Annotated in this window: 39 protein-coding genes (2 of these 39 cut by a window edge); 23 read left to right on the forward strand and 16 right to left on the reverse strand. The window is 48.0% G+C overall.

The features are described 5' to 3' along the window. Together ACR6Z4_RS07720 and ACR6Z4_RS07725 are read left to right on the forward strand one after the other, a co-directional pair. On the forward strand, window positions 1-1,018 hold the 3' portion of the coding sequence (locus ACR6Z4_RS07720; protein ID WP_479716662.1) for an LptF/LptG family permease. Its footprint begins 167 nt before the window's first position; the window shows 1,018 of its 1,185 coding nt (coding positions 168-1,185); its start codon lies off the left edge, out of view; its stop codon occupies window positions 1,016-1,018. Window positions 1,019-1,188: 170 nt separating this feature from the next. Next, entirely contained in the window at window positions 1,189-2,466 is a 1,278-nt protein-coding gene (locus ACR6Z4_RS07725; RefSeq protein ID WP_479716663.1) for a hypothetical protein, read from the forward strand. 319 nt (window positions 2,467-2,785) lie between these two features. Here ACR6Z4_RS07725 and ACR6Z4_RS07730 read toward each other — a convergent pair whose 3' ends face one another. Further along, window positions 2,786-4,207 carry an NADP-dependent isocitrate dehydrogenase gene (locus ACR6Z4_RS07730; protein WP_479716770.1) on the reverse strand — a complete coding sequence of 474 codons (1,422 nt, stop codon included), beginning with the start codon at window positions 4,205-4,207 and terminating at the stop codon, window positions 2,786-2,788. Window positions 4,208-4,380: 173 nt separating this feature from the next. Here ACR6Z4_RS07730 and ACR6Z4_RS07735 point away from each other — a divergent pair, with 173 nt between their 5' ends. From ACR6Z4_RS07735 to ACR6Z4_RS07760, 6 genes are all read left to right on the forward strand, one after another. Further along, a complete protein-coding gene (locus tag ACR6Z4_RS07735) occupies window positions 4,381-4,593 on the forward strand; it encodes a hypothetical protein (protein ID WP_479716664.1) in 213 nt (70 codons plus the stop codon). A gap of 194 nt (window positions 4,594-4,787) precedes the next feature. Continuing rightward, window positions 4,788-5,477 carry a response regulator transcription factor gene (locus tag ACR6Z4_RS07740; RefSeq protein ID WP_479716665.1) on the forward strand — a complete coding sequence of 230 codons (690 nt, stop codon included), beginning with the start codon at window positions 4,788-4,790 and terminating at the stop codon, window positions 5,475-5,477. Between the two features lie 309 nt (window positions 5,478-5,786). Further along, window positions 5,787-6,293, forward strand: a complete 507-nt coding sequence (gene rfaE2 / locus ACR6Z4_RS07745; RefSeq protein WP_479716666.1) for a D-glycero-beta-D-manno-heptose 1-phosphate adenylyltransferase — start codon at window positions 5,787-5,789, stop codon at window positions 6,291-6,293. 32 nt (window positions 6,294-6,325) lie between these two features. Continuing rightward, window positions 6,326-7,000, forward strand: a complete 675-nt coding sequence (locus ACR6Z4_RS07750) for a GUN4 N-terminal ARM-like repeat domain-containing protein (protein ID WP_479716667.1) — start codon at window positions 6,326-6,328, stop codon at window positions 6,998-7,000. A 355-nt stretch (window positions 7,001-7,355) separates the two neighbouring features. Further along, window positions 7,356-10,970 carry a PAS domain S-box protein gene (locus ACR6Z4_RS07755; protein WP_479716668.1) on the forward strand — a complete coding sequence of 1,205 codons (3,615 nt, stop codon included), beginning with the start codon at window positions 7,356-7,358 and terminating at the stop codon, window positions 10,968-10,970. 525 nt (window positions 10,971-11,495) lie between these two features. Next, window positions 11,496-12,251 carry a metallophosphoesterase family protein gene (locus ACR6Z4_RS07760; protein ID WP_479716669.1) on the forward strand — a complete coding sequence of 252 codons (756 nt, stop codon included), beginning with the start codon at window positions 11,496-11,498 and terminating at the stop codon, window positions 12,249-12,251. 228 nt (window positions 12,252-12,479) lie between these two features. Here ACR6Z4_RS07760 and purN read toward each other — a convergent pair whose 3' ends face one another. Beyond that, the gene (gene purN, locus ACR6Z4_RS07765; protein WP_479716771.1) at window positions 12,480-13,082 is read right to left on the reverse strand and encodes a phosphoribosylglycinamide formyltransferase; all 603 of its coding nucleotides are present in this window, start codon (window positions 13,080-13,082) and stop codon (window positions 12,480-12,482) included. Window positions 13,083-14,764: 1,682 nt separating this feature from the next. Here purN and ACR6Z4_RS07770 point away from each other — a divergent pair. Then, complete coding sequence (locus tag ACR6Z4_RS07770) at window positions 14,765-17,509, forward strand: GAF domain-containing sensor histidine kinase (RefSeq protein WP_479716670.1); 2,745 nt, start codon at window positions 14,765-14,767, stop codon at window positions 17,507-17,509. Window positions 17,510-17,642: 133 nt separating this feature from the next. Here ACR6Z4_RS07770 and glmM read toward each other — a convergent pair whose 3' ends face one another. The 4 genes from glmM to ACR6Z4_RS07790 form a co-directional block, all read right to left on the reverse strand. Next, window positions 17,643-19,130, reverse strand: coding sequence for a phosphoglucosamine mutase (gene glmM / locus ACR6Z4_RS07775; protein WP_479716671.1), 1,488 nt, complete (start codon window positions 19,128-19,130; stop codon window positions 17,643-17,645). Window positions 19,131-19,821: 691 nt separating this feature from the next. Then, window positions 19,822-20,115, reverse strand: coding sequence for a DUF7734 family protein (locus tag ACR6Z4_RS07780; protein WP_479716772.1), 294 nt, complete (start codon window positions 20,113-20,115; stop codon window positions 19,822-19,824). Window positions 20,116-20,130: 15 nt separating this feature from the next. Continuing rightward, window positions 20,131-20,649, reverse strand: a complete 519-nt coding sequence (locus tag ACR6Z4_RS07785) for a hypothetical protein (RefSeq protein ID WP_479716672.1) — start codon at window positions 20,647-20,649, stop codon at window positions 20,131-20,133. Between the two features lie 100 nt (window positions 20,650-20,749). Beyond that, on the reverse strand, window positions 20,750-21,337 hold the full coding sequence (locus ACR6Z4_RS07790; RefSeq protein WP_479716673.1) for an SRPBCC family protein: 588 nt from the start codon (window positions 21,335-21,337) through the stop codon (window positions 20,750-20,752). Between the two features lie 844 nt (window positions 21,338-22,181). On the opposite strand from ACR6Z4_RS07790, the gene hemF reads away from it, so the two are divergent. The 3 genes from hemF to psb29 all read left to right on the forward strand — a co-directional run bounded on the left by hemF (window position 22,182) and on the right by psb29 (window position 25,128). Further along, on the forward strand, window positions 22,182-23,234 hold the full coding sequence (gene hemF, locus ACR6Z4_RS07795) for an oxygen-dependent coproporphyrinogen oxidase (RefSeq protein ID WP_479716674.1): 1,053 nt from the start codon (window positions 22,182-22,184) through the stop codon (window positions 23,232-23,234). A gap of 479 nt (window positions 23,235-23,713) precedes the next feature. Then, window positions 23,714-24,073, forward strand: coding sequence for an STAS domain-containing protein (locus ACR6Z4_RS07800; RefSeq protein ID WP_479716675.1), 360 nt, complete (start codon window positions 23,714-23,716; stop codon window positions 24,071-24,073). 341 nt (window positions 24,074-24,414) lie between these two features. After that, the gene (gene psb29, locus ACR6Z4_RS07805) at window positions 24,415-25,128 is read left to right on the forward strand and encodes a photosystem II biogenesis protein Psp29 (protein ID WP_479716676.1); all 714 of its coding nucleotides are present in this window, start codon (window positions 24,415-24,417) and stop codon (window positions 25,126-25,128) included. 526 nt (window positions 25,129-25,654) lie between these two features. On the opposite strand, the gene rppA is transcribed toward psb29, so the two are convergent. The 4 genes from rppA to ntcA form a co-directional block, all read right to left on the reverse strand. Then, on the reverse strand, window positions 25,655-26,353 hold the full coding sequence (rppA, locus tag ACR6Z4_RS07810) for a two-component system response regulator RppA (RefSeq protein ID WP_479716677.1): 699 nt from the start codon (window positions 26,351-26,353) through the stop codon (window positions 25,655-25,657). 358 nt (window positions 26,354-26,711) lie between these two features. Then, window positions 26,712-28,277 (reverse strand): DUF3370 domain-containing protein, encoded by a 1,566-nt coding sequence (locus ACR6Z4_RS07815; protein WP_479716678.1) that lies wholly within the window; start codon window positions 28,275-28,277, stop codon window positions 26,712-26,714. A gap of 867 nt (window positions 28,278-29,144) precedes the next feature. Next, window positions 29,145-30,524, reverse strand: coding sequence for a DUF3084 domain-containing protein (locus ACR6Z4_RS07820; protein WP_479716679.1), 1,380 nt, complete (start codon window positions 30,522-30,524; stop codon window positions 29,145-29,147). Between the two features lie 138 nt (window positions 30,525-30,662). After that, window positions 30,663-31,334: a global nitrogen regulator NtcA gene (gene ntcA, locus ACR6Z4_RS07825; protein ID WP_479716680.1), complete on the reverse strand. Its 672-nt coding sequence runs from the start codon at window positions 31,332-31,334 to the stop codon at window positions 30,663-30,665. Window positions 31,335-31,800: 466 nt separating this feature from the next. On the opposite strand from ntcA, the gene fabI reads away from it, so the two are divergent. Together fabI and hisB are read left to right on the forward strand one after the other, a co-directional pair. Further along, entirely contained in the window at window positions 31,801-32,577 is a 777-nt protein-coding gene (gene fabI, locus ACR6Z4_RS07830; protein WP_479716681.1) for an enoyl-ACP reductase FabI, read from the forward strand. A gap of 36 nt (window positions 32,578-32,613) precedes the next feature. Then, the gene (gene hisB, locus ACR6Z4_RS07835; RefSeq protein WP_479716682.1) at window positions 32,614-33,273 is read left to right on the forward strand and encodes an imidazoleglycerol-phosphate dehydratase HisB; all 660 of its coding nucleotides are present in this window, start codon (window positions 32,614-32,616) and stop codon (window positions 33,271-33,273) included. Window positions 33,274-33,538: 265 nt separating this feature from the next. Here the strand turns inward: hisB and ACR6Z4_RS07840 are convergent, their stop codons facing one another. From ACR6Z4_RS07840 to ACR6Z4_RS07855, 4 genes are all read right to left on the reverse strand, one after another. Beyond that, window positions 33,539-33,904: a hypothetical protein gene (locus tag ACR6Z4_RS07840; RefSeq protein ID WP_479716683.1), complete on the reverse strand. Its 366-nt coding sequence runs from the start codon at window positions 33,902-33,904 to the stop codon at window positions 33,539-33,541. Window positions 33,905-34,311: 407 nt separating this feature from the next. After that, on the reverse strand, window positions 34,312-36,372 hold the full coding sequence (locus tag ACR6Z4_RS07845) for an amylo-alpha-1,6-glucosidase (RefSeq protein WP_479716684.1): 2,061 nt from the start codon (window positions 36,370-36,372) through the stop codon (window positions 34,312-34,314). Between the two features lie 962 nt (window positions 36,373-37,334). Beyond that, window positions 37,335-37,715, reverse strand: coding sequence for a response regulator (locus tag ACR6Z4_RS07850; protein WP_479716685.1), 381 nt, complete (start codon window positions 37,713-37,715; stop codon window positions 37,335-37,337). Between the two features lie 298 nt (window positions 37,716-38,013). Next, on the reverse strand, window positions 38,014-43,179 hold the full coding sequence (locus tag ACR6Z4_RS07855) for a response regulator (protein ID WP_479716686.1): 5,166 nt from the start codon (window positions 43,177-43,179) through the stop codon (window positions 38,014-38,016). 846 nt (window positions 43,180-44,025) lie between these two features. On the opposite strand from ACR6Z4_RS07855, the gene ACR6Z4_RS07860 reads away from it, so the two are divergent. The 4 genes from ACR6Z4_RS07860 (at window position 44,026) to ACR6Z4_RS07875 (ending at window position 47,621) form a co-directional block, all read left to right on the forward strand. Then, the gene (locus ACR6Z4_RS07860) at window positions 44,026-44,298 is read left to right on the forward strand and encodes a hypothetical protein (RefSeq protein ID WP_479716687.1); all 273 of its coding nucleotides are present in this window, start codon (window positions 44,026-44,028) and stop codon (window positions 44,296-44,298) included. Between the two features lie 457 nt (window positions 44,299-44,755). Continuing rightward, on the forward strand, window positions 44,756-45,223 hold the full coding sequence (locus tag ACR6Z4_RS07865; RefSeq protein WP_479716688.1) for a hypothetical protein: 468 nt from the start codon (window positions 44,756-44,758) through the stop codon (window positions 45,221-45,223). Continuing rightward, window positions 45,220-45,828 (forward strand): hypothetical protein, encoded by a 609-nt coding sequence (locus ACR6Z4_RS07870; protein WP_479716689.1) that lies wholly within the window; start codon window positions 45,220-45,222, stop codon window positions 45,826-45,828. The genes ACR6Z4_RS07865 and ACR6Z4_RS07870 overlap by 4 nt, the downstream gene beginning before the upstream one ends. Window positions 45,829-46,247: 419 nt before the next feature. Continuing rightward, on the forward strand, window positions 46,248-47,621 hold the full coding sequence (locus ACR6Z4_RS07875) for a hypothetical protein (protein ID WP_479716690.1): 1,374 nt from the start codon (window positions 46,248-46,250) through the stop codon (window positions 47,619-47,621). Between the two features lie 258 nt (window positions 47,622-47,879). Here ACR6Z4_RS07875 and ACR6Z4_RS07880 read toward each other — a convergent pair whose 3' ends face one another. Then, a complete protein-coding gene (locus ACR6Z4_RS07880; protein WP_479716691.1) occupies window positions 47,880-48,257 on the reverse strand; it encodes a glycine-rich domain-containing protein in 378 nt (125 codons plus the stop codon). 336 nt (window positions 48,258-48,593) lie between these two features. On the opposite strand from ACR6Z4_RS07880, the gene ACR6Z4_RS07885 reads away from it, so the two are divergent. The 5 genes from ACR6Z4_RS07885 to ACR6Z4_RS07905 all read left to right on the forward strand — a co-directional run bounded on the left by ACR6Z4_RS07885 (window position 48,594) and on the right by ACR6Z4_RS07905 (window position 57,044). Beyond that, on the forward strand, window positions 48,594-50,369 hold the full coding sequence (locus tag ACR6Z4_RS07885) for a hypothetical protein (protein WP_479716692.1): 1,776 nt from the start codon (window positions 48,594-48,596) through the stop codon (window positions 50,367-50,369). Window positions 50,370-50,412: 43 nt separating this feature from the next. Further along, window positions 50,413-51,696, forward strand: a complete 1,284-nt coding sequence (locus ACR6Z4_RS07890) for a DUF1822 family protein (RefSeq protein ID WP_479716693.1) — start codon at window positions 50,413-50,415, stop codon at window positions 51,694-51,696. A gap of 228 nt (window positions 51,697-51,924) precedes the next feature. Further along, window positions 51,925-53,562 (forward strand): caspase family protein, encoded by a 1,638-nt coding sequence (locus ACR6Z4_RS07895; RefSeq protein WP_479716694.1) that lies wholly within the window; start codon window positions 51,925-51,927, stop codon window positions 53,560-53,562. Continuing rightward, window positions 53,537-55,663, forward strand: coding sequence for a hypothetical protein (locus tag ACR6Z4_RS07900; protein ID WP_479716695.1), 2,127 nt, complete (start codon window positions 53,537-53,539; stop codon window positions 55,661-55,663). Before ACR6Z4_RS07895 ends, ACR6Z4_RS07900 begins: the two co-directional genes overlap by 26 nt. A gap of 271 nt (window positions 55,664-55,934) precedes the next feature. Next, window positions 55,935-57,044 carry a hypothetical protein gene (locus ACR6Z4_RS07905; protein WP_479716696.1) on the forward strand — a complete coding sequence of 370 codons (1,110 nt, stop codon included), beginning with the start codon at window positions 55,935-55,937 and terminating at the stop codon, window positions 57,042-57,044. A gap of 172 nt (window positions 57,045-57,216) precedes the next feature. Here the strand turns inward: ACR6Z4_RS07905 and ACR6Z4_RS07910 are convergent, their stop codons facing one another. Further along, window positions 57,217-57,671 carry the end of a sensor histidine kinase gene (locus ACR6Z4_RS07910; protein WP_479716697.1) on the reverse strand. 859 nt of this gene lie beyond the right edge of the window, so only the last 455 of its 1,314 coding nucleotides appear in the window; its start codon lies beyond the right edge, outside the window; its stop codon occupies window positions 57,217-57,219.

Here is a 57,671-nt window from a genome sequence, read left to right on the forward strand (position 1 = left end):
TATGATCCGCCGCATTGCTGAATATGGCTTGCCCATCTGGCTAGCTCTACAAATCGTCGTTTTGAAGCTACCGGAGTTTATTGCTTACTCCTTCCCCATGTCGGTTTTGCTGGCAACTCTGATCACCTACAGCCGTCTGTCCAGCGATAGCGAACTGGTGGCGCTGAGAGGCTGCGGTGTGAGTGTGTATCGCCTGGTATTACCCGCCATTGTGTTGTGCTGCATTGTCACCGGGATGACCTTTGCGCTTAATGAAGTCGTGGTTCCGGCTGCCAACTATCAGGCTGCAACGACATTGGCAAGAGCATTTGATGAAGTTAAACCAACCTTTCGAGACGAAAATATCGTCTATCAAGACTACGAAAAGGTCAAAGAAAGGGATGGGGATGACGACTATGAGCTGAAGCGTATTTTCTACGCTCGGAAATTTGATGGCTCCACGATGAGAGGCTTAACAGTCCTGGATTTTTCTCGGCAAGGGCTGGCACAGATTGTCAGCGCCCAATCAGGAAATTGGGATTTTGACAAGGGGCTATGGAAATTTTACAACGGCACAATTTATGCGGTTTCAGCGGATGGCTCCTTTCGTAGCATTGCTACTTTTAAGGAGCAAGAACTCCAGTTACCTCGGCAGCCGCTCGATATTGCATCGAGAAATCGCGAACCTAGCGAAATGAACATTGCCGAGATGATGGAGTATTTGCAGCTAATTGAACCCACGGGCAATCAAAAGAAAATTTTAGAGTTTCGGGTGCGTCTCCAGCAAAAATTTGCCATTCCTTTTATTTGTGTTGCATTTGGGCTGGTCGGTGCAGCGTTGGGTACACAATTGCGCAAAACGGGTCGAGCAACCGGGTTTGCACTCAGTATTGTTATTATTTTTGGTTACTATCTGGCGATTGTAACCACCGGAGCGATCGCCCAGGTCGGTTTAATTCCGCCCTTCTTGGGTGCATGGATCCCGAACTTGTTTGGTTTGTTGTCAGGTGTGTTTTTGCTAGTTAGAGCTGCCCGATAGAACGGACACGCACCTATAGCAATATTTGCCGTGAAATATAAACAGTTTGCTAAATTCTTAAGGCAAAAGCAGACGAAATCTCGCTGAAACCGTTAGGATTGAGCAACCGTCGATATTAACTAACGTCGGACAGACGATTCAACCTTACGTTCGTCTATCTTGTGGTAATCATGGCTGATCAACATCCGAATCAAGAATCCTTCTCAAAGCGATCGCCTACCTCATTTCGCTATCTCAAAGCGCGCTTTAGAATTCTCAAACGCCCTGCCGTTTGGGGTTCAGCAGCATTGTTAATCTTGGGCATCATCGTCTTCTTTGAGTATTGGAAGAATTCCGATAAATTAGGGTCGGCTGTCGCTAATCGTCCTCCAGCAACAGGTGTCGCCAGTTTAGATGGTCTACCCACTACCCCCTCAGACCCGACCTTGCCATCCCAGGAAGACAGTGCTATTGGGGCAGACATAGACACGTTGCCCTTGCTGTTGAATGATTTGAATTCACCACTTCCAGCCGCAGAAGACGACAATAACAATCGGCGTAACCAAGAGCAATCCAGACAAAATCGTGGCTCTACCGGCGATGCGCAAGCCAACACTAATGATGGGTCTGGGCAGAACTCTACAATGCCTTTGTCTTCGCCAAGCTTTAGCCTGTTTTCATCTTCTAATACCCAGCAAAATTCATCATCGATTTCCGGCAATCCCTTCTTACCCAACGCTCAAAATTCTGTACCATCGGCAGCGTCCAATTTGAATTTCAACGTATTGCCAGGGCAGTTGTCATCATTACTCAGTCCGTCTAATGCAGGCTCAACCGCCACATCGCAATCCGGGTTATATTCACCGAGTGCCTTATCAAATGCTCTCAATAACCAGAGTAGTACGACAACTGCGACTGACCCACTAGGACGAGCGCTTCAACGGTATTCGCCTAGCAATGTGAGCAACACTACATCCCCGTCGCAAACAACCTTTAGTGCTCAGCAACCTTTTACAGGGCAAACCACGACGCCTGTACCGCTGATGCAACCGGGTCAAGGGTTAGCGATTCAGCCAGCCCCTGTGCCATCTTCACCGCCGATGGGTTCGACGGGTTATACGATGCCGAGCGTCTTACAACCCGTTCCGTACAGTGTGCCTGGTACCTCTACCACAGGTCGATCGTCCTATGTCGATTCGTTCCGTCCCAGGACGACCGCTTTACCGGCTGCACCCCAGATCGCACCCAATACGCTACCGTTGCAACCAGGCAATTATTCAGGGCAGCCCTCGCTTACCAACCCCAGTTACAACGCCAATCCCGCTAATAATGGGAATGGGGTTGCTCCTCCGCTGTCACCCTATACTGCGCCTGCTCCTACCCAGCCTGAGGCGGCGTTTTCGGTACCCAATCAAGTACCAGGTCGCTATATCGGCAACGGAGAAATTAACACATTTGGAAATCCGTAAGAATCGCCCACTAAACCAGTTTAGAAGCGGATTGACCGACAAAATTCTCAAAAAGCGCATTCTATCGTAGGGACAGGTTTCGCCAAAATGCCAACTGCAAAGCAATCAGAGACTTGCTAAATCTGCCTTTACAGAGATTCGTCAGTTCATCAGGTTCAGAAGTGTAACGACGCCGCGCATTCAACCATAAATCTTGGGTCTATTAAACCTCGGATTCCCAGAGAACTGCTGTCTAAACTAGGGCTACAGGCTCAGAAACAGAACAGATAAAGGCGCTTAAACAGCGTCGCAGAGCGACGCTGTTTAAGCCTTGCTTTCTCTAAAAATGCTGGATGATAGCGTCAGCAAATTCAGAGCATTTCAGGGGTGGTTCCACAGGAGGTTCCATCAATCGTGCCAGATCATAGGTGACCTCTCGGTTAGAGATAGCATCACCAATGCCTTTTTTAATCAGGTCAGCCGCTTCTTGCCAGCCCATGTATTCCAACATCATCACGCCTGACAAGATGACAGAACCGGGGTTGATCCGGTCTAACCCAGCATGTTTGGGAGCGGTTCCGTGGGTTGCTTCAAAAATAGCGCATTGATCGCCGATATTTGCACCCGGTCCCATGCCTAAGCCACCGACGATCGCCGCTGCCGCATCAGAGAGGTAGTCACCATTCAGGTTCATGGTTGCCAGGATGGAATATTCGTCAGGGCGGGTCTGGATTTGTTGGAAGATACTATCGGCAATGCGATCGTTCACCATAATTTTTTCGTGCCATTGACCCTTGCCGTGGGTTGCACCAATGGCATCTAGCACTGCTTTCACTTCGGCGCAAATCTGCTGTTTTTTCTCGGGCGTAAGGGCATCGTAACCCGGTTCGATTTTGCGGGCGTTGTCTTCGATGCTGAGGTCGGGGGTGCGATCTTGGTTATCGAGAATCCAGGATTCGCGTTCGGTCACACACTCTGCCCGAAATTCGCTGGTAGCAAGTTCGTAGCCCCAGTCGCGGAATGCGCCTTCGGTATATTTCATAATGTTGCCCTTGTGAACCAGGGTCACCATTTGCTTGGACTTGGGCAATCTCAGGGCATGTTTGATGGCGCGACGCACCAACCGCTGGGAACCACGTTTGCTGATCGGTTTGATGCCGATACCGGAGTCGAGGGGAATTTGTTTTTTGCCGTGTTCGGGAGTGGCAGGGATCAGCTCAGTATTGAGCAGTTTAATCAGGCGATCGCCAATTTCACTGCCTTGCTTCCATTCAATCCCCAGATAGATATCTTCAGTATTTTCCCGATAAACGATCACATCCAACTTTTCTGGACTTTTGTGAGGGGAGGGCGTTCCAGCATAGTATTTACAGGGACGAACACAGGCATAGAGATCGTGAATTTGCCGCAGGGCTACGTTGAGCGAACGAATTCCACCGCCGATCGGTGTGGTTAACGGACCCTTGATCGCCACCCCATACTCACGAATAGCCGTGAGCGTATCTTCCGGTAAGTATTGATAGGTGCCATACACTTCGCACGCTTCATCCCCGGCATAGACCTTAAACCAGACGATCTGACGTTGCCCGCCATACGCCTGTTTAACCGCTGCATCAAATACTTTTTGCGCCGCAGGCCAAATATCAACCCCCGTACCATCTCCCCGAATAAACGGAATGATGGGATCATCGGGAACAATGGGTTCGCCCTGTTCAAACCGAATTTTTGATCCAGCAGTCGGTGGAACGATCTTTTCGTACATGATTTGAGGCAACTCCTGTTTATCAAATGCAACTGGCATCATATAGCAATTTTGGCGTTGCTAATTTGGGCTATGAAATGCGGTGTGGGTGCCGCGCGAAGCGCGGCACCCACACCGCATTTCATAGCTAGATTAAGCAGTGCCGCAATTTTAAATAGTATTGAGGTTGTCAGATGACGCTGCTACAGTCTGGCAAAAAAGTAGGTACTCCGTTGCCCTGGACGACTCCTCTAACTGCCTATCCATACCGCTTTCGGGTAAAGACAGCGATCGCAGACCGGCACTCAACCCGGTGCGTTGGGTCTATGAACACGACTTCAAGAGGGGAAGCCAAAATGATCTGTAGCAAAGTCTACGTTTTGTATCGGTGTGTTCTGTTTACGTAGCATTGCTATCATGAGAGTTTAAGTCGTTATTAACCATACATCCGGTTCAACACCCACAACGCCAACTTGAGTGTTGATCAGACTAATTGGTGAGATCAATCACTCGGTTCAGGATGGATTGGTTAACATGGATTTCGAAGTAGCTGATGCGGTTACTTTACGGCTTGTGATGTAAGGATTGCATGGGAGCCTGAATGAAGAAGATTCTCTTCGTGGATGATGATATCACTCTCAGAACTGCGATGATCCGCTATCTGCAAACTCGTGGATACTCTGTTCAAAGCGCAGCCTCAGGAGTTGAAGGTCTGTCATTATTTGAACAGGATCTGCCCGATCTGGTTGTGTCCGACGTCATGATGCCAGAGATGGATGGGTATGAGTTTTGCCGTCGTTTGCGGGCAACCCGTTCAGGACAGTTGGTTCCGTTTATCTTCCTATCCAGCCGAAAAGATTTGGATGATCGCGTGCAGGGTCACCAAATTGGGGCGGATGATTATCTGGTAAAGCCATTTGAGCCGAAAGAGCTGGTTGCCAAAATTGAATCGCAGCTAGAGCGATCGCGCCGAATTCATTCTGAAATTGTGCGGTTGATGCAACAGGCATCTGCCATGCCCCCGCAGGTTGCCCCACCCGTCGAAAATACGCTCCTGCCCTTACCATTGACTCCTGCCGAAGAAAAAGTGTTTTGGGAAGTGATCCAGGGCTATACCAATAAGCAAATCGGCGATCGCCTATTTGTCAGTCCGCGCACCGTACAGACTCATCTCAGTAATATCTTGAGCAAACTGGAGTTAGAAAATCGGTCGCAGCTAATTCGCTATGCCTTTGAGCGGGGCTATCGTCCGCCCATCGACGAGAATGCCAAATCATCGACCGAAGACTAACATGAACAGCAGGGTGTTTGGGGGGTGCAGCCAAAGGTTGCACCCCTGAACATTTTTAGGTGACGTCCAGCAATAACCAGTTGAAACCCCAAGGCAAACCATCCTGAGCAGGGTTCATTGTGCGCGCCCTGCGGGCGCGCACAATGAACCCTTCAGATCAGCTCTGCATCTGATGTTGGCAGAACAGTCTCCTGGCTCGATCAAAATCCCACGCGACCGTGAAATTAACGCGAAGGTTGTACGGTAAGCTAGAAGGCTGAGGTCTATCGTTGACACAACGGTTTGCCATTGATGTTGGGTTGAGTTTTGATGAATCCGGGTATTTTCACGCTAACGGAATTACAACAGGCGATCGCCGCCCATCCCGAACGATGGCGACCATTGGTGTTTACCAATGGCTGCTTTGACCTGATTCACGCGGGTCATGTACGCTATTTGCAAACGGCTAGAGCCCTGGGCAACGCCTTAGTCGTGGGCTTAAATAGCGATCGCTCTGTGCAACAGATTAAACCTGCGGTTCCCGGATTTCCACCCCGACCCATCATCCCCGAAGCTCAACGGGCAGAGGTGTTAGCTGCCCTCAAATCCGTTGATGGCGTCGTCATCTTCGCAGATGTCACTGCCGATCGCCTGCTCCAGCAGTTGCAACCCGAAATTTACGTCAAGGGGGGTGATTATGATCTGGATACCTTGCCCGAAACAGCTACAGTACAAGCCTACGGCGGTCATATCGAACTGGTAAACATCGAAGTGCCCAGTTCAACCACAGCGATCGTCCGTCGCATTCTGTCTTCTCATGCCGCAACTGACCGATGAACGTTTTCCCTTGTCCTACCCCTCCCGACCCTATGACTGATTTACGCTATCGTTTAAGGGCTGAGCCTGAGAAAACTCAACTCCAGCTTCTGCAAGAGGTGGCTAACCAAGGAGACACAGGTGCAGAGTTATTAATGGAATTTTTGCAAGAACGGCAGTCTAATCCCGTTACTCCGGTCGATGGGAAAGCTTACCAACTGCTGTCGCAGACGGCTCTACCCAAAGTCAAAGATTTTCTCCAAGATCGGTTTCCCAATGGGGTCGTTGCGTTGAAATCTGACCAAAGTATAGACTACACACCCTTACAAACTTTGCTGGGTCAGGGAGATTTTCAGGCTGCCGATCGTATCACCCTGGAAAAGCTATGTGAATTGGCAGGCAATGCCGCCATCCAGCGGAAATGGGTTTATTTTACCGAAGTAGAAAGTTTTTCAATTACCGACTTGCAAACCATTAACACACTCTGGTTGGTGTATTCAGAAGGTAAATTTGGCTTTTCGGTACAGCGAGATTTGTGGCTGGGTTTGGGCAAAAATTGGGATAAGCTTTGGACTCAGATTGGTTGGCGATCGGGCAATAATTGGACGCGCTATCCTCAAGAGTTTATTTGGGATCTGAGTGCGCCCAAAGGGCACTTACCCCTGTCTAACCAACTTCGAGGTGTGCGAGTGATTGATTCGCTCTTCCGCCACCCCGCATGGGGCTAAAACACTCATAGAACATCCATACCTGTTTTCATCGTTAAGAAAGGCTAAAATCAACTGATTTAATGGCATAAATAGTCATTAAGGATCGTGGATTGAATCAAACTCAGCTCTTCTTGAGAGAGGGACAGCGGAGCCGTGACCCTCTCAAAAAGGAGTTCAGGTATTTAATTTGTGATCCTAACGATCGCGGATTTAATAGACTCGAAGTTGTTTCGCAAGCGTGGCGTTGCCGCATTTTCAAAACAATGTCTGGGGTTTACGTAATTTGCGATCGTCAGGACGGTTATGGGGATCGCTTAGCCATTTTCACAACCCTGCCTGAAATTGCCCCGATAAATGCCCTGGCGAAGGGACTATGGTTTTTAGCTCAGAACGCCTACAGGCCTTGCGCAATTGTTGCCGGGATGATGCAGCGTTTGCCCAATTGCAACAGATTTTGGCTGGGGTTCAGCCAGAGGATGCTAACGCCATCACGCCGAATCATCACAGTCCCGATGGTGCTTTACATCCGGCTGCGCAGGCAAGCTTAAACAACGGCAAGTGTGCGCCCTTTCCTGTTGCCGAATCGAGTTTAATGCGCAGCGTTGCAGAAGCTAGCAGCCAGCTTTTAACCAGTCGAGACTATACCCAGGCGATTGACTCAGCCCTGGCAACCCTGGGTCATGCCACTCGGGTTGATCGAGTGTATCTATTCGAAAGTCATCCCCATCCCGATACGGGGGAATTGGCGGTTAGTCAACGGTTTGAGTGGGTTCGAGACTCGATTACCCCCCAACTCGATAATCCTGCCTTGCAGAACCGCACCTTTGCCGACAGCGGTTTGACGCACTGGTATGACTTATTTAAAAACGGGCAGTCATTTTGTGCGCGGGTACGAGACTTGCCCGCTGCTGAGCAAGCCATGCTGGCAGCTCAAGATATTTTATCGATTTTAATCGTGCCGATTTTAATGGATGGCACGCTATGGGGCGTGATCGGGTTCGATGACTGTTCTACAGAACGCCATTGGTCGCCCGATGAAGAAACCGCGTTGCAAATGATGGCAACTAGCTTAGGGGGGGCGATCGCCCGTCAGCAAGCTGAGTTAGCCCTACGCCAAAGTGAGTTGCGCTTGCATAATATTGCTGCCAATGTTCCCGGCATGATCTATCAATGTCGTCGCAGCATGGATGGTAGCTATCAAGTCCTCTATGCCAGTTCTGGCTCCAGAGAGCTATTAGAACTGGAACCCAGCCAGATTGAATCCGATACCTGTTTGCTACTGAGTTTGTGCCATCCTGACGATCGCCTTAGCTTCGAAACCTCAATCCACACATCTGCTGAAACGCTGCAACCCTGGAATTGGGAAGGCAGGATTATTACCCCATCGGGCAAACTCAAGTGGTTGCAGGGAGTTGCACGCCCCGAACGGCAGGCAAACGGTGATTTGCTTTGGGATGGCTTGTTGGTCGATATCAGCGATCGCAAATTGGCAGAAACCGAGTGTCGGCTGAGCGAAGCCCGCTATCGAGCCATGCTTGATGCCAGCCCCGATCTAATGTTTCGGCTCAATCCTCAGGGTCAATATTTAGACTTCAAAGCAAATCACACCGCTACGGTGCCATCCACAGGCATTATCGGGCGCTACTTACACGACCTATTACCATCCGATGTTGCAGATCTGTGTCTGGCAACCATTCGCAAAACCTTAGCAACAGAAACCTTACAAACCTGCGAATATCAACTCTCCGAAGTAGATGGGTTGCGCGACTATGAAGCCAGAGTGGTGATCAGCGGCAAAGACGAAGTGCTGTGGATTGTCCAGGACGTGACCGAGCGCAAACGGGCAGAACAAGAAATTCGTCAGAGTGAAGCACGCAATCGGGCATTGGTCGATGCCATTCCGGATCTGATGTTCCGGATTCGTCGCGATGGCACCTATCTCGATTGCAAAGTAGACTCAGACGATATCACCCTGATCCCGCCCAGTGAGCTGATTGGCAAAACAGTTTACGATGTCTTACCACGTGAACAAGCCCTGTTGCGGATGCAGTATGTTGAGCAAGCGCTGGCAACCGGGCAAAGTCAACGGTTTGAATATCAACTCCGGTTTGATGCCAAAACCCGCGCCAGCCTGCTGTATCAATCCATCAGCCCCGATTTAGATAGCCTTTCTGATGAAACGGCGTCGGTGCGCGACTATGAAGCCCGCTTGGTCGTCTGTGGCGACGATGAAGTGCTGGCAATTGTTCGGGATATTACCGAGCGCAAACAGTCTGAAGCCGCCCTGCGCCGCTCTGAAGAAAAATTTGCTAAAGCCTTTCATGCCAGCCCCAATTCCCTCGCCATCTCGACGTTACCTGAAGGGCGAATTATTGATATCAATGAAAGCTTTCTCAAAACCTCTGGCTATCTGCGTCAGGAAGTGGTTGGGAAAACAACCCAAGACTTACAACTGTGGCTCAATCCAGATGATCGCGATCGCATGCTCGAAGCCCTTCAGCATCACGGCTCGGTACGAGATATGGAATGCCAGTTTCGAATGAAATTGGGCAAAGTCCGAACCACCCTGTTTTCAGCAGAAATGGTTCACATTGGCAATGAGGCGTGTCTGCTCAGCATGGTGGTAGATATTACAGAGCGCAAACAGGCAGAACAACAACTGCGAGCCGCCGCAGAACGCGATCGCCTGGTACGCGATATTGCCTTACGCATCCGCGAGTCATTGGACTTAAAACAAATTCTCGATACTACCGTGGTCGAGATCCGCCAGTTTCTTCAAGTCGATCGGGTTTATATCGGGCAGTTTGACCCCAACGACCTTAGCCTTATGGTGGCAGAAGCAGAGTCAGTCGCTCCAGACTATCCATCGATCTTGGGAGGTGGAATTGACCCCGAACAAATGGTTGAAGTCAAGGCAATGTTTGCCGGTGGGCAAATGCGCGTGGTCAATGATGCGCGACTGGAAACAGACTATCCCGCGATCGCCGCTTACTATGCCCAATACCAAATTCAGGCAGCCGTTGTTGCACCCATCATGCTTGACCGTCAACTCTATGGCGTATTAGTTGCCAACCAATGTTGCCGACCCCGAGAATGGCAAGCCTTTGAAATCGACTTACTCCGGCAACTGGCAACCCATGTGGCGATCGCCATCCAACAGGCACAGCTATATAAACAAGTCCGAGATCTAAATACAGGGTTAGAACAGCAGGTGGCAGAACGCACCGCTGAACTGCAACAGCGCATGGAAGAATTGCAAGATCTAAACCAGCTAAAAGACGAGTTTCTCAATGCCTTTTCCCACGATTTGCGCACGCCTATTATGGGAATATCGCTGGTGATCGGTAACTTGCTTAACCAACCCGGTGAAACCATCGGTGTCAGCCGTTCGATCTTTCAGCGCATGGTGCAAAGCAGTAACCACCAACTGCAACTGATTAACTCGCTGCTCCAGGCACATTCCGCCGAGACACGTGGTGTCATTTTAAACTACGAATTGGTGCAACTGAGCTTGTTAACCCAGGTGATTACAGAAGATTTAGAACCCCTGGTCAGCAAAAATCAGGCCCAGTTAACCAACCAGGTGCCGCCCGATCTACCCCTGGTCAATGCCGACCCCGTACAATTGCGCCGAGTGTTTGAAAACCTGATCACCAACGCCTTGCACCACAATCCACCCGGTGTCAATCTGATCCTGGATGCTCGGGTCGAAAGCGACATGATTCGCCTGATGCTGCAAGACGATGGTGTGGGGATGAACCCAGAGGTGAGCGATCGCATTTTTGAGCGCTACTCGCGCGGCAGTCAATCTCGCCATTCTACTGGCATTGGCTTGGGGCTTTATCTTTGCCGTCAGATTATGACGGCTCATGGCGGACAAATTGGTGTCCAGAGCCGTCTGGGAGAAGGTTCGACCTTCTGGTTAACGCTGCCCCTGGCAATTTCGTCTGCCGCCAACACTGACCCCACCGCTGCCGCAGATGCCTAACCATTAGGTCACTGATCAGGTCACCCATGGTGTCCAGGCGCACACCTAAACTACAGCAATTTTCAAGGGCATGATGGACAAGTTGTTGAGAGAGCCGCGCGGAGCGCGGCTCTCTCAACAACCGTAATCCGTCTGAGTGCGAAGCGCTATATTAACGACAGCTACAGCACTGGCAGCGACTCCATCCGTTTGTGAAGCAGAGCAAAAGTAAGCCGCTCAGGAACTGAAGCCTTCACCCACAGGGTTCGGCTTCACCCAACCAAAAAGGGGTCGTATTCCTCTGTGGGGTTTGATATAAGTTTCCGTAAAGGCAGACCCGGCAGTGTGCCACATTTGACGACGGTGAATTATGGTAGAAGTGTGGCAAGGAAATTTCTATTGGGTATTCTAAATTTTGTAGAAGCTAATTTAGTTTCTCTATAATAGATGTCTTGGTCTGCGGATCCGGGCATTAGATCACAGTAATCCTATCCATACAGATTACTTGTTGCTTTTAAAAGTGATGTTAAACGAGGCAGAGTTATTGTGACTGTTGGTCGTCGTATTTTCATCGGGGATGTACATGGTCATTACGATGGCTTAATGAAACTCATGGAGGCGATCGCTCCAGGTACCCGTGATCACGTGTATTTTCTGGGTGATCTGATCGATCGAGGTCCTAAAAGCGCTCAGGTTGTGAATTTCGTTAAACAAAATGGCTACTCCAGCCTTTTGGGCAACCACGAGCAATTGCTGTTAGAAGCGTTACCCGACGGCAAGGTCAGCCAACAAGCACTACAGGCATGGCTCTATAGCGGCGGACAGACTACCGTTGCCAGCTACGAAAATCCCTCAGCCCTGTTAGAGCACGTCGATTGGATTCGAACCCTGCCCACCCATCTGGATCTCGGTGATATCTGGCTTGCCCACGCTGGCATTCATCCCCGCTTGCCCCTGGCAGAACAAACCACCCAAGAATATTGCTGGATTCGAGAAGAATTCCACAGTATGACCAAGCCATATTTCCCGGATAAGTTAATTATCACAGGTCACACCATCACCTTTACCTTGCCCAATGTCTCACCTGGAGCGTTGGCTCAGGGGCAAGGTTGGCTCGATATTGACACGGGTGCCTATCATCCCAAGAGCGGCTGGCTGACCGGAGTTGATATGACCAATCGCCTGGTTTATCAAGTCAATGTCTTTCAAGAGCAGCAAAGAAAGCTACCGCTAGAAGAGGCAGTCGTTCAGATCCAACCCGATCAAGTTTTGGCGCGGCGGCGACAGTTGATGAAGCTGTAACCCAACTAACCGTCACTTAACTTTTAGCAGGGATGGTTTTCCGACGGAAAACCATCCCTTTTCAATACATTACCTGTCCCGACATCATCGCGTAAGTATAGCGACCGAGAGGCTGGTTGAACGGAGTACAGGGGTAGAACCCCTGGCTGAGGGCGCAGCCCCCACACCCCCACCGTCCTAACCCTCTACTCAATTGCTATCGTATCGAAACCAGTAGTATTCAGGCATCTAAAGCTGTGTTGCCAGAGCGATCGCCATTGGAAAAATTCGATGCTCCTGCACTTGAATTCGCTGATGCAAGGTGTCTACAGTATCGTCCGGCAAAATGGGAACGGCTGCCTGCATGATGATGGGGCCGCTGTCTACTTCTGGCACCACATAGTGAACGGTACATCCTGCAATCTTGACCCCTGCCGCTAATGCTTGTTCGACAGCCCGCACTCCCGGAAAGCTCGGTAATAAGCTGGGATGGATATTCAGAACCCGGTGGGGAAAGGCATCAATCAAAACCGGGGTTACAATCCGCATCCAGCCTGCCATAATCACCCATTCCACCTGATGCTGGTGCAGAGTTTGCACGATAGCTTCGTCTAAGGCACTGCGATTGGCAAAGTCTCGGTGGTTCAGCAGCACTTTAGGAATGCCCCAGCGATCGGCTCGTTGGCTGACTTTAGCATCCGGGTTGTTGTAAACCACAACCTGAATTTGCGCGTTGAGGTGCTGGTCAGCAATAGCCTGAGCGATCGCCTCTAAATTGCTACCACTCCCCGATGCCATGACTCCCAATTTAGCGGGTGCAGATGCAGACTGAGAAGAAGCGATCGCCAGCATTGGAGATATTAAACTGGCAGCAGGATCGATAGGGACTAGAGAATTTAAACTGGCTGACACAACTAGCGATAAAAATAGGTTGCAGACGAATAAACTATCACGGAAAGAGACAGCTTGTGGATCGAGTTTGGTAGCCGTGAGAGAACTACAATCCAGCTGAATTTATTACTGTTGAGGGAAATGAATCATGCCATGACCATTCTCTGCAACATTTAGGCTTTAAATTCTGTCCCATTGAAGATAAGCATTGGGAATACTGGATAGCGATCGCCAGAGGCGTTAACCCATCACCTGTCCTTACCCAATTGCATCAGGCTTATACCGTGTAGCTAACCGTTTGTTTCTCACGCTATGGAGTCTCGATCCGAGGGAATACGATGACTAACCGGGTTAACATTTGTTGGGTGAATCACTAAAATGCTGAAACAGATCAGAAAATGCAAGAGGGCAAAACCTATTCTTGCCAATCCATCCAATGGGTCTCAGAACCCACAAATGGGGCTTAGAACCAATCAGAACAACAGTTAAAAATACAACGCTCTGGATCGGCTCTCCTGTAGACAGCCTTAAGTACACAAGTAGAAATGGTGGGAGCGTTGCTTTCAGGCAAGGGTGCTATTTTCTCGACGACCAAAGATATTTTAGTTACGGCGTCTCCCAACTGAATATCATCAAAAAATCACAGGCAACACGCGAGTAATCAATTAGGGTGTGAGTGTTGAGGTCAGCGGTCAGGAGCGGGGATTCAGTCAGATCGGCAACTTCAGCCGTCTACGTGTCTGGGTGCAGCATTTAGGATCGCAAATTAATTAAAACCCGGACGTTTATTTTTGGAAGCGCGGCTCCGCCGCGCTTCCAAAAATAAATCTTCGGATACCTCCAGGGCGATCGCAAAAACGTTTACCATAGCCTGCTTTCTGTGGGGTATGCGGCGTTCCCATGCAAGCGATACCCCCTTCATCAATCCGTATGCCTCAGGGCATTGCCCCGCCTAACACACCTGATCGATTTCCCCCAAAACTTGACAGAGTTCTAGACCGATTGATCTAGTGTTGCAAAGACGAAATTTTGCACCATGGGGGTTTGGGGGCTGCGTCCCCAAGAGGGGGTTTTACCCCCTCCACCCCCTCTAAAACTTTTAAGTTGGTGTACTAGAGGACTTGTCATGTCAGTTAAACCACGGATGCTCTAACCGGATAAGACAGCCCCTTGTTCAACGAAACGTTACGAAATCGGGATGCGCTACTTCTGCCCCTGTTTGTTTATAAGGACGTTTCTATCTAATGCTTGGAATCGTGGCTTTCATAAAACCCAAGTCGATTCGAGAGGGCGGTGGCTTCACCATCGCTCTCTCGAAAAAATAACAGGGTAATGAATCTGTATGCCTGAGACGATTTCTAGAAAAGGTCATCCCAGCAAATCGTGGGGACGAAACATTCGAACTATGATTTTCGCCATTGACTAAAGACTATCTAACGAATGCTTCGCCCTTACAGGGATAACATCTTTTTCAGAAATCTCCTTACAGCCATTTTCAATTGATTAAGCCACAGATTTTTTGTTGTGTGCCGCGCTCTGCGCGGCACACAACAAAAAATCTAAACATATTCAAGCGCGAAGCGCTGTAAGATGGCAGTTTTTTATCGTCTTCTTTTTCAATCAACGCGTATTGAGGCTAGGTAATGTATCTGACCGATGTAGATGCAGCAATGATGAAACTTGATCAAGGAAATTTGTTATATCGCATTCTTCAACGGATCCGCCAATCTCTTGAATTGCAAGATATTTTCGTTGCGACGGTGGCGGAAGTTCGGTCATTTTTGGAGGTGGATCGGGTCAAGATTTACAAGTTTCATGCCGATGGCAGTGGTCAAGTTATTGCTGAATCGATTCATGAAGAGCGTTTACCGACGTTACTAGGGCTTAATTTCCCGGCAGATGATCTGCCGGCGCACGCACGCGAACTTTTTGTCAAAGCGCGGATGCGGGCGGTAGTGGATGTTATGTCTCAACAAGCCGGTCAGAGTTTGATGACTCATCTAGAAGCGGAGCAACTTGTTTTTGAAGATATTCGCTATCGCCCCATCGATCCGTGCCATGCAGAATACTTAACCGCAATGGGAGTTCAGTCTTCGACGGTTGTGCCTATTTTTGATGGCGATCGCCTGTGGGGGTTATTAGTCGCCCATCATTCCGAGCCTCGATCCATCCCTGCCTCCGCACTGGAAAGCGTACAAATGGTTGCCGATCAACTGTCGGTGGCGATCGCCCAGGCATCTTTGTTAGCCCAGGCTCAAGAAAAAGCATGGCAAGAAACCACGATAAACCGGATTGTGACCTTACTGCACTCGCTTTCAACGATTGAATTACAAGCCGCGTTGGAAGAAACCGTTGCCTCGTTTCGAGCTTCTGGCGGCAGACTCTATATTGCACCGACGGAATTTTCACCCCACCCCACCACCGAAATCTCAGAGAATACAACTGCTGGGGATATAGCCGATCCTGGTACCCTCTATACCGTTGGCAAACAACCAGCGATATACGGACGCGCCAGTTTTGCCCTGATGGAGCAATATAGCGTCTGGCGAGAATATTTTAGAGGATCTGAACATCGGATCTGGGCAATTTCTGACTTGTACAAAGTCCCCGAACTGCGCAATCTCCAACCGGCATTTCGACTGACCAATATTCGCGGAATTCTGATCATTCCCCTCTGGTATCGGCAGCGATTGCTCGGTTATCTCAGCCTCTTCCGTGACGAGATAGAAACGGAAACGCTCTGGGCAGGCGAATTTGACCCCGATCAACGACAAGTGCAACCCCGCCTATCGTTTGAAGTCTGGAAAGAGTCAAGAAAAGGTCAGTCGGATCACTGGACAGAGGGTGATACCAAGTTGGCTGAAGCCTTAGGCAATGAGTTTGCAACGGCGATTCAGCAACACGAAATGCATCAGCAGTTACAGTTGCTCAACACCAACCTGGAACAACAGGTGCAAGAGCGCACGGCAAAGTTGCAACAGGCAACCGAGCAGCAGCAGGTGTTATTTGAAGTGGTGGCGAAGATCCGAGAATCGCTTAATCTCAACACGATTTTTAGAACCACCGCGAAAGAGGTGCGACGGGCACTGAATGCCGACCGGGTCGCCATTTTCTATTTTGACCCGGATTCTAATTTTAATCAGGGTGAATTTATCTCAGAGGATGTATTGCCCCAGTTTCCTTCGGCGATCGCCAGTAAAGTTCACGATCACTGTTTTGGCGAAGACTATTCTGCGTATTACCAAAAAGGACGAATACAAGCCGTTGCCGATATTCATCATGCCGGTCTACGAGATTGTCATGTTGACGTCCTTGCCAGATTTCAGATCATTGCCAATCTGGTGGTGCCGTTGAACCGGGGTGAAAATTTGTGGGGACTCCTCTGCGTCCATCAATGCAGTCAGGCGCGCACCTGGGAACCATCAGAAATTCAGTTTGTCACGCAAGTGGCTGCCCAGTTGAGTGTCGCGCTTCAGCAAGGCGATTTATTGGCACAAACCCAACAGCAAGCCACCCAACTGACACAGACCGTCCAGGAGTTGAAAGAAGCGCAAACTCAGTTAATTCAAACCGAGAAAATGTCGAGTTTGGGGCAACTCGTGGCAGGCATTGCCCATGAGATTAACAACCCCGTGAACTTTATCTACGGCAATATTATCTATGCACGAGAATATATCGAAGAATTGTTGAGCTTGCTCCAGCTTTATCAACGGCATTATCCCGCAGCCCATCCCGACATTATCCAACGAGCGCTAGAAATTGAACCTGAATTTCTGACCGAAGATTTATTGAGAATTCTCAACTCCATGAATGTAGGAGCCGATCGCATTCGCCAGATTATTCAGTCTCTGTTAAGTTTTTCGCGGTTGGATCAGGCAGAAATCAAACCCGTCAATCTGCATGAAGGGTTGGACAGCACGTTACTAATTTTGCAATATCGGCTGAAGGCAAGTTCAAATCGTCCGGCGATCGCTGTTATCAAAGACTATGGTGATCTTCCCCTGGTGGAGTGTTTTGCCGGACAGATGAATCAGGTCTTTATGAATATTTTGGGCAATGCCGTGGATGCCTTAGAGCAACGAACCGAATATCCCGAGACTTTAACTCTAACGATTCGGACGGAGGTTTTGCATCGCAATCGCGTGGCAATCCACATTGCCGACAATGGGCTGGGAATGTCTGAAGCCATTCGCGCCAGAATTTTCGATCCTTTTTTCACCACAAAACCTGTGGGCAAGGGCACAGGGTTGGGGTTATCCATTAGCTATCAAATTGTCACCGATAAACACCAGGGGCAATTATTCTGCACGTCTCATCCCGGTGAAGGAACAGAATTTATCATCGAGATTCCGATTCGGCTGGGCAAAGAACCTAGCGTTGAGACATAACCCCTTGATTTTTTCTGCTCTGACGGATTGTGTGTTTCGTATCACGCTCCAAATCCAGAGGGTCATGTATGGAAAACGTTGCTCTGCGACGTTTTCCATACATGACCTGTCCTGACTTCATATTGCCCAGGAACTAAGCGGCGGCATAGTGCTGCACTGCCTGTGCCAACTCATCCGTCCAATAGCTGACGAGTTCGGCGTTGCAGGCTTCCACCATGACCCGAATCACGGGTTCTGTGCCCGACGCCCGAACCAAAATGCGCCCCTGGTTGCCCATCTCTGCTTCGGCTCTGGCGATCGCCTGTTGCAACAGATCTGAGGTTTGCCAATTCAGACGGCGATCGCGATCGTCTACCCGAATATTACGCAGAAGTTGGGGATAGGTTTGAAAACTTTGATCCACCAATTCTGCCAGCGATACACCCGATTTCTGCACGACAGCTGCCAAATGCAACGCCGTCAACATGCCGTCTCCAGAGACACTGAAATGGGGGCAAAGGACGTGACCCGATTGCTCTCCACCCAACATTGCCCCCCGACTGACCATTTCAGCATGGACATATTGATCGCCCACGGCAGTGCGAATCAGGGTTCCTCCCAGAGCTTCCCAGGCACGCTCAAAGCCCAAATTTGCCATTACGGTCGAGATAATCAACTGATCGGGCAATTGCTCTGCCTGTTGTAACGCGTGTCCCCAAAAATAGAGGATGTAGTCACCATCAACCACCCGACCCTGGGCATCCACTGCCATCACCCGGTCAGCATCGCCATCAAAAGCAAAACCCAAATCTGCATCATGCTCTTGGATAGCAGCTTGTAGCGAGGCTAAATGGGTGGAACCACAATGGACGTTGATGCGATCGCCATCCGGGCGATCGTGCAGGCAAATGACCTCTGCTCCCATAGCTCGAAACACGCCAGGTGCCAGTTGAGTCGCGGCACCCCATGCCAGATCTAAAACAATCCGCATGCCTTTTAAACTCACCTGAGGCAGCAGCGGCTGGTGCAGAGACTCCACATACACATCCAACAGTTCGGGTCGATAGTGATGCTGAGCAGACGGCGCAGGTAACGACTCCATCGGCTCTAACGAGGCTCCATGACTGCGCAATGCTGACTCAATTTGTTCTTGCAACCGTGGCGACAGTTTGGCACCATTGCCAGCAAAAAACTTAATGCCATTATCTTCTGGCGGATTATGGCTGGCAGATATCATCACTCCACCCGCAGCCGATGAGACGTTGGCTAAATGGGCAACCGCTGGAGTTGGGCACAGGCCCAAGTTCCACACCTCCAATCCGGCAGCATTTAAGCCAGCTGATAATGCCATTGCCAGCATATCGCTAGAGTTACGCGAATCTTGCCCCAGAATAATGGGCGCATGGGCATCGCCATAGGCTTGCAAAATTTTCCCGGCCCAGAACCCAACTTGTAACGCTAGCGGTGCGGTCAACAAATCCCCCACTCGTCCCCGAATGCCATCTGTGCCAAATAAACGACTGCTGGGAAGAGAAAGTTTGCTCCATTCAATTCCATTTAATGAGTCGGGAATTGACTGCGAAACAGTACGGGAAGCGTTAGCCGAAACGATCTGGTCTGGGGGAACAGAAGATAAAACCATGAATGATCTACTCCACACATCACACACTTAAGAGATCTATCTAGGTAAACCCAATCTATTTTGAAATGGGTGGTTTGCCGTAGGCAAAATGCCATTCCAAAACCTGGACGTGGGTTTCGTCAGTACGAGCTAAGGATGCTATGGCGCTACGCGCTCAAAACCAGGAGAGTGATGGGTTAAAGATGTTGAACACTGCATCAAGCACATCTGTTTAACTCGTCACGTCTCCTAACTCGATCGCGTTGGGCAACAAAAGCAAAATCCTCTTTAGCTTTTTAGATAGAGTTTCAGAGATTTCCGGAAAATACACCACAAGCTTAATCAAGTTGCAGAAAAGCAGGAGACTTTCTGGAAATTTCTACAGTGGAGCATAGCATTTTAAGCGGCAACGCTATAGCAGTAATTGGATAGATTTGATCCCAACTTCCTTAATTTTGTAATACTTCTAAAACTGATCGAGCTACAGGGTCAACGTCTGCCCGTCATTCCTGGTTAGGGGGCGACGGCTCTGCCGTCGCCCCCTAACCAGGAGCTAGCGTTATCCGATCTGCAATCCTAAGGATCGTGGATTTCATAAAACCGGAGATTTATTTTTGGAAGCGCGGCTCCGCCGCGCTTCCAAAAATAGAATTCCGGGTTTTAATTAACTTGTGATTCTAATGATTTGGCGATCGCGATCCAGTCGGACTGATCACAAACCGAGCGCGATAAGACGAGTTTGCAGTTCATCCCAGGTCAAATTGCGCTCAAGATAGTCAGGGTTATCGGGCAAATAGGGGCTTCTCAGGCGATCGATCGCCACAATGGTGGCATCCTCCGAGATCACCGGCACATCAGGGTCAACGGCTGTAGATCGCATCAGAGAACTCGAAAACCCTTTGAATATGACAATCTGATCCGTTTCATTGGCGATCGCTACAGTCACCAACAAAACCTCTTGAGGATGTTTGAGTGTGTATTGTTCTAAACGCTGCCCGATCAGAATCGTTCACTCCCTCAGTTACAAATTGCCCGGATCAATATAATACGGCTGGATATTTTCTGGCTCAAATTGCTTCAAAATCCGGGTTGCCTGATTGGTCAGGTTCGGCGGTCCATTCACCACAATCAAGTATTTCCCCGATTTGACATACTTCCGATACGGCAGGAAATCGCGATTGCCAAACACTAAGTCCGCACCGCCCCCGACGAAGAAGCTACCCATCGCTCCGGCGATCGCCCCAAACACTGCGCCAATCAAATGATTTCCCAACGAACCTGCCCAGGGAAATAACTCAAATTTCGTCAGCAAGTTAAACGAATAACCCGCAATAAATCCAAAAGGCACCAGCCAATACGACATAAAAATCGCCTGTCGGCGTGCTATTTGAGCCGGATCCAAAAATCCATACTCATCAATGTCCTTATACCCTTTACCAACAATACTGACCTGCTTGATCGACAACGTTTCTTCTTCTAATGCAGAATAAGCCGCTTCCGCTTGCAATCGGTCAGGCAAAATTGCGACAACGTAATTCATGATGCTAAATAACGAATCGCGTAATACTTCTTTTCTGTAAAAATTTCTGGTTTAGATTTTCGGTTAATGGATATCAACCCAATTTCTTCCAGGAAATTACCTATGACTGAAACAGCAGCGCACTAGATAACAACTGCCCTACACACGATACAACAATTAGGGAACCTAAAAGATCAGGATATTGAGCGCGGCGAATTTTAGAGGGTTGTGTGGCTGCTTCTAACGCGTCTCGCTCAGCAGCATGGGCTAATTCGGCAGCAACTTTGGCAGCATACGGACGAATCAACGACCACACCAGAGGCGATAGCCATCCCCTGAGAGTCACAGAGTAAGAAACCCGAGTTCCCCAAACTGTTGACTCCACCCGATACGTGACCCGCTCCTCAACACCGGGCAACGCCAGAATTCTGACGCTAATCAACTCCTTCGGCAAAACTCGCTCAACAAAAATACGAATGGGAATCGGAATTAACCGCGTCACAGCCCGATAAATCAGCCCCGGTTTGGGTAACAACCCTTTAGGAACATTAGTGCTGGCAATCAGCGGATGCCAGGATACATCTGCCAAATTTTCTATTTTTTTCCATAAAGCATCTACCGAAGCCGAGCTAATTGCCTGATACGTACCTACGAGTGGACGAAACCAGGATGAATCCTGATGCGTCGCTTTTGACCAACCGTCAGACATTAAACACTTCCTCCTTCAGCCATATACAGCTATCCTCTCAGGGATATATCTCTTGGCTCTAGGCTCTTTGCCAACAGCGATCGCCTTGGTCATACCCAAGGTGTCATTTAAGATTTTTTGGATAACCTAAAACCGAAATTTATTTAAGAAGCACGGCGATGCAGCACTTCTTCATAAAGTTCTGAGTTTTTCTGAGTCGTTGTTTCTGAGTCGTATTGAATCCGTGATCCCTGGTAGTGCAACCACTACATTTTGCAGCGTGGGAATTCGAGGCTACGCCCCCAAGAGTGAGGTTCATCCCCTCCACCCCCTGCAACACTTTTAATGGGGTGCACTTTAATTGGGTGCACTAGTCAAAGATTTAACCCCCTATAGAGTTGATTGGTAGTCACTCCAACCTCTGTAAAGGTTTTTGCTGCGTTCATCTCAAGTCTTCTATTGTAGTGCAAGCAGTTAAGGTATCCGGATTCAAAACATCGCCAGTATAAGCCACTCTCAAACCGCAGGGCATCCCCCTCACGTCATGTTTGTAAAGATATGTTTTTAATATCTTAATGAACTCTACTGAATTGCAGAATTGACGCCAGACTGCGATTTCCGCTCTGTTTCCGCCCCCGGAATTTGATTTAAATTGACGTAATATGTGACTGTTCTTTACATTTCCTCTCTATTGTGCGCGCAGGGGCAGGATTCAAGATAGGCTATATTCCGTGCCTAAATTGCGATCTACCCTTACTCCCTGGCAAGGTCTTAGCATCAAGCGTCTGTTCAGGTGAATGTGGGTTATCTAAGGCTCAACAACAACCGGGACGCAGATTTATTAGATAAAAACTAGGCAAACGCTATGGTGAATTCGACCCCTGAAAAAGTTGAAACATCGAATTTTTCTTTACCCCCTTCTGACTCGCGTGAGCGTGTCAGTCAGTTTATGAAGGGCTTACAAGATCAAATTTGTCAGTCATTAGAACAACTGGACGGAAGCTCACACTTTCAAGAAGATGCGTGGCAAAGAGAACAAGGTGGGGGTGGGCGATCGCGCGTTATTAAAAACGGCAAAGTTTTTGAACAAGGTGGAGTTAACTTCTCTGAGGTCTGGGGCAAAGATTTGCCCCCATCGATCTTGGTGCAACGTCCCGAAGCCGCAGGGCATAGTTTCTATGCAACCGGCACCTCCATGGTGCTGCATCCTCACAATCCCTATATCCCAACCGTTCACCTCAACTATCGCTACTTTGAAGCGGGTCCAGTATGGTGGTTTGGAGGCGGTATCGATTTAACACCTTACTATCCGTTCGCCGAAGATGTCGTTCGGTTTCACCAAACTCTCAAGCATGCATGCGACAAAAATCACCCCGAATACTACCCCACATTTAAGCTATGGTGCGATGAATATTTTTATCTCAAGCATCGCCAAGAACCTAGAGGGGTAGGTGGCATTTTCTTCGACTACCAAGATGGTCGCGGAACCCTCTATCGTGGTCCTTCAGAGGATGGTGACGCAGCACGCCATAGTAACAAAGTTGGCGAATTACAGCCTCGCAGTTGGGAGCAGTTGTTTAGCTTTGTTCAAGATTGTGGCAATGCATTTTTGCCCGCCTATGTGCCTATTGTCGAAGGACGACGGAATCTAGCCTATGGCGATCGCCAACGCGATTTCCAACTCTACCGCAGAGGGCGGTACGTAGAATTTAATCTGATTTACGACCGAGGCACGATTTTTGGGTTGCAGACCAATGGACGCACCGAATCGATCCTCATGTCTCTGCCTCCCCTCGTTCGCTGGGAATATAGCTACCATCCAGAACCCAATACTCCTGAAACTGAGCTATATGAGGTCTTCCTCAAACCTCAAGATTGGGCAAACCAGGATCTCAAGGTTTCTAGCCAAGTAGCTTAGGATCGTGGATTTAATAAGACCGAAGATTTATGTTTGAAAGCGCAGCGGAGCCGCGCTTTCAAACATAAACATCCGGTTTTTAATTAATTTATGATCCTTAACGTCAATGAGCTAAGGATCGTGGATTAAATCAGATCGACGATTGAATCGTTCGCCCCTGCAACACATCATCGACGTTATTTAATTCCCAGGGTTAAAACGGGTGATGTGCCGCGCGACGCGCGGCACATCACCCGTCATAAAATACTTGACAAAGCACTAGGGATTTAATAAGATTTGCGGTTTATTTAGGGCAATGAGGTAAGGGGCTAGTCTGACCCTATTTATCTTCACTGAAAAATTGATAGTGTTTATAATCCAGATCGGATGGGCAAAATAGTTTATGAACAAAGACAGGTATTTTTTCTGTCGGTGTTGATAGGCATTTGCCTCATAAGTAAGTTAAGCTACTGCTGAGATAGCGCGGGCGCAACAGTTTGATGGAACAGACAACATATTCAACCCAAGATGGTAAGCAGGTTGTCGTCTTAACTCCTACGGGACGGCTAGACATTACAACAGCCTGGCAATTTCGTCTGAAGCTACAAGAGTGTATTTCCCGAGTCAGCCCCCATGTCGTTGTCAACTTAGGACAGGTTAACTTTATCGATAGCTCTGGGCTTACATCTCTAGTTGCCGGAATGCGAGACGCCGATAAAGTAAAAGGTAGTTTCAGAATTTGTAATGTTCATCCGGAGGCAAAATTAGTCTTCGAAGTGACCATGATGGATTCTGTGTTCGAGATTTTTGATACTGAAGAAGAGGCTCTAGAAGGAGTCCCTCGCGAGATTCCTAGTTAGGTTGAGTAAGAACCCCTCTTAAATCCGACAAGCGCGAAGGTGACACCTTCGTCAACTTTATATATCTTTGCTTACAGCGAAAATTTATAGTTTCCCAGCCAGTTCAATCATTGTAAAAACCAGAGTTTCTGATTTGAGCTATAAAATTTGGTGTGGCTGCCGCGACTCGCACGGCAGCCACACCAAATTTTATAGCGAGATTAAGCAATCCCCAAAACCCATAGCCCTACAAAACTTCTTGGGTTTGAGAACGAATAATGATTAAGCTAGATCGTTTCCCACATATCCGTCACTTATGAGACTATGGGATAATGGGGATCAGATTATCTTTAGAATTGCCTGTGAATACCGTCCGCACTGTTTCAGATACCAAGAGAGCCTTCTACAACACCCACACCCGCCCGATTAACTCTATCTACCGTCGGGTGGTCGAAGAGCTTATGGTCGAAATGCACCTGCTCTCAGTTAATGCGGATTTTCGTTACGACGATATCTATGCATTGGGAATAACAACTGCATTCGATCGGTTTATGCAGGGCTATCGACCGGAACAAGATAGAGACTCCGTTTTTAATGCCCTGTGTCAGGCAATAGGAGAAGATCCAGGAAAATATCGTCAGAGTGCTGAACGGGTAAGAGGCGAAATTGGCAGTCTCTCTGTTAGCGACTTTCTGGCGCGTCTACAAGCCCTGCCAAACACCGACGGCAGCGCTATTTCGTCAACACTGAAACAAGTAGCCGAAAATTCTCGATTTAAATACAGTCGTTTATTTGCGATCGGAATTTATACGCTACTAGAGCTGATGGATGCTGAGTGGGTTAAAGACACCGACAAGCTAAATGAGGCGCTTAAACAAATTTGTGATGCCCTTAATCTGTCCTCAGAAAAGCTTCAGAAAGATTTAGAACTCTATCGCAGCAATCTAGACAAAATGGTTCAAGCCCAGATTGTGATGGAAGATATTCTCAAAGCAGAACGCAAAAAGCGGGAAGATCGGGAAAAGGCAAGACAAGCCGCAACGACTCCCCCCAATGGTTCTCAGGAATCAGCATAAGTTTGGATTGCAGTGCAAATTTGTTGGGCTTGTAGATTGAATAAAACCCATTATTTTTCAGAGAGCGACGGCAGAATCGCGCTCTCTGAAAGACCGTTCCAGGTTCATTAATCTATAATCCTCAGTGCTGAATACCCATTCAAATATGAAGCTGCAACTTTTTAGGAAGGGGTGAAGTGTAGGGATGTGGGGGTGAAACCTCCATGCAGGGAACACCGCGCCCTGCACCCCTGTGCTTAGGAATGGGAATTAAATAACTCCGATGATTTGTTGTACAGGCGAACGGCCGTTCGCCCTTCCAAACGATTCAATATTCGATCTTATTTAATCCACGATCCTTAATCAACTTGCACATTGCTATAGAAACGGTGTGAGATCGCAAATTAATTAAAATCCAGAAGTTTATGTTCGGAAACGCGGCGACGACGCGTTTCCGAACATAAACTTCGGTTTTCTTAAATCCACAATCCTGAGTTGATACCAAGGCTCTTTCACAACACGTTTTAGATCCACCTCACGGATGTGATTATCCCTCTTCCCCACCCAAGCCAAACCGATAGCCTTTGCCATAAACCGTGTGAATTAAGGGTGACTCACCGCCAAACTCTATTTTGCGACGCAACAATCTGATTTGAGCTGCTAAAACGTTGCTACTGGGTTTTTCGCCATCTCCCCAGAGATAATCATGGATTTGTTGATGGGTTAATAGCTGATTGGGATGTCTCATGAAGAACCCCAGAAGATGAGCTTCTTTATCTGAAAGTTCAATCGTTCGGCCTTGTCGATAGGCTAGTTGGTTGGCAGAGTCTAATTCTAAATCTTCTACACTCAGTCTCAGTACAGTTTGAGCAAGCGGTTCTAACGTTGGGGGACGCCGTAATAGAGCACGCACTCTGGCAAGGAGTTCTCTCAATTCAAAGGGCTTAACCAGATAGTCATCGGCACCCGCATCTAGCCCCTGAACACGGTCATCTATCGTGTCTTTAGCAGTCAAAAATAAGACGGGTGTGGTATCTCCTTGCAGTCGCAACCGTTGACAAATCTCCAAGCCCGATTGTTGAGGTAACATCCAGTCGAGAATCAACAGATCATACTTTCGTTGGGACGCCAACTGACTGCCTTCTTCACCGTTATGCGCGACATCAACTCGGTATCCTTCACGAGTTAACAAGCGGCTAAGAGGATCCGTTAACTCAACTTCATCATCTACAAGCAAAATCTGCATAGCGATTACTAAACCCGTTGTCCCTGACGATAGCGCAAGACCCTTCCTGAAGTTGACCTGAAAGATCGATGTTTCGTGCCCCAAGGGTACAAAACATCGACTTCCTATCGCGTTTTGGCTAGTAGACCCAATTAAAAGGTTTACAACGGGGTGCAGGGGCGGAACCCCTGCGTAGGGGCTGCGCCCCCACACCCCATGGTGCAGAATTTAGTGTGTTCGCGACACTAGATTCTTATATCGTTTTCATTTGAAGATGCACTGATGCAGCTGCACTAAATGGCAAGACGGAGTGAAAAGGGCGTTGCCCCGTTCGTAGGGGTTTCAACCACACACACGCTCTTAAACGTTGCCGCTTCATTTAACGGGTATTGGTCAGTGCTGCCCGTGTGTCCAGTGTTTGCACTGTTAGCATTTGTGGAGGAGTAGAGTCTGGTGGATAGAGAAACTCAACTTGCACTAAACGGCGATCGCCCGCAGGCATATTTAATCGAATTAGTGGTTCGCCAGCCTGCCCACGACGTTGCACAACATGTAAGTAACGAGTGACAGGAACACCAAAATCATCGTTATAGCGAATTCGTACGGTGCCACGGAAAAAGATCTGATCATCGGGAGGATCTAAGAACCGTAATCCACCTTCATTATCTGCCTGTTTCAAAGGCGTTTGCAGCATAATGCCGACGGTCTGAGGAGTGTTGCTATTATTTTGCAGAGGAATAGTTAGATTGTAATAAACCCCATAGTTACCGTGGGCGCGATATGCCGTATCCGGATAGCGCACTAACATGGGAGCACTCTGAATCTGTCCCGTGCCAAACGTGCCGCGATCAAGCAGACCAATGCCATAGGAAATGGCGTGTCCAGAGGGAGGAACACTTAGAAATTCTGCGCCTGGAGCATCTGTAATTTGCCCCGTCCATTGAGAGCCCTGTGCAACTCCAGCAACCCGACCATAGAAAAAGCGACTGAAATAGTCTCGATCGGGTGGTGTGGGCGGTGTATCTCGGGGTCCTGCTAAATTACCTTCAAGCAACAACGACTGCCATTCCCAAATCGATGGAGCCCGTTCGCTACCATCTGCATTGAGCCGCGCGTACATTGCTAGACTTGCCATGTAAACGGGACCATCGCTATTGAGATGCATTAAAACGGTTCGACCATTCGTTGGAGGCGTGCGGTTCGGAGATAGGTTGATGCCAGTTCCAGGTGCAGAATCCTGGCTTGGCATATTACCGTTCCCCAGGAGGGTTGCAGTCTGTCCAGATGGATTCGAATTGGGCAATGGAAAGGGCACTAAATATTGGGGTAGAGGAACTCCATTCCTCAAATCATTCATACTCCGCAGCGGAATAGGAAGATTAAATAGCAATTGGCTACTTCTGGGTGGAATGACAATTTGGTCGGGCCACTCGGCTTGACGTTGCCCTCGCAAGATATCATTCATGGTACGGCTGCCGGGACCCGCAAAAACAGTACCTAGCGGGTTGGCTACGTATGCAGGCAAATCTCGAAACGGAGCTTCCTGGCTGAGGTAGCTGGCTGCCTGCAAAATATCAATGGAGATAGGACGATTTGTAGGATTGTAGACCAGGGTTGAAATGTACATCGTTCGTACATCATCTGGATTTAATCCCCTCGCGACGTGATGTTCAAAGACATCGAAACGTCCTTGAAGAGGATAGTTGAGGTGCGCTGAAGGTGTCCGCATCCGATCGGGCGGAAAGGTAGATAATAAAATTCCTTCAGATTGAATAAGTTCAGGACTATTGCTATTGAAGACTGGAACGGTATCGAGCTGCCCTGGTAACGGACGAACTTCTTGGGGCTGCATAATTTCTCTAGAGAAATTAGGCGATAGAGCTGATGAAGTGGGCGGAGCTGTGACAACTTGAGCCAAGGAAACGATCGACAAGAACTCTAACATGGGCACATTCAATACGTCTAATGAATCAACAGACTTGCGGTAGCAGCTCCAAGACTGATTGGTAAGAGGTTGTTATACAAAACTGCAAATACAAAGCCTAAAGTTTAGAAGTTATGCCCAATCGCGTGGGACGTTAAAGCCATGATTGAGAGCGGCAAAAACAGGTTCACGAGTAAAACGTAATGCCGTAACGCATAAACTGGCTATCTGAGGAAAGAATACGGAGGAGATTACCTAGAGTTTAAGATTTCGCTCCTACTATTCATATTTCCCAGATTTGTCAGATGATGCAGAGTAAACACGATTTTGAGACTAAACTGTCTAAAATTAAGGCGATTCAAGAATCGCTTTTTTAGAATCGTGCCGTTTCTTAACATATCATTAAGACACTCTGTAAACATCGCCATGGCACAAAAAGGCGTATTTTTACGGAGATAACGAACGGATCTACTTGCCATCTAGTCGGCACTCAAGATGCCGACAGATAGGATTTAAGGCTTTGAAATTCAAGGAATATTTGTTCTTTAAGATGACAAATGTAGATAAAACCCAATTCTTTTTGCGAGAGTGACAGCGCAGCCTTTACTCTCTCGCAAAGAATTATAGGGTGATCGATTTGCGATCCTTAGTACGGTTTTTCACATCAACAGGATTGAGCGAGAGCCTACCGTACAAAACATTGATCCGCTTACAGAGGATACGTCTGCTGCTTCATCTTGATACAGATGAAAACGGCAAAAGTCAGGACACTTTGTCTCACCTGTGAGTCTTTTGTAACTCGATACTCGGCATTACTAATTTTGGAGATGAATTTGAACGTGATACCGAAGATTTCATGTTCAAATTCATTACTATTCAGCCATCTCCTTATTCAACGGCAACGGTGCCGAAGATGACCTGTCCATTTTGAAGTGCGAGTAGCTCCAGTTTTAATGGACCTGCTGTGTAAGTATTGCCAACCGTAATTACTTGGATATCAACCGCCTGGTTATAGCGTTTTAATTGCTCAAAGAAATTAATAATCGTTTCAACGCGATCGTCGGAAATTTGGATGTCATCATCTAGAATGCCGACTTGACGGGCACGGAACTTAGCCGCGGCGATGACTAAATTAATTCGCTCGACCAGCCGTTCGTCGCTCATGCTGGCTGGATTGACGGAAGTCGATGCAACAATTTCATGGTCTGTGAAGACGAGTTGGTTGAGTGCTGCCGACACAAATACCTGAATGCACGACTCATTGGCTAAGACACAGGGTTCGCCAATGACATAGTTTCCGGCAGAGAGGATGCGAATTACATAATCATTGCCATCTCGGATTTGATTAGTCAGCTGTTCTACCTGGGCTGTGGTGATTTGAATAATCTGGGCGTTGGTAATATCGGTGCCCGGTAGGATCGTTTGCAGAGCGGTATGATTCGCTTCGCGTAAAATCTGATCAACCGCTTGGGGAGCCGCATCAGGGGTAACAATACGAACGACACCCGATGCCAGAACCTGGTTTCGCAGCAGAGCAACGTTTCCTTGTCGTAAAGCCTGAAATTCTCGTTCCAGTTCTTGTACGGCTTGTAACAGGAAAGCTTGTTGGTTTTCGAGTTCTTTAAGCTGATTTTCTCGTTCGGCGATCGCCTGATCCCGTTGTTTAATTTGTTCTTCTCGTTCGGCAATTTCTCGATCGCGTTGGGCAATTTGTTGTTCCCGGTCTTGCTGAAGTTGCTGCACTTCAGCTCTAAGGCTAGACGCCTGTTGTGAAACAGTGCGTAATAGAGTCTGTGCTTGCCGATAATTGGTTTGCACCTGGTTGAGTTGTCTGCGTGTGCGATTGAGTTGGGTTTCTGTCAGCTCACGTTGAGCGATCGCATTTCTCAGAGATCGGTTAATTTGCTGCAAGCGTCGTTGCGCCACGTTTTGTTCGGAGAGAGCTTGCCTTAAATCCGATCGAGTTTGACTCCGTTCTCGTCTTGCCTGCTCCAGTTCTTGACGGGCACCTGCCAAATCGCCTTGAATTTCTTCTAACTCAAATACCCCCGTTCGCAGTTGATCATCGACCGCAAATAAAATGCCAAAGGTTGAGGCTGAAATAATGATCCCCGTGAGGATTGTAATTAACGTCGCCGTTTGTCTGGGGCGAAGTTTGAATAAGGTAAGGCGAGCTTTGCCAACGCGCATGCCGAGGCGATCGCCCACTGTAGCGATCACCCCCCCTAAAACCAAAATTGCCGCAATCAGGACAAGGCCTGTGGTCATCGTCAGCCATCTAGCGCCAGATACAGCCTACTGCATTCTGAACCAAGTCGTTAACTGATATTGTTTGAGGGGATGGGGAATTGAGGCAAGCGTGAAGCTAAATCATCTAGCGATCGCCCACCTCTTTTTCTCTAGAAGCTATGTAAACTGCTGACTTAACGCCACAGGATTGTAGACCGTGATTTTCTTTTTATGGATCGAAATCATCTTGTCCTGACGCAAATCGCCCAGCAACCGGGTTACGGTGACACGGGTTGAACCAATGGCTTCAGCGATCGCCTGGTGAGAAAGTTTCAGGTCAATCATAATGCCATCGGCTGTGGGAACCCCAAAATCTCGACAGAGAATCAGCAAAAAGCTGACCAATCGAGAGCCCATATCGCGATGAGCCAGGGTCTCGATCATCATTTCTGTTTGCAAAATTCGTGACGATAACCCCTGAAGCATCACCATTGAGAGTTCTGGGTTATCTTTCAATGCTTTCTCAAACTGCTCAATCGGCACAGAGAGCAACTCGACAGGGGTAAACGCAACCGCATGGTAAAACCGATCCGCTCGTTGCCCCGTGATCAGCGAAAGCACGCCGAAAACGCTATTTTCGCGCAACAACGCGACTGTGATTTCTTCCCCAGCCTCGTATACTCTCGATAATTTCACTGCCCCTTTTAGCAGAAAATAGACCCGTTCAGCCGGGTCGCCCGGAAAGAAAATTGTCTTTCCCCGCTCATAGGTTTCGACCACAGGTGGAAAGGCACCGCCTCCGACCTGACGAAATACATTGGCTAACGGTCTATCTTGGGTCACAACCATACCCCTCACCCCACAGAGCAAAATCGAGGCTTAACCAGATTAATCGTTTCACAAATTACAGCCTTACTGTGAGAGATCTCTGACTTTAGAACACTAAAACGTAACTTAGAGGTGCTTTTTTGTATTCTCCATTACATAATTTAATAGCTGCGGTGAACCTGCCTTCGTAAATTTACTTGAACAAAGCTATTTATCCCCGCCGATCCGGGTCAGGGCTGACCGAATCCAAGAATCAATGAAATTCTTAAACGCTTTGTATATCAATCATTCTATCCATTTGATTGGGCGGGCGATCGCCATTTGAGCGCAGGTTACTCTATCCTTGTATCCTCATTTTTCAGTATTCTGCTATAGCAGTCTTAATGACTTGTAAGATTTGTGGATTGTCGAGAACTGCTTCAAACCGTTTCACAACTGTTTGGAGATTGTTACAGTTGCGCCGAAAAAGCTCTGGATTTAGATTGCTATGCTGGATTTAACTGGGAAAAACGCTCTTGTTACAGGAATTGCCAACAACCGCTCGATTGCCTGGGGGATTGCCCAACAGTTGCATAAAGCGGGTGCGAACCTGGGGGTGACATACCTACCCGATGAGAAAGGACGGTTTGAGAAAAAAGTCGCTGAGCTGGTTGAACCGCTTCAGCCCAGCATTTTTGTGCCGTGTGATGTGCAAAATGAAGCGCAGGTAGAAGCCGCCTTTGAAACCATTCGAGACAAGTGGGGCAAATTAGATATTCTGATTCATTGCCTTGCCTTTGCCAATAAAGATGATCTCACCGGAGACTTTAGTAGCGTATCCCGGCAGGGATTTAATACTGCCCTTGAGATCAGTGCGTACTCACTGGTGCAGCTTGCGGCGGCGGCAAAGCCATTGATGACAGACGGAGGGGCGATCGTAACCCTGAGTTATTTAGGCGGTGTCAAGGTGATTCCTAATTACAACGTCATGGGAGTTGCCAAAGCAGCGTTGGAGATGAATGTACGGTATTTGGCGTCTGAATTAGGTGCTGCCAATATTCGAGTCAATGCCATTTCAGCGGGTCCCATCCGCACCCTGGCGTCGTCAGCGGTCGGTGGTATTTTGGATATGATCCACCATGTCGAAAAGACCGCTCCTTTACGACGCACCGTCACCCAATTGGAAGTTGGCAACGCCGCCGCGTTTCTCTGTAGCGATTTGTCGAGCGGTATTACCGGACAGATTCTCTATGTAGACTCTGGCTACGAAATTATGGGTATGTGATCATTAAATCTATAGCTTTTCCAAACAGTCTGTCCTATGCCAACTCGTGATCTACGCAGTGATGCCACCGAATCTTTAACCTACACTGCCCCCCATCTAGAACGCGCTCACCGAACAGCTACGGTTAGCCGTAAGACGAAGGAAACCGATGTGCAGGTCAGTCTCAATCTCGATGGGCAGGGACGTTGCACAGCCAATACAGGCGTTCCATTTTTAGATCACATGCTGGATCAGATTTCATCGCATGGGCTAATTGATCTCGACATCCAAGCCACGGGCGATCTCCATATTGATGATCACCACACCAACGAAGATGTGGGGATTACGTTGGGGCAAGCGTTGGCACAGGCATTAGGCGATCGCAAAGGAATCAACCGCTTTGGGCACTTTGTTGCCCCTCTAGATGAGGCACTGGTGCAAGTTTCTCTCGATTTTTCGGGTAGACCCCACCTGAGCTATGGGTTACAAATTCCTACTCAACGCGTGGGCACCTACGATACTCAATTGGTGCGAGAATTTTTTGTTGCGATTGTCAACCACGCCCAATTGACGTTGCACATCCGCCAACTGGATGGAATAAACTCTCACCACATTATTGAGGCAACCTTTAAAGCATTTGCCCGCGCCATGCGTACGGCTTTAGAGATCGATCCCCGTCGAGCGAATGCGATCCCCAGTTCTAAAGGAGTGTTGTAACTCAGATTTAAAATCTAAATACACAGGGGCAGAGTGAAACGCTTAAACACACTCTGACTTATCACCGATCTTAGGGATCTGCTCGTTCATAAAATCCCAAAAAATTTGGCTTCAGAAGCGTGGCGACGCCACGCTTCTGAAGCCAAATTTCATTGCATCCACAGGTCTAGTACACCAACTTAAAAGTGGGGGTGGAGGGGGTTTTACCCTCTCTTGGGGGCACAGCCCCCAAACCCCCATGTTGCAAAATTTCGTGTTTGCAACACTAGCTAACTGGGTTAGACCAGGAATGAATATTCAGGTCAGGGGCTGAAGATGCTATAGGTTCTACGACAGTTGTATCGCTTACCGGAAACATAGACCCTTCATAGAAAGGATTGGGCATTGACATTAATTGCCATTGTCCTGCAATTCTGACAAAGATTTTCCAATGTTCTGGGGTGGTATCGCGATAGTCAAATCCAGGCAATGGTGCGTAGGTTTCAACCTCAGTTTGAAGTTCACTTAAAAACGTTTGAATATGGGGATCATATTGCGATACATCATGCACATCGCAAAATGTTTCAGTGAGCCACAAGCCTAATCGCGCTTGAAGAGAAAGTGACCATTGTCCAACGAAGTCCTTAATCATTGCTACTCAACTCAACCTCGAAAAATAGATATTTACCTTAACCACAGGACAGAGATAGAGAGTTCTTTCAGGAGAGGTAGCTATTTTGGTTTTGAGGCAAAATCACTGCCTGGAATGTCTGTATTATTAAAGTGCCCAATACTTGATCGTGTCTAAAGTTACTGATGTTAGAGAATTGTTAAAGTTGTGTAAAAAGATCTGGCGATCGCGATTGTACAAACTTCACAATTCAACCAATGCCGCTTCTGACGAAAGACCTGGAGGGTTTTTGATGTCAGAATTGCGGTTGACAAAATCAATTTAATTTAGATGCAGCATTACCTAGAGTACGGACAAAGAGTTGTCTCGGATACTACATCGATAATATCCGCTCCCCATCCGTAAATGGCTCCAGTACATCATATTTCTTAACGAAGTGGAAAATATAAGTCATCCCAATGGCGGATGAGTTCGGCGACAGACCATGCTTGTGCGATCGCCCCGCGTGGTTGATGAGGAGCATTGCCATCAAAAATTTCCGAAATAGAACCCAAACATGCTTGCTGTTGCAGATGGTCTAGCAAGCATTGCCCATTGATAGGCAGGACTTCTGAGGGATAAAAGCGCTTCCAGGCACGAATGAATGGACCGATCAGCCAACTCCAGACGGTGCCCTGATAGTAGGCGCGATCGCGTTCCCAAATGCCGCCCAAATATTGCCCTACATAGCCAGGATGATCGGGATCAAGAGAGCGTAACCCATAGGGAGTCAGGAGGCGATCGCGGGCGACCTGTAAAGCTTTTTGGGCTTGAGGGGCGGGCAACCCGCAGTGATAGAGGGACAAGGCAATGATGGCATTGGGGCGAATGCTGGGATCGGGGCGGTCATCTGGCTCAATCACATCATAAAAATAGCTGTAGCTGGGGTTCCAAAACTTTTGCAGCGAGGTTTGCACCTGTTCCGCTTGCTGCGCATAGCGCAGCGATTGTTGCCGCAATTTATTAGACGGATCGGTCGCCGTCTCTGCCAATCGCATCGACCAGGCTTCTGCCCAGCGTAAACACGAATACCAGAGGGCGTTAATTTCAATCACCTTGCCCCGCCGGGGCGTTACAGGTTGCCCATCGACTACAATATCCATCCAGGTCAGCGCAACCCCAGAAGCATCCCAGGTCAGTAACCCATCAAACGCATCCAGTCGAATGTTGTGCAACGTACCCGCCGTCAGGTTTTTATAAATGCGGCGGACGACGGGATATTGCTGCTGCAAAAACGCCCAATCCTGAGTAGCTTCTAGATACAAACCCAGGGTTTCGATCCACCAGAGAGACGTATCGATACTGTTGTAGATTGGTTGACCGCCCGTCTCTGGAAACGTATTGGGCAGTAACCCACCCTGACAATAACGACCTAAGGTCGCCAAAATGGTTTTAGCTAGAGTAAACCGCCGAGTCGTCAGCGTCAGCCCCGGTAAAGCAATTAAAGTATCACGTGCCCAATCACTAAACCAATGAAACCCGGCGATGATGGTTGGGCTGGCAGTGGAGTTGCGGTAGGCAATGAATTGATCGCTGACCCGGAGTAGCCTTTGCCATAGTTGATTTTCTTCTTTAGAAATGTTTTCGCAGCGATGGGGAGCCGGTAGTAAGCAGGCAAAGTGTTGATCCAATCGTCGCTGCTCGCGTTCAATCGCGTGATCGAAGGTTTGATCATCCAGATGAGCCGTGGGTTGAGTTGGGGCAGGCGATCGCACTCTGGCTTCAAGGGTCAGCGTTTCACCCGGTTGGAGTGTGACTACAAAATAGCCAGGGCTATACAGATCTTCGGTATCTCCCAAATCGCGCAGGGTTTCTTCTGGGTAGCGATAGTTCCAATACCAAACTTCAATCGGATAATAATCGCCTTTTGTCCAGCACAGTTGCCAGGGTGTGCCCACCCAACCCGGACGTTTGGCTTGCAATACCAGTTGCCGAGATTCGAGGACTTGAGAAAACTGTAAGTCTGAATGGGCTTTTTGCTGGTAATGAAAGTGGCGATCGCCAATCAAGGGTCGAAGTTTAAGAATGCCAGTGGTGCTGCCGTGATAGCGATAGCGAATTAACACGCGGTTAGAACAGTCCGGTTTTGCGGTTTCGTCATCGGGCGTTAAACCACAATGCGGCATCAAGATTTGGCGTTCTAAGGTCCATGATGCAGTGCCCCATGTCCAGGTTGGTGTGGGATCGAGCTGGAAAGATTGCAATACCCGATATCCCATGGGGGCGATTGCTCCACTGCCCCAAAAATTGGTACCGAGATCAAACTCTTGTCCGGTAACCACCAACGTGGCATCAATTTTTGACAACAACAGCGTTCGGCGGCTTGGTGGCTCCAGTGCGGCAAATAGCCAACCGTGATAGGTGCGGGTTTGCACATCGCCCACTGTGCCACTGGCAAAACTACCTAAACCATTGGTCAGTAACCATTCTCTGGTGTCTAGCTTTTCCATTGCTCGATGCCTACCTCAATAGCGCAAATCCCGGATTGATTCGGATTGGCAAATAACCCAACGGGTTCACGCAAAACAGCCAATACTCACCCCCGGTCATGATCTAGATCGGGTGTTATTTTTTGGAAAGGCGCGCGACGCGCGCCTTTCCAAAAAATAACAATAAACTTGAAACACGACCTATCCCCCTGGATGCAAGGGATAGATTCAACGATGAATGAAAACGAAAGTTTGGGGAAGTAGACTTTTCCACATCCCCTGGGCGGTTTATTGCAATCTTGCAAATCTTAGAATCAGAGATTCATTACCCTATGATTCGCTTTATGAGAACGACGGCTCACCATCACTTCCCCAAGACAAATCAGATAGTGTTCAATCTCCGATCCTTAGAAAGCTTTAGTAACGAGATTCAAAAGTTGATGGGGTTGACTCTGTAACTCGGCATCCTTAAAAACTAGTACAGCAAAACAAAAGTTGTGTAAGGGGTGAAGGGGTGGAACCCCTTCTTGGGGACTTCGCCCCCAACCCCCCATGTTGCAACATTTGGTGTTTGCGGCACTAGAGCTAAAACCCTATGCCAGTAGCACGAGATTTTATCGTGAATAATGACTACCTGCTTAGTGACGAAAATCAGCCATAGATAGCAGCTCTAAATCAGTCCTGAGAGGAATTGCAGGAAAGCCGGACGAGCTGCCTCGCTCAACTTCCCACAGCCCTGGTGGAATCGCGATATCAGAACGGCTAACGATTGGAACCCATAGAAATACTTCTTACGTAGATCAGGTATTCTAACTGACCTGAGGGACTAAAAATTTAAAGCCATGATGAAGAGTATGCCGTTTTTGATATAGCTCTAATTCATTTTTGGGTGGTGGTATTCGTATCATGATTTTTATAGCGCGAGCGACACCCGCGCCACAAAAAATCATGACAAGGGATATGCAGGGATAGGCCTTGAAACATCAACGCGTCCATCCCAATGCTTGGGCAATTTGATCGGCAAGTTCTAGGGGGTTAAAGGGTTTAGGGATAACCGCTTTGATACCTAAGTCTGTATATCGACGGCGATCGCTTGCTTGCACCTTTGCCGTTAAGAGAATCACAGGAATATGCTGCGTGACAGGGTTCTCTTGCAATTTCTGAAACGTGGTCAGCCCATCCATATCGGGCATCATCACATCCAACAAAATGGCATCGGGTTGTTGTTCGGCAGCCGCAATTAAACCTTCATGCCCAGACCCCACCGTCACAACTTTCCAGTCGGCTACTGTTTCCAGGCAAATTTGAGCGATTTCCTGAATGTACTGTTCATTATCAATCACAAGAATTTGTTTGATAGTCATGACGAAAGGTTGCTAGCGATTATTAAATTGCTGGAGCCGTTCTAATAAAGTTTTGGAGGAGGTAGAAGAGTGCTTGCACTACTAGTTTATTTTCTAGCTTGCACTTAGGATCTTCACAAAATTAAAAACCAGAACTTTTTTGGGAGAGCTCAGCGGAGTGGCACTCTCCTCAAAAAGCGGTAGTCCTAAAAAAGTAATGATTTTTTGTGGTGCGGGCGACGCCCGCGCCACAAAAAATCATTATATGAATATCAACCCAAAAAGCTATTCAAGCTATGTGTATGAAGATCCTCAGTACTCAAAGGGGTCTGCGATTTTGAATAATCGGTTGCAACAGTTGCATGACACGATGTTCAAATTCTTGGGTTGAAACATGACCTTTAGACAAAAATTCTGTTTCCCCAAGTTTGAGGCGATCGCGTTCTGCACGGGTTAGTTCTCGCGCCGAGTAAACCACCAGAGGAATTTGATAGAGCGATCGGTGTTGTTGCAACCATTCCACCACAGCAAAGCCATCTCGGTCGGGCAGCACCAAATCTAAAATCAGTAGATCTGGGTTCCATTGTTGGCTCAGGCGAATCGCTTCTCGACCCGTTGCCGCATGTAAGATTTCAATCCCCTGCCGTTCTAGCTGAGTACTGAGTATCTGGGCTAAATCAAAGTCATCTTCTACCAACAAGATTCGAATTCGTTTTGAACTGCTGGATAATGCGTGTCTCAACGCTTGAAATAAAGTGGCTTCATCGAACGGCTTACCCAACCATTCAACGAAATTCGTATTGGGTGATGCGTCTGTTGAAGGTGGAATGACACTACAAATCATGATGGGAATGTCTTTTGTTTCTTCCTGCGCTTTTAGCGTAGCAATCACCTGCCACCCATTCATTTCAGGCATGATCAAGTCTAGCAGCAAGATATCAGGATGATAGACCACGGCTTGATCAATGGCTTCTTGCCCGGAAGCAGCCGCAATGACTCGATACCCATGTTCTTCTAGCAACGTTGTTAGGACATCTCGAATATTGGCATCATCATCACACACAATCACCAAGGGTTTTGTTGGATCGGTAGATACTTGATCGTTGTGTACGATCGGCAATGTGAAATAAAAGGTACTTCCTTCTCCCAGCGCACTTTCTGCCCAAATTTCGCCTCCATGCTGCTGGATAATACTGCGACAAATTGCCAGTCCTAATCCAGTGCCATCATGATTGCGTGAATCAGAGGCATCAACTTGCTGAAAGCGTTCAAAGATCGTTTCTAACTTATCAGCCGGAATACCACGGCCCTGATCGCGAACCGTAACTAACAAAAAATCATGGGGTGGAGACGTGGAAAGGTGAAGAGCTGAAGCAGGAGAAGGGTAGAGGGATATTAGATGTTTAGGATCGTTATCACCAATGGTGGTTTCAAGTTGATGGAGAGTTAACGTTTGAGGATTAACCGAGGATGCTTGATGATGAACACGAGATACTTGACTGACTAATTCAACATTGAGCCAGACCGTACTTCCTGGAGGAGAAAACTTGACGGCATTGCTCAGTAAATTGGTTAAGGTTTGAATCATGCGATCGGGATCTGCCCAAATCCGAATTGGCAGGGGAGACACGGAGAGCGTGACTTCAAACTTATCTGCCATCGGTTGCATCACTTCAATGGCTTGATTCAGTAGATCAGTGACGGGGTAAAACTGTTTTGCCATCGTAATCTTGCCAGACTCAATGCGTTCGATATCAAGAATGTCGTTGATCAAGCGCATCAAGCGATCGGTGCTATCTACCGCGATTTGTAAGAGGCGTTTGCCTCGTTCTGAATCGGGGCTAAGCAAACCACTAGCAAGCATCCCTAGCGATCCATGAATAGAAGTCAACGGTGTCCGCAATTCATGGCTGACAACAGAGATAAATTCATCTTTCATCCGCTCGACAATTTTACGATCGCTGACGTCCCAAAACGTCAACACAGCACCGATCAATTGGTGATCTTCTTGGATAGGCGTCACCATATATTCCACGGGAAAGGTGGAGCCATCCCGACGACGAAACATGCCACTCGTTTCCTGATACACGATGCTATCTCGCAAGGAAACATAGATTGGACAGTCTTCCCAAGAATAGGGAGTACCATCGGGCTTTGTAATAGGCAGGATAGTCTGGATGGGTTGATGCAGTAAATCTTCAACTCGATACCCTAGAATACGGGCAGCAGCAGGATTGACAAAGGTTGTATGACCCTGGATATCTAGTCCGCACAATCCTTCTCCAATCGAGTTCAGAATCAGTTCATTCTGATGGCTGAGACGTTCGATATCTACTTGTGCTTGTTTGTGTTGGTCTTCAATTTGTTTGCGATCGCTAATATCTCGTAAGATCACGGTGAAAACCGTTTCACCAGCCAGATCAAGTTTAGAAATAGACGCTTCGGCAGGAAATTCTGTGCCATCTTTGCGACGACCAAAAATCATACCTCGTTCTCCCATCCGCCGCGCATGAGCAGGCGTACTCGCAAACTCTGCAACATGTTGTCGATGGCTTTGAGTCGAGCGGAGCGGTAAGAGTTTGTCTAAAGAAGAATTAAGAATTTCTGAGGCAGAATAACCAAAAATACGTTCAGCCCCCTGATTGAACAAAATAATTTGCTGCCTAGAATTGATGGAGATAATGGCATCATCAGCAATTTCCAAAATTCCGGCAAACCTTGCCTGCTCAAATCGAAGGGTTTGTTCAAGCTGCCGCTGTTCTACTAATTCTTGCTGCAAACGGTGATTGTCACGCAACAATTCGGCTGTCCGCTTGGCAACGATGCTCTCAATCTGGCGTTGATACGGTGTCAGATCAGAAGGGATAGGAGTCGCTTCTATGTTTACGGGTGGAACAGGAGCGATCGCTTGAGCCGGTAAGATGCGATCGCGTCCATGTTGCTTAGCCTGATACATCGCCCCATCTGCGGCTTGGTATAAAGCTTGCAGATTCATACCATCGTCAGGATATTGGGCAATTCCTGCACTAAACGTGACGTGAAGGGTGGTCTGAGTTTGCGTATCAAAGGGATGTTGGCGAAAGGCTTGCAGGACTTTATCTAAGCGTTGGATACCCGCTTGGCGGGTTGTACCTAACATACCAATCACAAATTCCTCTCCACCCCAACGGGCAATGCTATCTTCGTCACAAAACTCTTGCTTGAGCAATTGACTGAGACAACGAAGGACAGCATCACCGATGGCGTGACCATAGCGATAATTGACCTGTCTGAAGTAGTCTAAATCAAGTACAGCAAGGCATAGTGGCTGATGGCGTTGCTCTGCAATATGTAACAGGCGATCTAAATCCTGAATGGACTTACGACGATTGGACACTTTAGTGAGTGGGTCAATTTCTGCCAATTGCTTGAGGTAGCGCATTCGGTCGAGCCGATTGACAATCCGCACCACCAATTCGGGGCCCGCAATCGGTTTGCTAATAAAATCATCTGCCCCTACGGTGAATACTTTATGAATCGTTTTTGCATCACTGTGAGCCGTCAGAAAAAGTATGGGCAATCCACTCCAACGGGGGTCATTACGCACCACCTGACATAGCTCTAAACCGCTAATATAGGGCATTTTAATATCTAAAATTAGCAGGTCGGGTTGGGCTGTTTCCAAGACTTCCCAAAAGCGTCGGGAATCCGTGAGTGTCACCAGGTCAAATCCCCACGGTTCTAAAAGCGCTTGCAGGATGGTGAGAATTTTGGGGTCATCATCTACCACCATAATGGTTGCGTCTGAAGCCATGGATTGGTGCTGCGTTTCTTGTTTTTGCAAGGCTTGCGCGATCGCTTCCATGACCCGACTGGGAGTTGCAGACTTGGGCAAAAAGGCTTGGCTACCTAAGCGAGCGACATCCAATCGCTGACGTAAGTGGGCTTCTGGAGCCGTACTCAGATTGGTTTGATCGCTGAATATCAGGACTGGAATCGGAGGTTGATGGTGACTTAACTCTGCCAGAAGTTGAAGGCTTTCATCCGGCGTTGATGAAATATTGGGATCCAGCAATACGATCTGAGGTGGGGTTTGGCTGATGGCATGTCTAGCTGCCGCTAAGGAGTGAACTGTGAGGGTTTGGAAGCCCCAGCTAATGGCAGCCGTTGTGATGAGCGTCGTAGCCGTGCGATCGCTATCAATGATCATCAACAAGGGAATGATCGTTGATTCATGGGCTGGAGCATCCGCTGCCAAATCTGCCTGGATGGGAGTTGTATCCGGTTGTGAGCAAGCCGTATGGGGTGAGTGATCGACTTCTTGACGGAGTGCAATCACAAATTCTTTAAGCTGGTCAGCTTCATGATACGAGAGCTGGGGAGCTTTCAAAGATTGCTCAAGACTTCGAGCCAGTTCAGATCCTTTAGGCAAGCCAAAGGTACCTAATGATCCGGCAAGACTATGGGCTTCTTGTTCTGCTTGTTGCTTTAACGCAGGGGCAAGCGATCGCGCGGCTAAGGCATTGACAGCTTGTTCTAACACAGTAATTTGATCTGAAACTCGTCCCTTAAATCGATTCCAGACCGTAGCGATCGCCGTTAGCGTCTGTTGATGGGCGATCGTCGCCGTCACAGTCGTTGTAGCGTCCGACGGAGAAGATTCGATCTTGCCGACTTCTCCGTCCTTAGCGGTCGATCGTTTATCGCGCTTTCCGACCCCATCTGCTTTTTTAGCTTGCCCTACTACAGGTGTTGTAGTGGCTTGACTCTCGGATGGTTGCGGATTTTGAGGCAACGGCTTGGCGACCATCCGGGGCACTTGTGAATGCTTTTCCATCGGTTGTAGTCGATAGCCGATGCCATAGACCGTTTCGATTAAATCAGCAGGCGCGCCGACCGTTCTTAGCTTTTGGCGCAACCCCTTGATATGGGTTCGCACAGCTTCTTCACCCGGCGTTTCTTCAAATGACCAGAGTTGTTCTAAAATGACGCCACAGCTAAATACACGATTGCTATTTCGCAAAAATAGCTCAAGCAAAGCATATTCTTTAGGGGTAAGCGATAGCAACTGTTTGGCATAGGTCGCTTCACACGAACTGGGATCCAGTTGTAGAGCACCCCACGTTAATACGGGTTGAGAAAGCACCCCACCACGCCGCAGCAACGCTCGAATTCTGGCTCCTAACTCCTCTGGGTCAAACGGTTTGACAACATAATCATCCGCTCCGGCATCTAACCCCAATGCTTTGTCATGACTACTATCGCGGGCCGTTAACAGCAAAATCGGCATCCGATACCCTGCGGAGCGCAATCGACGGCAGAGATTGATCCCGTCTAGTTTGGGCATGACGACATCAAGTAGGATCAAGTCATAGCTAAAGCTTTCGATCAACCCCCAGGCAATTTCCCCATCTCTCGCCGTTTCAACAATATAGCTTTGATGGGAAAGGATACTGCTGAGCGCCTGAGTCGTTAATTCGTCATCCTCTACTACCAGAATTCTCATACTAAAAACCAGACGAATTTTAGGGTCCGAAGGGTCACACATCAAATAAAACTAAATCTTCAGTTTTATTTAATGTGTGATTCTCAACTACATCCATGACGCTGACCATAACGATGAAATGTCGCTCTTCAGAAACATAGGCACCATTATTGTAGCGAAGTCGCTTTGATCATACTGACCTATTGGCTCAACAAGCGATGCGTTGCCGATTTTGGGCATGAATTCGAACGTAAAACCTTTGGTTTTACGTTCGAATTCATGCCGCTATTAAACCATGCCACAAGCTATGCCCAGAAAATAGTTTTAGCGCGATCGCTCCCATTTTAATAGTCCCGTTCTCAGTTTACTCAACCCACACTTTGACATGGCGATCGCTTTATTTATTTCAGTAATTGTCATTACAAAACCTCGCCCATTTTGGGGGTGCCGATCGAATTCTATGTAGAAACCCTGAATCCTCAACGCTTTGGTACGGTCTACCGATTCAGTAGAAAACCTTAAATCTTGCGCCACCGACTATACCCACAGCGCAGGGTTATGGATAGCACACGTTGTTGTGTGTGAGCCGCGCTCCGTGCGGCTCTCACACAACAACCATAATCTCTCCAGGTGCGAAGCGGGATCGTGCGATCGCCAGAATATGTCTTCGTTTGCATAAACAGCTGTAGTGAAATCGATAGGCAAATAAGCCGTCAAAAAGCTACTTGAATCTGATGCTTAAATCTTCGTACAGTGCTTCGCGCTTGAATATGTTTAGATTTTTTATTGTGTGCCGCGCTCCGCGCGGCACACAATAAAAAATCTGTGGCTTAATCAATTGAAAATGTCTGTAAGTTCCTGAAAATTATGAATGCCGCACCCAATAACCTGGAAACATCTCTACCGATTACCGATTCAACTATTCCTACAACTATTCCACCCGGTAGCCTCATTAGCATCGGGTCAGACGCATCATTATCCCCTCTAAATACATTGATTCGAGAGAGCATCAATCACTTCATGGGAACCATGCAAGATGCGATCGCAGACGAGCAAAATCAGGCGATGGGTGACGTACTTGATGAGTTGACCTTGACAATTACAGGGTTGCTTGAAACCCTGGCTGAACTCGACCCCTGATTGACTGACAAAAATGCCAGAAGGCGCATTCCACCGTAGGGTCAGGTTTTGCCGAAACGCTGACTGCAACCCGATCAGGAATTTGCTAAACCTGCCCTTACAAAGATTTGTCAGTCAATCAGGTCTATCAAGGTATTTTGCCCATACTCGTGGGTGGCGATCGCCAAAGCATTTTGAATACCGTATAACAGTAGCCCCCAACCCGTGAGGATGTCGCCTTCTCAACAGCCCATCCTCACACCCACATCATGCGTCGCTGATTTTGGCGATGAATTGGACTATGAACCGAAAGAGTTCACCTTTCAATTTACATAGCAGTCGAGGGGTTGATTAGGACAAACGTTCTCACACAACCTCCTGATTTAAACGTCTCGACGATTGCTATATCAGGATGCGACCCTACCAAATCACGACCTTTAGACCAATCCTCCTATTGGTTTTTTCAGGGAGAATCGTCATGTTTGAAACCTTTGAAACCCGTCCACGCTCACTCCTATACCTGCTTTCCCCAGATACGCTCCCAACCCACACGTTGCTGACCATGGCAGATCGAGAACGACTGCGTCAGACCGTTCAACTGATTCATCGCGCCTTTGCTACTGAATCATTGCCAGAAGCACATCGTTTCATTCGGGCTGCCCTCAAGTTAATCCACTTAACCAAAACCTCTGCCCCCCACAGTGTTGATGGCGATCGCCAATCAGACGGATTGCAAATAGAAGACTACGGCACGCATCTGGCAGTCCGCCCCTTACAAACCCAGCACCCTGCCCAATGTCTGGTCATCAATTTGCTGACTGCCTATCAAGAACTATTAACCACACCCACAGCCGATGTGCATCAGCAAGCCGATCAGAAAGCAGGATTACAAGCCTGTGTCCAGCTATTAGCCAGAGTATTTAACCTATCGGAGGACGCCGCATGATGCAGCCATCCATCGACACGACATTGCCCACTGTTTGGAAGAAAAGCCATTGGATTTACTGTGTGTTGACGCAGTATTTAACCATCTGCATTCGTCGTCATGCGATCGCAGTTGAAGCCGGTAACTTAGACAGTGCCCAACGAGAATTGGCAACAGCATTAGACCTGATTCAAGCGGCTCAACAGTCGATCCATCTGTCCTCTCCGTCTGCCTATTCATCTACCCCTGCCGATGCAACCCCAGGCTACACCATCATGCCTACACCCGATGCTCTACCCTATCTGCCAGATGACGACATTGCCTATGCTGCCATCCAGGTTGAAGTACCCATGACCGCTCATGAGGCAGTGCAAATGGTTGCTCCCAAGCCATTCGATCGCCTTTTTCCCTATTCCTGGCGAGTCATGTGGTCGGCTAAAGCGGTTTATGGACTGGGATTGCTCGTTTTAGGACTGGGTTTAATAGCATCGACGTGGGTAATTTTAGGACAACCCGGTTTTCTACTGGTTCTGGCTCAATGGGTATGGGAATTGACCTGGCGGGCAGCGATCGCCATCCTGGCATGGTTTGTTTTTACCGTTGTTTCAGAATCGGTTCACCATTAGTGCGCAAACACTAAATTTTGCAACATGGGGTGTGGGGGCTGCGCCCCCACGCAGGGGTTTCACCCCTGCACCCCGTGTAAAATTTACTTAAGTCTACTGGGGGTTGCAGGTGCCTTGCTAAAGCGGTGTGAAGCATCACCAGTCTCAATAGCGTGAAGTACAAGGTGTTGAGAGAGCCTCGCGGAGCGAGGCTCTCTCAACACCCACAATCTACTATCTGGGCATAAAGCGCTATAAACGCCTGAGGGACATGAAACCCAAAGTTTCACGTTCCATAACCGTTCCACAATGCAGTCATCCCGATCAAATTGCCCACGATCGTGGGCAATTTAATAAGTTTCTAGATTTACCGTATGCCAATCGAATAGAATCTGGCTAAGATTTAATTGAATAGGGCGTGTCTATCCCAGCATCTGCATATGACTACTGCTCGCAATCAGCCAGAGTTCTTTCCCAATGCCGCTCATGAGTGGAATGTGGAACGGTTACGTACCGATCTGTCGCAGGTCAAAGGTAAATCGTTGAGCCGGGTCGAGCAGCAAGACCTGAATGCGTTGCTGAGTGGTTACAGTCCCACAGAAATTGCCCAGATAGTCCACGTTGAATCCAGTTCGGTCAGAACGCGCCTATCGAAAGGGTTATATCGCTATATCGAGACGCTGATCAGCCGCCAAACCGGACACCCCACCTCGGTGAAAGATTGGGGTCATATCCCTCGGTTATTGGAACACGCAGGCTATCGGGTGGCGATTTCGTCGGCTGCACCCGTGCCACCCCTTTTGACACCTGCGTCTAATCATGTGGGCGAAACCAACCTCAACCTTGCGACGACTGCCTCATCTGCCCTATCGGTACAGGATTGGTGGAACCGCTGGGGCGGGGTGTTTGTCAGGCGATCGCACCAACGGGACTGGCAAGAACCCTACTTCATCGCAACCGAACTGGAGCAAATCGGTCATGCCTTGATTCGCCGGATGAATCGACTGCTCGATCAGCAAGACTACCATGCTTGTAAAGCATTATGGCAAGACATCGAAGGCTTTACCCATGTATATGAAGCCTACTGGCTACCTCGCCTGGAAATTCTTAAACAACTACGGCAATTGGCAAAGCAGCATGGCGATCGCCCCATGTTGGCAAAAACCCTGTCTGAAATTGCCTGGACATTGACATTATTGGAACAGTCTGACTCACTCGGCAAAATTAAATATCTCTTTGAAGAAGCGGCAACCGTTCAGCCATCTGAGGATGCCGTTGATCACCTCACTCTCTCGACCTATCAAGCGGTGTTCCATCTGTCTCAAGATCATATCGAAGATGCCAATCGCTGCTTGAGTCGGGTTAACACCTTGCTCAAACAAGCATCATCCAACTCCTCTGTTTTCTATCGGCATCAAATGAATCTGTTTTATTACCAGGGAGAAATTGCCTTTACAGATGGCGATTTTAATCAAGCCAAAACGCTCTATAAAAAAGCTCTCAAGTATGCCCAAAAAGCAAACTGGGTCAGGGCTACAGTAGCAACCCAAAATTGGTTAACGGCGATCGCTCTACAACAGGGAAACTTAGCTGAAGCCCAATATTTTTTAGATCTGACGCTCCCGGTTGCTCAAAGTAGACAAGACAAACGCTGTGTTTCGTTTTGCTATAAACACTATGCCTTGCTAGAGCAGGGCAAGGGAAATGCTGATTGGGCAGCATTTTGGGCAAAGCAAGCCCAGCATGGATTTACTCAACTAAACATGAACACTGAGGTACAAACTATGGCAACGTTAGCGGTGCAATCAGAGTGATAAAAGGTTTTGTTGTGTGCCGCGCTCCGCGAGGCACACAACAAAAAAAACATATCCGTGACCAGTGTTGCGAACACTAAATTTTGCAACATGGGGTGTGGGGGCTGCGCCCCCACGCAGGGGTTCCACCCCTGCACCCCGTTGTAAAACTTTTAATTAGGTCTACTAGCCAACTGGATTGCAATCCGATTGATGGTTGGAAGCGCGGTAATGCCATCCTTCCAACCAACCATCTTCAGATAGATGAAGGTTTTGATCCTACGTTGGGTCTCCGGCAGGTTTAATGCAAGCTCCCGTGGCAACAACGTTGATGGTTCGTTCAGGCGTAGGACAATGATCGACAAAATATCCAAATAAAATCTGGCAATCTTCCCGATACTTTTGGGTATTCAAAATGTGGGTATGCCAGACCGTATCGACTTCAGGGGGTGGTGTTAACTCCTTTTCTGGATACAAATGAATCAGAAACAAAAATGCCAGATAGTAAGCGATCGCTCGCATCATCCGTTGTGTATCCCAGCTTTTACCCGGATCAGAACACAACAAACTCCAAAACAAGGGTTTCAAATCAATCTGGCTGAGATTTTGCAAAAACAATTGACTATCCTTCGATAAATCTTTCGGCTTACGTTTCATGAGTACACTCCTAATCCAACTAACATGACCAACCCAAGTCCAACGCAACGGCTTCCTAACACCCGATGCCATTCGGGTAAGAGTAGGGCGCTGACCGTTCTCCTATGCGGAGATGACGCCCTGCTCCCCAGACGTAGCGTTCAGTCATTGAGACTTGCGACTTAACTGCTTATCGTTGCCAACCAGCACAACCATGCACTTCAGAGAAAAAAGAAAAAAACTTGCCAGTTTTTTAGCCTCCTCTGCATAACTTTTCCAAAAGCGACAGATAAGCAGATAACCGCAGACAACGATGCTTTATTTTTTGATCTGGAATTCCGCTATGGGAGTTGCCGCATGGTTATTAGCCTCCACCGCCAACAGAGAACAATGGATATGGATCAGGACCCCGAAGATGCCAGTATTTACCGAAAAATCATTGATGAGTTTGCTACATTTTTCATCCTCACGACCAATAGCAGAGGATATCCTCACCCCATCAGTCAACCCGACCCCCATCTGCGACGCCTGATTGAGAGCTTGATTTGCTGCGTCGAAACAGACATTGCCATTGACGGCTGGGCACGATACTTTTTGCTCATCGGTCGGCACGCGACGGCAACACAGGCAACCTCCCTCAGCGCCCTGGATGTTGCGCCCTTAGAAGCATCCCTGCGAAGCTATCTACAAGCAGCTCCCGGTTATAACTTACCCGTCCAGCAGATCTATCAAGAGTTGCGCAGACAGCAATATGACGCCCATCTGACACTGTTTATCTCGTCTGCCCCACGCGGCGTTGAGCAGATGTTGCTGGCACACTTACAAAAAATTAGTTGGGATGCTGCCAAACATACTCACTGCCTGACGCAGGGGCGATCGCAACTGCACCAGCTTTTCTCTCTGGACGATTACTTTCAAATTGCCAGCAGCAAAGTCTGTCAACCGATTCCATTTTTAAAGCACTTTCGATTTGAATCTGCCAATACCATCAAAACCTATGCCAAACGGCGATTGGTCGGCGTAATTTCAGATGCGATTCAAGCACAAGATCGGGAAGAACGTACCCACAAATTATCGCCCGATGGTTTACTCAGAACCTTGAGTAAGAAGGAAGTGGAAGAAGCACTCAAAGCCAACGGATTGTCCCCCCATGAAATCATTCATCACCGCTTGATCTGGCAAGCCTATATGGATGTGTATCAACCCACCCAAGATCGGCAAAAGCGTCTACAACCACCTACCCCAGATGAATTGGAGCGAATGTGCGATCGCTACACTCAACTTCAAACCCACTACAACGAGCAATTTGCCCCAAAAACCAACCCGCGATCGCGCAAACCTGATCAACCCAAGCCATCCACCGATCTGCACCTGAGCATGACCGTTACCAGCGGAGCTATCCAAACTAGCTTACATCGGTTGGATCAAGCCATCCGCCGTTATCGCAGTGCCGATGCCGTCCATCAACGTTGGTTTGAAGAAACTGGAGAATCCATCCCCAGCTTGTTAGATCAGGAGTGGGGAGATGAATTATCCGAATTTCATACCGCTTTTCAAGACGCATTTGCTCAACTGGATAGTATCGCTCAAACTGTTTTACAACTCTGGCTGGGACTGGGGATCAGCCAATCTGATCTAACCCAATTATTGGGATCACACCTGCACATCACAGACCAGTATCAACTCTCCCGCAAAGCTAAAAAATACAAGCAAGACGTACTGAAAACGTTTGTGCAAATCTGGAAAAATCGCTATCCTGACTTCTTCATTGCACAAGATATTCACCAGGTGATTCAGAATTTGAATGAACTCTTTGATCCCTGTTTGGAAGAGTTTTGTCGCCAAAGTTTTGACCCACCCCTCAACACCTGGTTAAAAACCGTTAGCCCCGACCAGCGATCGCTCCTATACTTGTACTATCGCCAACATCTGCCACCGGATCTGGTGGCTGAACAAAACCAACGTTTGCCTGTTGAAGTCCGCTCGATGATTGACCAGTTACAAGCGTCTGCCCGCGACCAGTTGCAATCATGGATGACCACCACCATCCCCCTTGATTGGCAAAATTGTAACAGTCTGAGTCAAAAACTAGATGCTTTTGTTGAACGCTGGTTGAGCGATCAACCTATCTAAACACTTCAACGACCCGGGAACTATTGAAAAGAGGCAAAATATCATGTTGGACTTCGAAGATTTACTCGCGATCGCACCAGAACAAACCTGGATTCCAGTATCTGAAGCCGATCACACCAATGCCCAACGACAAATCGAACCTTACGTTTACTCTCATTCAGGTGCCTACGAACGAGCCTATCGCAACTGTCTTTGCCTCCATGCCCTGCAAACCTGGCTGAGATCTGAACAAGGTCCACCCCCTCCCCACATCTGGAGTCCAACGATTACTCTGCCAGAGTTATGGGAATTTGTCGAAGGCGTTGCCTTAACCATCGCCAATACCCGGATCGTCCTCCTGCCCGAAGCAGCGCTTGATCCCACCGAATTGGTAGTGCCGCAAGAATGGGTTGATATTCCCGAATGGGCAGCTCACTACTATTTTTCAGCGCAGCTCAACCCAGAAAGTCATTGCCTGAGAATCATTGGCTATACTTCCCACAGCAATCTCAAAGCGACGGCAGCCTTTGATTTTAGCGATCGCACCTATCGTCTTTCCAGAACCAATTTGATTCATGACCTCAACATTTTTTGGATTGCCCGTGAACTGTCCAGACAGCCCGACCTGGTCGTGGCTCCGCTGGCGTCCCTCACTCCCGACCAAGTCCCGGCCTTACTCGATCAACTCAGCCAGGTCACCTACTACTCGCCTCGCTTAGAGCTTGAGTTTGCTCAATGGGCACCACTAATGGCAAACCCGACCTGGTCACATGATCTGTATCAACGGCGATCGCAAGCCGTTAGTCACAATGCGGACGCGACAACCCCTTCATCAGAACCTGCATCTGCATCTGTGATCTCTCAGGTGAGTCAGCAGATGCGCCATATTCTACAAACCGGGAAACAGGTTGTTCAAGACTTACTCGAACCAACCCCCACCTTCGCCCTGGCAAGAGGCACACAAATCACGCCCCACGGACGCTTACAACTGCAAGACTATGGGTTTGAAATCCGGTTTGCCTGCACCTTAGACGAAGAAACAGCGACCACAACCCCCGTCATCAGCATTTTGCTAGAAGTCAAACCAGAGCTAGACCAACCACTCGCCCACGAGTTACAAATCCAAATCTTTTCGGTCGATCGGGCAACCGGGTTACAGCAAGAAGAAATCGAAGACATTATTCCCATCCATACATCCAGCCCCATTGCACCGATTCCGTTAATGGGCAGACCGGGCGAACGCTTTAGTGTTGCTCTCACTTTTGCCAATGCAACCGGAGCCATCACCTTTGAAATCCGGTTAGACCATCATCAACCTGTGATTATCCCGGTTGAATCAGCTGCGTAAAATTATTGAGTATCCATCAACTAGCCGAAAGACTTACGTAAGATTACGGAATGAATGGAGGTTAGCTCAGCCTTTATACTAAGTAAAATCCTCAACTTCTCCTCTGCTTAATATCGTCACACTGGTTTGAACTAGCACTCCATCTGTGCGATCGCAACAGCAAAGCAACTCCATCAGACACTTAAGAATCAGAGATCAGCTTTTTCGCAATGATTTTGGTTCACGAACATGGTGCAGACTAACTCACTCGATGCCTTAAGAAATGGTAAAGCCAAAATCTGGTCGCTATTTGTAGGGGTCAATCGCTATCAAGATACAAGCTTGCATGATTTGAATTATGCCGCAAAAGACTGTCAAGCTTTAGCCGATGCCCTTTCGGAAGCAACCGCCCAATTTCCGCATCGCAGTGAAGGATTCGTTCATCACGACTATACTATCGGTACCCCACCGACGTTGAACGTGATTCGGCAAAGTTTAAATACAATTGCAGAAGCAGCCAGACCCCAAGACACACTCCTTTTCCACTTTTCTGGGCATGGCAAAGTGGACTCTGGCAGTCAACAGCTTTATTTGTGCTTAGCATCAACCCGTCTTAATGATTTATCTGGGACAGCTCTTTCCGTCGAAGAGTTGCTCCGCATCTTAAAGCATTCTCGTGCCAGCAATATTGTGGTGGTCTTTGATGCGTGTCGTAACGGAGATGTTGCGGTTACCCGAGGAACCGGAACGGCTGTCTTATCTCGCTCAGCGATCTCTAGCGCAAGCTCAGAAGAGGGTGGAGTTAGCTTCATTTCTCAATTGCAAACTGTTTTAGATGATTACCAGCCCGGTCGAAAAGAGTTTTGTGTCTTGTATTCCTGTATGGACGGACAGGAGTCTTGGGAGCTATCAGGAAATGTTCAGCATGGTGCATTTAGCTATTGCTTGATCCGAGGGCTGAAAGGGGAAGCTGCTGGGGATCGGGAAAGCATCACGATCGATCGCTTATTTGAATTCGTGCGAGATGAAACGGAAACCCTGGTGAGAAGCTGGAATAAGTCTCAAACCCCAGGGTGTAAACGAGAACCTCGTCACCGAGATATTATTTTGGGAATGCGATCGCCCAATACGCCTAAACCCTTGAGTAAAGACGCGCCGATCCGCGAACGTAAAAATTGGTACCACGATGAATATGAGCGCTTAGTTCGTTATCAAGGGATCTACATTGACGAAATGGCTCTGCAACGATTGAGAGACGAATCAACTTTAGATTCGGAAACAATTCAGCAGATTGAAATGGACATCAACCGCAATTATCATCCACCCTTGCTTGCTTATCAGCAGACGTTAACCGAACAGATTCAGCACCATGGGATTCCAAACGATCAAAAATTGATGCAATTACGAGAATCATTGGGAGTGAATAGGCGAGGATTTGGTGAAACCGTCTTCGAGCGAATTGAAGATCAAGTTATTAAACCGTTCATTCAACAATATCGCCAGTTTTATACCCAAGTTCTTCGTACTCATGGACTGCCTCTAACATCAAATGTCAATAAATCGTTATTACAACGGCAAGTAGAACTGAACCTCGACCATACAACCGCAAGACGCATTGCAGATGAAGAAATTCGGCGATTTCAGCAAGACGAACAAACTCTTCAGCAATTTATTTCTGATACCCTGCATCAATTGGGTGAGATTTCATCCGACGCTCTTGAAACACAGAATCAAACGTTTCAGTTTGGCAATAAATTGCTGGAAGTCATTGTCCAGAATCAGTTACAACGCTTCAGAACAGATCGAGACGCTTATGCTCAACTGATTTCTGATTATTTGCATGAGTATGGAGAACTCAATTATGACGAACTCGCCCACAACGATTGAAATCCTTAAACAGAAAAGACGGGAGCTAAATCTTGGTGACCCTGTAATTGAGCAAATTATCCAAGAAAAAGAGCAGCAATTTGAACAGCATAAGGAAGAATATCGGATTGAGTTATATCGAGATCTACGTCACTCTGGCAAAGTTGATGATATTAAACTCCAGAAAATTCAGCACCAATTAAATTTGGGAAATCCAGTTGTACAAAAAATTCTTCAGCAAGAAACTGAGCGGTTCAAACAGCATACATCTGAATACGCTTCCATCTTAAAATTTCAACTGCATCAGTCTGGACGTGCCGATCTGGAAGAGTTGCAACAATTGCAGGTCAAACGCGAGTTGGGAGATCCTGTTGTCCAGGAAATCACTCGTCTTGTTGAGCAAGAAGTCCAGGCAAATATCTCTCGATATCAACAAGCAGCCTTAACCAATCTGCATCATGATGATCACCTCGATGAAGCCAGCCTACGCCAGTTACAGGCAGAGTTAGAACTAGGCGATGCAGTTGCCAAACATCTTCAAGAAGACGCTACTAAACGTTTTGAAGATCATAAGCTTTTGCTTGAACAAGAATATGCCAAAATTCTTCAACACGAATCTCCGCCCTTTACCCCGGCAACCGAACAGGCTCTTAAAACGTTAGAAACAAAATTGGGGTTTAATGAAACTGTTGCCAGGGCTATCTTAAAGCAATACCTTCAGCGATCGGCGAAATGTGATATCTATCGGGATAAGTGGAGAGAGTTACTTCGCCATTACGATGTATTATCAGGCGCTGACTTTAGCTTAGACGCTAATGATGAAGCAGCTCTACAACCCTATCGCAAGGATTTAACGGCGCAAGAAATCCAGACGATTGAAACAGAAGCGATCGCCAAGTATCGTCAAGAGCTACAAACCTACGCCAGCGAATTTTATAAAATCCTTCAAAGCATCTATCCAGAAGCCATTCCCGAAAGCGATCGCACTGCACTCAATCGCTTACAAGAAACCAACGCCATCTTGCCGGACGTTGCCAACGCCATCGAAAGCCGCATTACGCAGGACTATCAGAAAGAATGGCGACAGCAAAATCTAGATTCGTATCGTCATGCCGTAACAGAAGCGATCGCCAGACAAACCCCAATCAGTGAAAGCGATCGCCAACAGCTCAATGCGTTGCGTCAATCTCTGAGACTGACATCGGAGGAAACTGAGTCAATCGAAGCAGATGTCATTACCCATCCACCGCGCAAAAAATTACGTACCACTCTAGCGATTTGGGCATTACTGAGTGCGATCGCATTGGCGATCGCGGCGATCGCCTATCGTGACCTGGCAATCTTGCCGGAACCTGCCAAATCAGGTTTATCTGATCCTCTAATCATCCCGACCAATAGCCCGACCAATAGCCCGACCGTCGATCCCACAGCCAGCCCAACACCGACGCCCTTAAACCCTCCCCAGGTTCATGCTTTATCCCTGGCATCCCAGCTCACGACCTTTTGGCAAGGATGGTTAAAAGACATCACAGTGCTTGCGACATCGGTTTCTCCCGGTGCGCCCGTGACTCAAGCTCAGAGGATGAGGGATGCAATCTTGAAAGCCCATTTGATTCCCAAAGATGTAGAGGAGGTGTTCCCTGACGCTCAAGCCTTGATCAATCAAACCTCTCAGCGGATGCTACAGCTGGCACAAGACTACTACAATCAGGTTGATTTAGAGGTTGCGATCGCCATCCTCAAAGAAGTTCCAGATATTGCCCCCACGTCTGCCAACGCAAAAGAATTAATTACAACCTGGCAACAGCACGCTGAGATCATCAAAGCAGTTGAAGCAGCCCTGACAGAAGGCAACCGATCAGAAGCCTTGAGCAAACTTCAGGAATTAAAAGGTACGCCCCTTTACGATACCGAGCGAGTGCAAGGGCTTCTCCAACAAGCAACACCGCCTCCTGCCCCTGCACCCCGTACCACCACTTCTTCTTCCTCTAGTTCGAGCACTCGCACAAGTTCCCCAACCCAACCTCGCTCTAGCTCCCGAACCCAGCCTCGCTCCAGCTCTCAACGTTCTTCTGGTTCCCGTTCTACTCCTTCAAATGGCTACACTCCACCCCCCCTTTAGATGGCTCTAGTATTACAAACACGAAATTTTGCAACATGGGGGTTTGGGGGCGCAGCCCCCAAGAGGGGGTTTTACCCCCTCCACCCCCTCTAAAACTTTTAAGTTGGTGTACTAGCAATGTATCTAATAGACACAATTCAAAGCTTTAAAACGGGGGTGCGGAAGTAGAACCCTTGCGTGGAAACCGCGCATCCATGCCCCATGCAGCAAAATTTAGTCCTGGCACTGCTCGCATTTCCGTCATGATCTTCCTTTATGATTTGTCATTTATATGCAACGCCAAACATTAGCCCATATAGGATTTACTCTCTTAATTTTAGGAATCAGTATTCAAGCTTCTTGGGCACAAATACAGCGATATCCCACATCTGAAGAAGCTGAAGCCGCGATCGCTAGAGAGTTATTGCCTCGCCTGCCAGAACGCTTACAACTACCGGCGTATGCTGACAACCGCACTCCTCAGGACATTCAAACAATCAAAGACTTTCAACAAAATTGGGCAAGGATTTCGCCGAATACAGCCGTGTTTTTAGGAGAATGGCACGGTTCTTCTCAAGGATCGGATCTCTTTGTAGCTGTCTATCCATCCAGTAATTCACCGGGTCGAGTTTGTGTGTTGCAGTATGAATCCAGCAGTGATACCTATCGCTTTGGACTTGGATATTTGACCTCCAATCAGCCTCAAATAAACGTGACGAGTGGTAGGAATAATATTATTCTGGTCGCAGCACTTAGACGGATTTCTGCTGACGTTGCCGCAGAACAAATGGCACAGGTAGTAGTTGATTCAAGCAGTAATCAAATCTTAGTAGGAGGGCACGTTGCGTTTCCTCGACCCTTAAGAGATCCGAGGAATTTTGTGCCGCAGCAAGAGCGTAGCAGTATTAATTTACGCAATTATGATATTGCTCATTGCACAACTAGCTTGCCGGAATTTAGAACTGGGTCATTCCCCAATACTCAAATGGCAGCGGGCGAAACGACTGCTGAGGGAGTCACGTTTCAGTTTACCGGAGCCTATGTGAGTGATAGTCCAACCAGTCAGAGTGTTGAAGCTTACTGGGCAATCGAGAATTTAGGCGATCGCCCCTTCGCCTTCTATCCTCAGCAAGTTAAAGTCGTGACTGCGAATGGAGAAGAAATCGCTTGTCCAGAGGCGGTTTTACCGGAAGGCGTGGAATCAGACATGACAGGGTGTGCTAGAACCTATCTGGATGAAGGAGCCGATGCCTTTATTGAACCCGGTGAAACGGTGACGGGACGAGTCTTGATCTTACGTCAGGCATCAGAGTTGGATGGGTTGTTTTTAATGGTGCCAGAAGCAACATCGGGCAATCGCCAGTTTCAGGTGCCGATTCAATTGGGATCTAGGATCGAATAGGTTCGCACCTTATTTTTATCAGAATCTTTAGGATCACAAAGGAATTAACCTGTAATTCTTTTTGAGGGAGCGGCGGCTCCGCCGCCGCTCCCTCAAAAAGAATCGGGTTTTATTAAATCTACGATCCTTAGCATTGATGGTAGTGATGATAGTGCTGATAAGCTGCTAAATCTCACAAGTTCAGATCCTGGGGTAACATGATGGTCATCGTCGTACCTTTGCCAACGGTGCTGTCCACCTGAATTTGCCCCTGGTGGTTTTCGACAATGACTTTGGCGATCGCTAACCCCAGCCCCGACCCAGGTTTATCAGTGCTTTCTCGACTAAATCCGGTGTGACTTCTGGCGGGATCAACCCGATAAAACCGATCAAAAATATGAGGCATCGACTCGGCTGGAATGCCAATGCCAGTATCAATAACATTCGCTTGCAATTGGTTAATTCCGTGGGATTTGATTTGCTTGAGCATGATTTGGACTTCACCGTGAGGCGGTGTATATTGCATGGCATTGCTGATCAGATTGGTAAATAGGCGAATCAATTGATCGCGATCGCCCTGGATGCAGTACACCTGATCATCTGATTCATTCGGCGTTTCAAAACTGAGTGATAGATAAATTGGTTTTT

The organism is Calyptranema fuscum S582, from assembly GCF_055793305.1.

Excerpts from the sequence above, each read along its gene's own strand:
- ACR6Z4_RS07725 (WP_479716663.1), top strand. The coding sequence starts at position 1,189 with ATGGCTGATCAACATCCGAATCAAGAATCCTTCTCAAAGCGATCGCCT.
- ACR6Z4_RS07730 (WP_479716770.1), bottom strand. The coding sequence starts at position 4,207 with ATGTACGAAAAGATCGTTCCACCGACTGCTGGATCAAAAATTCGGTTT.
- ACR6Z4_RS07735 (WP_479716664.1), top strand. The coding sequence starts at position 4,381 with ATGACGCTGCTACAGTCTGGCAAAAAAGTAGGTACTCCGTTGCCCTGG.
- ACR6Z4_RS07740 (WP_479716665.1), top strand. The coding sequence starts at position 4,788 with ATGAAGAAGATTCTCTTCGTGGATGATGATATCACTCTCAGAACTGCG.
- rfaE2 (WP_479716666.1), top strand. The coding sequence starts at position 5,787 with ATGAATCCGGGTATTTTCACGCTAACGGAATTACAACAGGCGATCGCC.
- ACR6Z4_RS07750 (WP_479716667.1), top strand. The coding sequence starts at position 6,326 with ATGACTGATTTACGCTATCGTTTAAGGGCTGAGCCTGAGAAAACTCAA.
- ACR6Z4_RS07755 (WP_479716668.1), top strand. The coding sequence starts at position 7,356 with ATGGTTTTTAGCTCAGAACGCCTACAGGCCTTGCGCAATTGTTGCCGG.
- purN (WP_479716771.1), bottom strand. The coding sequence starts at position 13,082 with ATGCTGGCGATCGCTTCTTCTCAGTCTGCATCTGCACCCGCTAAATTG.
- ACR6Z4_RS07770 (WP_479716670.1), top strand. The coding sequence starts at position 14,765 with ATGTATCTGACCGATGTAGATGCAGCAATGATGAAACTTGATCAAGGA.
- glmM (WP_479716671.1), bottom strand. The coding sequence starts at position 19,130 with ATGGTTTTATCTTCTGTTCCCCCAGACCAGATCGTTTCGGCTAACGCT.
- ACR6Z4_RS07785 (WP_479716672.1), bottom strand. The coding sequence starts at position 20,649 with ATGAATTACGTTGTCGCAATTTTGCCTGACCGATTGCAAGCGGAAGCG.
- ACR6Z4_RS07790 (WP_479716673.1), bottom strand. The coding sequence starts at position 21,337 with ATGTCTGACGGTTGGTCAAAAGCGACGCATCAGGATTCATCCTGGTTT.
- hemF (WP_479716674.1), top strand. The coding sequence starts at position 22,182 with ATGGTGAATTCGACCCCTGAAAAAGTTGAAACATCGAATTTTTCTTTA.
- ACR6Z4_RS07800 (WP_479716675.1), top strand. The coding sequence starts at position 23,714 with ATGGAACAGACAACATATTCAACCCAAGATGGTAAGCAGGTTGTCGTC.
- rppA (WP_479716677.1), bottom strand. The coding sequence starts at position 26,353 with ATGCAGATTTTGCTTGTAGATGATGAAGTTGAGTTAACGGATCCTCTT.
- ACR6Z4_RS07815 (WP_479716678.1), bottom strand. The coding sequence starts at position 28,277 with ATGTTAGAGTTCTTGTCGATCGTTTCCTTGGCTCAAGTTGTCACAGCT.
- ACR6Z4_RS07820 (WP_479716679.1), bottom strand. The coding sequence starts at position 30,524 with ATGACCACAGGCCTTGTCCTGATTGCGGCAATTTTGGTTTTAGGGGGG.
- ntcA (WP_479716680.1), bottom strand. The coding sequence starts at position 31,334 with ATGGTTGTGACCCAAGATAGACCGTTAGCCAATGTATTTCGTCAGGTC.
- fabI (WP_479716681.1), top strand. The coding sequence starts at position 31,801 with ATGCTGGATTTAACTGGGAAAAACGCTCTTGTTACAGGAATTGCCAAC.
- hisB (WP_479716682.1), top strand. The coding sequence starts at position 32,614 with ATGCCAACTCGTGATCTACGCAGTGATGCCACCGAATCTTTAACCTAC.
- ACR6Z4_RS07840 (WP_479716683.1), bottom strand. The coding sequence starts at position 33,904 with ATGATTAAGGACTTCGTTGGACAATGGTCACTTTCTCTTCAAGCGCGA.
- ACR6Z4_RS07845 (WP_479716684.1), bottom strand. The coding sequence starts at position 36,372 with ATGGAAAAGCTAGACACCAGAGAATGGTTACTGACCAATGGTTTAGGT.
- ACR6Z4_RS07850 (WP_479716685.1), bottom strand. The coding sequence starts at position 37,715 with ATGACTATCAAACAAATTCTTGTGATTGATAATGAACAGTACATTCAG.
- ACR6Z4_RS07855 (WP_479716686.1), bottom strand. The coding sequence starts at position 43,179 with ATGAGAATTCTGGTAGTAGAGGATGACGAATTAACGACTCAGGCGCTC.
- ACR6Z4_RS07860 (WP_479716687.1), top strand. The coding sequence starts at position 44,026 with ATGAATGCCGCACCCAATAACCTGGAAACATCTCTACCGATTACCGAT.
- ACR6Z4_RS07865 (WP_479716688.1), top strand. The coding sequence starts at position 44,756 with ATGTTTGAAACCTTTGAAACCCGTCCACGCTCACTCCTATACCTGCTT.
- ACR6Z4_RS07870 (WP_479716689.1), top strand. The coding sequence starts at position 45,220 with ATGATGCAGCCATCCATCGACACGACATTGCCCACTGTTTGGAAGAAA.
- ACR6Z4_RS07875 (WP_479716690.1), top strand. The coding sequence starts at position 46,248 with ATGACTACTGCTCGCAATCAGCCAGAGTTCTTTCCCAATGCCGCTCAT.
- ACR6Z4_RS07880 (WP_479716691.1), bottom strand. The coding sequence starts at position 48,257 with ATGAAACGTAAGCCGAAAGATTTATCGAAGGATAGTCAATTGTTTTTG.
- ACR6Z4_RS07885 (WP_479716692.1), top strand. The coding sequence starts at position 48,594 with ATGGTTATTAGCCTCCACCGCCAACAGAGAACAATGGATATGGATCAG.
- ACR6Z4_RS07890 (WP_479716693.1), top strand. The coding sequence starts at position 50,413 with ATGTTGGACTTCGAAGATTTACTCGCGATCGCACCAGAACAAACCTGG.
- ACR6Z4_RS07895 (WP_479716694.1), top strand. The coding sequence starts at position 51,925 with ATGGTGCAGACTAACTCACTCGATGCCTTAAGAAATGGTAAAGCCAAA.
- ACR6Z4_RS07900 (WP_479716695.1), top strand. The coding sequence starts at position 53,537 with ATGACGAACTCGCCCACAACGATTGAAATCCTTAAACAGAAAAGACGG.
- ACR6Z4_RS07905 (WP_479716696.1), top strand. The coding sequence starts at position 55,935 with ATGCAACGCCAAACATTAGCCCATATAGGATTTACTCTCTTAATTTTA.